Annotated in this window: 36 protein-coding genes and 1 riboswitch; of the genes, 26 read left to right on the plus strand and 10 right to left on the minus strand. The window is 71.8% G+C overall.

All coding sequences use genetic code 11. The features are described 5' to 3' along the window. The 10 genes from CCN51_RS45455 to CCN51_RS45500 form a co-directional block, all read left to right on the plus strand. Positions 1-1,223, plus strand: a 1,223-nt coding sequence (locus CCN51_RS45455) for an alginate lyase family protein (protein ID WP_107426242.1), incomplete at its 5' end; no start/stop codon positions are given. 81 nt (positions 1,224-1,304) lie between these two features. Further along, positions 1,305-1,435, plus strand: a riboswitch (FMN riboswitch). 146 nt (positions 1,436-1,581) lie between these two features. Continuing rightward, positions 1,582-2,718 (plus strand): bifunctional diaminohydroxyphosphoribosylaminopyrimidine deaminase/5-amino-6-(5-phosphoribosylamino)uracil reductase RibD, encoded by a 1,137-nt coding sequence (gene ribD / locus CCN51_RS45460; RefSeq protein WP_014174930.1) that lies wholly within the window; start codon positions 1,582-1,584, stop codon positions 2,716-2,718. Then, the gene (locus tag CCN51_RS45465; RefSeq protein ID WP_014174929.1) at positions 2,719-3,348 is read left to right on the plus strand and encodes a riboflavin synthase; all 630 of its coding nucleotides are present in this window, start codon (positions 2,719-2,721) and stop codon (positions 3,346-3,348) included. It abuts the gene before it with no gap. Beyond that, positions 3,345-4,754 (plus strand): bifunctional 3,4-dihydroxy-2-butanone-4-phosphate synthase/GTP cyclohydrolase II, encoded by a 1,410-nt coding sequence (locus CCN51_RS45470; RefSeq protein ID WP_014174928.1) that lies wholly within the window; start codon positions 3,345-3,347, stop codon positions 4,752-4,754. Before CCN51_RS45465 ends, CCN51_RS45470 begins: the two co-directional genes overlap by 4 nt. A gap of 66 nt (positions 4,755-4,820) precedes the next feature. After that, positions 4,821-5,294: a 6,7-dimethyl-8-ribityllumazine synthase gene (ribH, locus tag CCN51_RS45475; protein ID WP_014174927.1), complete on the plus strand. Its 474-nt coding sequence runs from the start codon at positions 4,821-4,823 to the stop codon at positions 5,292-5,294. 48 nt (positions 5,295-5,342) lie between these two features. After that, a complete protein-coding gene (locus CCN51_RS45480; protein WP_014174926.1) occupies positions 5,343-5,615 on the plus strand; it encodes a phosphoribosyl-ATP diphosphatase in 273 nt (90 codons plus the stop codon). 45 nt (positions 5,616-5,660) lie between these two features. Beyond that, positions 5,661-6,509 (plus strand): ATP phosphoribosyltransferase, encoded by an 849-nt coding sequence (hisG, locus tag CCN51_RS45485; RefSeq protein WP_014174925.1) that lies wholly within the window; start codon positions 5,661-5,663, stop codon positions 6,507-6,509. Between the two features lie 58 nt (positions 6,510-6,567). Beyond that, entirely contained in the window at positions 6,568-7,035 is a 468-nt protein-coding gene (locus tag CCN51_RS45490; protein ID WP_014174924.1) for a PH domain-containing protein, read from the plus strand. Positions 7,036-7,259: 224 nt separating this feature from the next. Next, positions 7,260-8,663, plus strand: a complete 1,404-nt coding sequence (locus CCN51_RS45495) for a hemolysin family protein (RefSeq protein ID WP_014174923.1) — start codon at positions 7,260-7,262, stop codon at positions 8,661-8,663. Continuing rightward, positions 8,660-9,820, plus strand: coding sequence for a hemolysin family protein (locus CCN51_RS45500; RefSeq protein ID WP_014174922.1), 1,161 nt, complete (start codon positions 8,660-8,662; stop codon positions 9,818-9,820). The genes CCN51_RS45495 and CCN51_RS45500 overlap by 4 nt, the downstream gene beginning before the upstream one ends. Positions 9,821-9,855: 35 nt before the next feature. On the opposite strand, the gene CCN51_RS45505 is transcribed toward CCN51_RS45500, so the two are convergent. After that, complete coding sequence (locus CCN51_RS45505; RefSeq protein WP_014174921.1) at positions 9,856-11,757, minus strand: AAA family ATPase; 1,902 nt, start codon at positions 11,755-11,757, stop codon at positions 9,856-9,858. A 413-nt stretch (positions 11,758-12,170) separates the two neighbouring features. Continuing rightward, a complete protein-coding gene (locus CCN51_RS45510; protein WP_014174920.1) occupies positions 12,171-12,863 on the minus strand; it encodes a uridine kinase family protein in 693 nt (230 codons plus the stop codon). A gap of 219 nt (positions 12,864-13,082) precedes the next feature. Between CCN51_RS45510 and CCN51_RS45515 the strand changes: the two genes are divergently transcribed. The 5 genes from CCN51_RS45515 (at position 13,083) to CCN51_RS45535 (ending at position 19,983) form a co-directional block, all read left to right on the plus strand. Further along, a complete protein-coding gene (locus CCN51_RS45515; protein WP_014174919.1) occupies positions 13,083-14,474 on the plus strand; it encodes a peptidase C39 family protein in 1,392 nt (463 codons plus the stop codon). Positions 14,475-14,652: 178 nt separating this feature from the next. Next, complete coding sequence (locus tag CCN51_RS45520; protein WP_014174918.1) at positions 14,653-16,419, plus strand: FAD-dependent oxidoreductase; 1,767 nt, start codon at positions 14,653-14,655, stop codon at positions 16,417-16,419. After that, a complete protein-coding gene (locus CCN51_RS45525) occupies positions 16,416-16,916 on the plus strand; it encodes an Hsp20/alpha crystallin family protein (protein WP_014174917.1) in 501 nt (166 codons plus the stop codon). The genes CCN51_RS45520 and CCN51_RS45525 overlap by 4 nt, the downstream gene beginning before the upstream one ends. A 122-nt stretch (positions 16,917-17,038) precedes the next feature. Beyond that, positions 17,039-17,467, plus strand: coding sequence for a DUF2267 domain-containing protein (locus tag CCN51_RS45530; protein ID WP_014174916.1), 429 nt, complete (start codon positions 17,039-17,041; stop codon positions 17,465-17,467). Between the two features lie 314 nt (positions 17,468-17,781). Beyond that, positions 17,782-19,983, plus strand: a complete 2,202-nt coding sequence (locus tag CCN51_RS45535; protein ID WP_043486401.1) for a putative bifunctional diguanylate cyclase/phosphodiesterase — start codon at positions 17,782-17,784, stop codon at positions 19,981-19,983. A gap of 60 nt (positions 19,984-20,043) precedes the next feature. On the opposite strand, the gene CCN51_RS45540 is transcribed toward CCN51_RS45535, so the two are convergent. Beyond that, the gene (locus CCN51_RS45540) at positions 20,044-20,406 is read right to left on the minus strand and encodes a DUF779 domain-containing protein (RefSeq protein ID WP_014174914.1); all 363 of its coding nucleotides are present in this window, start codon (positions 20,404-20,406) and stop codon (positions 20,044-20,046) included. A gap of 362 nt (positions 20,407-20,768) precedes the next feature. Between CCN51_RS45540 and CCN51_RS45545 the strand changes: the two genes are divergently transcribed. From CCN51_RS45545 to CCN51_RS45555, 3 genes are all read left to right on the plus strand, one after another. Beyond that, positions 20,769-21,728, plus strand: coding sequence for a ricin-type beta-trefoil lectin domain protein (locus CCN51_RS45545; RefSeq protein WP_264349572.1), 960 nt, complete (start codon positions 20,769-20,771; stop codon positions 21,726-21,728). A 99-nt stretch (positions 21,729-21,827) separates the two neighbouring features. After that, entirely contained in the window at positions 21,828-24,467 is a 2,640-nt protein-coding gene (locus CCN51_RS45550; RefSeq protein ID WP_014174912.1) for a glycoside hydrolase family 97 protein, read from the plus strand. A gap of 120 nt (positions 24,468-24,587) precedes the next feature. Beyond that, positions 24,588-25,799, plus strand: a complete 1,212-nt coding sequence (locus tag CCN51_RS45555) for a beta-1,3-glucanase family protein (protein ID WP_014174911.1) — start codon at positions 24,588-24,590, stop codon at positions 25,797-25,799. Between the two features lie 111 nt (positions 25,800-25,910). Here the strand turns inward: CCN51_RS45555 and adh are convergent, their stop codons facing one another. Both adh and CCN51_RS45565 read right to left on the minus strand, forming a co-directional pair. Next, entirely contained in the window at positions 25,911-27,434 is a 1,524-nt protein-coding gene (gene adh, locus CCN51_RS45560) for an aldehyde dehydrogenase (protein WP_014174910.1), read from the minus strand. A gap of 65 nt (positions 27,435-27,499) precedes the next feature. Next, a complete protein-coding gene (locus CCN51_RS45565; protein WP_014174909.1) occupies positions 27,500-28,840 on the minus strand; it encodes a GAF domain-containing protein in 1,341 nt (446 codons plus the stop codon). Positions 28,841-29,047: 207 nt separating this feature from the next. Here CCN51_RS45565 and CCN51_RS45570 point away from each other — a divergent pair, with 207 nt between their 5' ends. Next, positions 29,048-29,752, plus strand: a complete 705-nt coding sequence (locus tag CCN51_RS45570; RefSeq protein ID WP_014174908.1) for a hypothetical protein — start codon at positions 29,048-29,050, stop codon at positions 29,750-29,752. A gap of 129 nt (positions 29,753-29,881) precedes the next feature. Here the strand turns inward: CCN51_RS45570 and CCN51_RS45575 are convergent, their stop codons facing one another. Beyond that, positions 29,882-30,106, minus strand: a complete 225-nt coding sequence (locus tag CCN51_RS45575) for a zf-HC2 domain-containing protein (RefSeq protein WP_014174907.1) — start codon at positions 30,104-30,106, stop codon at positions 29,882-29,884. Here CCN51_RS45575 and CCN51_RS45580 point away from each other — a divergent pair. Further along, positions 30,093-30,737, plus strand: coding sequence for a sigma-70 family RNA polymerase sigma factor (locus CCN51_RS45580; RefSeq protein WP_014174906.1), 645 nt, complete (start codon positions 30,093-30,095; stop codon positions 30,735-30,737). The two genes, CCN51_RS45575 and CCN51_RS45580, sit on opposite strands and share 14 nt — an antisense overlap. Here CCN51_RS45580 and CCN51_RS45585 read toward each other — a convergent pair. Together CCN51_RS45585 and CCN51_RS45590 are read right to left on the minus strand one after the other, a co-directional pair. Further along, positions 30,734-31,846 (minus strand): PP2C family protein-serine/threonine phosphatase, encoded by a 1,113-nt coding sequence (locus tag CCN51_RS45585; protein WP_014174905.1) that lies wholly within the window; start codon positions 31,844-31,846, stop codon positions 30,734-30,736. The genes CCN51_RS45580 and CCN51_RS45585 overlap by 4 nt on opposite strands. Positions 31,847-32,002: 156 nt before the next feature. Next, positions 32,003-33,286 carry a glycoside hydrolase family 18 protein gene (locus tag CCN51_RS45590; RefSeq protein WP_014174904.1) on the minus strand — a complete coding sequence of 428 codons (1,284 nt, stop codon included), beginning with the start codon at positions 33,284-33,286 and terminating at the stop codon, positions 32,003-32,005. Positions 33,287-33,662: 376 nt separating this feature from the next. On the opposite strand from CCN51_RS45590, the gene CCN51_RS45595 reads away from it, so the two are divergent. Then, positions 33,663-34,835, plus strand: a complete 1,173-nt coding sequence (locus CCN51_RS45595) for an acyl-CoA dehydrogenase family protein (RefSeq protein ID WP_014174903.1) — start codon at positions 33,663-33,665, stop codon at positions 34,833-34,835. 110 nt (positions 34,836-34,945) lie between these two features. Here the strand turns inward: CCN51_RS45595 and CCN51_RS45600 are convergent, their stop codons facing one another. Further along, positions 34,946-35,323 carry a hypothetical protein gene (locus CCN51_RS45600; RefSeq protein WP_014174902.1) on the minus strand — a complete coding sequence of 126 codons (378 nt, stop codon included), beginning with the start codon at positions 35,321-35,323 and terminating at the stop codon, positions 34,946-34,948. A 255-nt stretch (positions 35,324-35,578) separates the two neighbouring features. Between CCN51_RS45600 and CCN51_RS45605 the strand changes: the two genes are divergently transcribed. The 5 genes from CCN51_RS45605 to fxsA all read left to right on the plus strand — a co-directional run bounded on the left by CCN51_RS45605 (position 35,579) and on the right by fxsA (position 41,668). After that, positions 35,579-36,019 carry an Lrp/AsnC family transcriptional regulator gene (locus CCN51_RS45605; protein ID WP_014174901.1) on the plus strand — a complete coding sequence of 147 codons (441 nt, stop codon included), beginning with the start codon at positions 35,579-35,581 and terminating at the stop codon, positions 36,017-36,019. Between the two features lie 123 nt (positions 36,020-36,142). After that, positions 36,143-37,783: an amidohydrolase gene (locus CCN51_RS45610; RefSeq protein ID WP_014174900.1), complete on the plus strand. Its 1,641-nt coding sequence runs from the start codon at positions 36,143-36,145 to the stop codon at positions 37,781-37,783. A 590-nt stretch (positions 37,784-38,373) separates the two neighbouring features. Beyond that, positions 38,374-40,104, plus strand: coding sequence for an apolipoprotein N-acyltransferase (lnt, locus tag CCN51_RS45615; RefSeq protein ID WP_014174899.1), 1,731 nt, complete (start codon positions 38,374-38,376; stop codon positions 40,102-40,104). Positions 40,105-40,254: 150 nt separating this feature from the next. Then, positions 40,255-41,028 carry a polyprenol monophosphomannose synthase gene (locus tag CCN51_RS45620; protein ID WP_043489538.1) on the plus strand — a complete coding sequence of 258 codons (774 nt, stop codon included), beginning with the start codon at positions 40,255-40,257 and terminating at the stop codon, positions 41,026-41,028. A gap of 79 nt (positions 41,029-41,107) precedes the next feature. Further along, a complete protein-coding gene (fxsA, locus tag CCN51_RS45625) occupies positions 41,108-41,668 on the plus strand; it encodes an FxsA family membrane protein (RefSeq protein WP_014174897.1) in 561 nt (186 codons plus the stop codon). 137 nt (positions 41,669-41,805) lie between these two features. On the opposite strand, the gene CCN51_RS45630 is transcribed toward fxsA, so the two are convergent. After that, the gene (locus CCN51_RS45630; RefSeq protein WP_043486392.1) at positions 41,806-42,180 is read right to left on the minus strand and encodes an RNA polymerase-binding protein RbpA; all 375 of its coding nucleotides are present in this window, start codon (positions 42,178-42,180) and stop codon (positions 41,806-41,808) included. Positions 42,181-42,537: the final 357 nt, after the last annotated feature.

Consider the following 42,537-nt stretch of genomic DNA (forward strand, 5'->3'; position numbering starts at 1 on the left):
CCGCCCCCTCCGCCCAGGGCGCCGAGCCCGCCCGCCATCCGGCCCCGGTGCCCAAAACCGTGGTGCTCGACGGCCCACGGCTGGCCGTGACCAAGGTGAAGCTGCAGCTGGGAGACGCGCGGCTGAAGCGGACCGTACGCGATCTGACCGCCCAGGCCGACCAGTGGATGAACCAGGGCCCCTGGACGGTCACCGACAAGGACCAGGTGCCGCCCAGCGGCGACAAGCACGACTACTTCAGCCAGGCCCCGTACTGGTGGCCCACCCAGCCGAAGACCGAAGACAATCCGTACGGCTGCCCCTACGTTCAGAAGGATGGCCAACGGAACCCCGATGTGGACAAGATGACGGACCGTCCCGAGGTGGGCAAGGTCTTCGAGTCCGCCTATGAGCTCTCCCTGGCCTGGTACTACACCGGTAAGCGCGGCTACGCCGAGCACGCCGCCGAGATACTGCGCACCTGGTTCGTCGACCCCGCGACCCGGATGAACCCCAGCCTCAACCACGCCCAGTTCATCCCCTGCAAGTACGACGGCCGCTCGATCGGCATCATCGACTTCTCCCAGGGCTTCACCAGCCTGCTGGACGCCGCCGCCATCCTCGACACCGGCGCCCCCGGCTGGTCCCGCGGCGACCACACCGGCTTCCGCACCTGGAACAAGCAGTTCCTGGACTGGCTGGTGAACAGCGACTTCGGCAAGGAGGAGGGCGCCGCCGAGAACAACCACGGCACGTTCTTCGATATGCAGGTCGCCGCCATCGCCGCCGCCGTGGGCGACCGGGACCTCGCCCGCCAGGTCGTCCGCGAGGCCCGCACCAAGCGCGTGGACGCCCAGATCGCGGCGGACGGCACCCAGCCCGGTGAGCTCTCCCGCACCCGCAGCTTCCACTACTCGACCTTCAACCTCGTCGCCTTCACCCGCCTCGCGGCCGTCGGCGAGCACGTGGGCGTGGACCTGTGGCACTACACGGGGCCGGACGGGGCGAACCTCTTCAAGGCGGTCGATGTGCTGCTCCCCGCGGCCACCGGGGCCAAGCCGTGGCCGTACCCGGAGCTGGACTTCCGCGCCTACGCGGCCAGCGACATCGTGCACGCGGCGGCCGACGCGGGCGACCGCAGGGCCAAGGCGGCGCTCCCCGCGCTCCAGGCGCCGCCCGGCGGCGACCTGTGGGCGCTGCGGCCGGCCGTCGAGCAGCTTGACAGCATCGCCACCACTGGTTGACGGACGGGTGAGGCAAGCCACACTCCCGCGGCTCCAGCTGTGCCGATGTCCCATGGCACACTGGGGCCGTACCAGTGACGTCAGCGCACTCCGGGGTCGGTGAAAATCCGAACCGGCGGTTACAGTCCGCGACCCGTCCGCTGCCAGCGGCCGGTTGACCAGGTGAAATTCCTGGACCGACGGTGAAAGTCCGGATGGGAGGCAGTGCGCGGCGGGAGTAGTGCACCGGTGCGCCGCGCCCGGCGGCCCGTCTTTTGTGGCGGACCGTATCCCGGCCCAGGCGTTCCCCGGTGCCGTCTTTCCGCTTCTGTCATCTCGACAGCCCCGGAGTCCGTGCCCGAAGAGGCAGGAGGACCCGGTGGCCACCACCGCCGAAGCCGAAGCGATGCGCCGTGCCATAGCGCTCGCCGCCCGGGGCCTCGGCCACACCAGCCCCAACCCCGTGGTCGGTTGCGTCATCCTCGACGCCGACGGCCGTACCGCAGGCGAGGGCTGGCACCAGCGGGCCGGCGGGCCGCACGCCGAGGTCCACGCCCTGCGCGCGGCCGGCGAGCGGGCGCGCGGCGGCACCGCCGTCGTCACCCTCGAACCCTGCAACCACACCGGCCGCACCGGCCCCTGCGCCCAGGCGCTGCTGGACGCCGGCATCGTCCGCGTCGTCTACGCGGTCGCCGACCCCAACGCCAAGGCCGCCGGCGGGGCCGCCACCCTGGCCGCCGCCGGGACCGCCGTAGAGAGCGGACTGCTCGCCGACCAGGCCGCCGCGGTCAACGAGGCCTGGCTGACCTCGATGCGGTTCGGCCGCCCCTTCGTGCTGTGGAAGTACGCCGCGACCCTGGACGGGCGCAGCGCCGCCGCCGACGGCACCAGCCGGTGGATCACCTCCGCCGAGTCCCGTGCCGATGTGCACCGGCTGCGCGCCGAGTCGGACGCCGTCGTGGTCGGCTCCGGCACCCTGCGCGCCGACGATCCGCACCTCGCGGTCCGCGGAGCAAGCGGATCGAACGGAGCAAGCGGATCGAACGGCGCCCGGCAGCCGCTGCGCGTCGTCCTCGACAGCAAGGCCACCATCGCCCCGGACGCCCGGGTCCTGGACGGCACCGCGCCCACCCTGATCGCCGTCGCCGAAGACGCCCCCGCCGTACGGCTGGCGGGCGCCGAGACCGTACGGCTGCCGCGCGCCATCTCCGGGCCGGGCCTGGACATCCCGGCGCTGCTCGGCGAGCTCCACGGGCGCGGGATCCGCTCGGTCCTGCTGGAGGGCGGCCCCACCCTCGCCGGGGCGTTCCTGGCCGCCCGCGCCGTCGACAAGGTCGTCGGCTATCTCGCCCCCGCACTGCTCGGCGCCGGCGCCCCCGCCCTCGCCGACGCCGGAATCACCACCATCACGCAGGCGTTGCGCCTCGAGCTGACCGACGTCACCAGGCTCGGTCCCGACCTGCGCATCACCGCCGTGCCGGCGCCCACCGCCCCTGTCGCACCCGAGGAGAGCTGAATGTTCACCGGAATCGTCGAAGAACTGGGCGAGATCGTCGCCGTCGAGAACCTGGGCGACGCGTCCCGCTTCCTGGTCAGCGGCCCCGTCGTCACCGAAGGCGCCAAGCACGGCGACTCCATCGCCGTCAACGGCGTCTGCCTCACCGTCGTCGACTTCGAGGACGGCCGGTTCTCCGCCGACGTCATGGCCGAGACCCTGAACCGCTCCAGCCTCGGCGCCCTCGCCGTCGGCTCCCGCGTCAACCTGGAGCGCCCGATGGCGCTCGGCGGGCGCCTGGGCGGCCACCTGGTGCAGGGGCACGTCGACGGCACCGGCACCATCGTCGAGCGCAAGCTCTCCGAGCACTGGGAGATCGTCAAGATCTCGCTCCCCGCCGATCTGAGCCGCTACGTCGTGGAGAAGGGCTCCATCACGGTCGACGGCATCAGCCTGACCGTCGTCGACGCGGGCCCCGACTACTTCACCGTCAGCCTCATCCCGACGACCCTCGCCCTGACCACCCTCGGCGTCAAGCAGGCCGGCGACCCCGTCAACCTGGAAGTGGACGTGCTCGCCAAGTACGTCGAGCGGCTGCTGGGCAAGGGCGCGGGCGCCCCGGCCATCACGGATGAGGAGGCCGTCGCATGACCGCCCCCGTCGGCGAGCCCCAGACACCCATGGACAGCGTGGACAGCATGGACAGCAGCAACACCAGGAAGCGACACATGACCCCCGTGCAGAGCGTGCAGGCCGTGCAGGCCGTGCCGAGCCCGCAGAGCGCCCCCGAATGGCCCGACGAGCTGTCCCTCGACTCCGTCGAGCGGGCCATCGCCGAGATCGCCGCCGGGCGCCCCGTCGTGGTCGTGGACGACGAGGACCGGGAGAACGAGGGCGACCTCATCGTCGCCGCCGAGAAGGCCACCCCCGAGATCGTCGCCTTCATGATGAGCGAGTGCCGCGGGCTGATCTGCGCCACCCTGGACGCCGCCGACCTCGACCGGCTACGGCTGCCGCAGATGGTCGAGGAGAACTCCGAGTCCATGCGCACCGCCTTCACCGTCTCGGTCGACGCCACCGCCGAACACGGCGTCGGCACCGGCATCTCCGCCGCCGACCGGTCCACCACCCTGCGCCTGCTGGCCGATCCGCACTCCACCCCCGAGGACTTCGCGCGCCCCGGCCATATCTTCCCGCTGCGCCCCCGCGACGGCGGTGTGCTCACCCGCGACGGCCACACCGAAGCCGGCGTCGACCTCGCCCGGCTGGCGGGGCTGCGCCCGGCCGCCGCGATCTGCGAGATCGCGGGCCCCGACGGCACCATGCTGCGCCTGCCCGAACTGGTCTCCTTCGCCCGCCGCAACGGGCTGGCGATCATCTCCATCGAGGCCCTGATCGCCTACCGCAGGGCCACCGAGCCCACCGTGCGGCGCGAGGCCGAGACCCGGCTGCCCACCGCCTTCGGCGACTTCCAGGCGTACGGCTACCGCTCCACCACCGACGGCGTCGAGCACATCGCCCTCGTCCAGGGCGACATCGGCGACGGCGAGGACGTCCTGGTCCGTATCCACTCCGAGTGCCTGACCGGCGATGTCTTCGGCTCGCAGCGCTGCGACTGCGGCCCCCAGCTGCACGCCTCCCTGGAGCGGATCACCGCCGAGGGCCGCGGCGTGGTGGTCTATCTGCGCGGCCACGAGGGCCGCGGCATCGGGCTGCTGTCCAAGCTGCGCGCATACGAGCTGCAGGAGCTGGGCCGCGACACCCTCGACGCCAACCTCGAACTCGGCCTGCCCGCCGACGCCCGCGACTACGCCGCCGGCGCCCGTATCCTCGCCGACCTCGGTGTGCGCTCGCTGCGCCTGATGACCAACAACCCGGAGAAGACCGCGGCGCTGGTCCGGCACGGGCTGCGGGTCACCGGCCGGGAGCCGATGCCCGTCCAGGCCGGTGAGCACAACCTGCGCTATCTGCGCACCAAGCGCGACCGTATGGGCCACGACCTGCCGTGGCTGGAGAGCGGCCGCCCCCAGCCGATGTCCGCCTGCGGCAACCAGTAGCCACAGCCCCGTACCCCCAGCACCACCAGCACCAGAGCAACACCCGCACCAAGGAGAGAAGTAGACGTGAGCGGTAAGGGAGCCCCCCAGCTGTCCGTGGAGAACGGCGGAGCCCTGCGCGTGGCCGTCGTGGCCGCCCAGTGGCACGCCCAGGTGATGGACGGGCTCGTCGACGGGGCGCGGCGCGCCCTGGCCGAGCTGGGCATCGACGAGCCGACCGTGCTGCGCGTACCGGGCAGCTGGGAGCTGCCGGTGGCCGCCAAGGCCCTCGCCGACCGCGGCTTCGACGCGGTCGTGGCCCTGGGCGTCGTCATCCGCGGCGGCACCCCCCACTTCGACTATGTGTGCCAGGGCGTCACCCAGGGCCTCACCCAGGTCAGCGTGGACACCGGGATGCCCATCGGCTTCGGCGTGCTGACCTGCGACACCGAGGAGCAGGCCCTGGACCGGGCCGGGCTCGAAGGGTCGAACGAGGACAAGGGCCACGAGGCCGTCACCGCGGCCGTCGCCACCGCCCTCACGCTCCGGTCGGTCGCCTGACCCTGGCGCCGAGTCGCATCGTGCGACCCCAGTAGGATGACGGGCATCATGCCCAAGAAGACGTTCGAGGAGCTCTTCGCCGAGCTTCAGCAGAAGGCCCTCACGGCCGATCCCGCCACCTCCCGCACCGCCGACCTGCTTCAGTCGGGTGTGCACGCCATCGGCAAGAAGGTCGTGGAGGAGGCCGCCGAGGTGTGGATGGCCGCGGAGTACGAGAGCGACGCCGCGGCCGCCGAGGAGATCTCGCAGCTCCTCTACCACCTCCAGGTGATGATGATCGCCCGGGGCCTGACCCTCGACGACGTCTACGCTCACCTCTGAGCACGCCCCAGCCCCAGCCCTCGCCCACGTAAGGAAAAAGGTCTCATGCTGCGCATCGCCGTCCCCAACAAGGGTTCACTGTCCGAGCCTGCGTCGGCGATGCTCCATGAGGCGGGCTACCGGCAGCGCAAGGACCGCAGGGAACTGGTGCTCGTCGACTCCGAGAACGACGTCGAGTTCTTCTTCCTGCGCCCCCGCGACATCGCCGTATACGTCGGCTCCGGCCGCCTGGACATCGGCATCACCGGCCGTGATCTGCTGCTCGACTCCGGCTCCCGGGCCGAGGAGATCATGCAGCTCGGCTTCGCCGGTTCCACCTTCCGCTACGCCACCCGGCCCGGTACGGCGAAGGACGTCAGCGAGTTCGGCGGTATGACGGTCGCCACCTCCTTCTCCGGTCTGGTCACCAAGCACCTCGCGGACAACGGCGTCGACGCCGCCGTCGTACACCTCGACGGCGCCGTCGAGACCGCCATCCAGCTCGGTGTGGCCGAAGTCATCGCGGATGTCGTCGAGACCGGCACCACCCTGCGCAACGCCGGTCTGGAGATCATCGGCGAGCCGATTCTGGAGTCCGAGGCGGTCGTCATCCGCCGCACCGGCGCCCCCGCCGACGACCCCAAGGTCCAGCAGTTCCTCCGCCGGATGCAGGGCGTCCTGGTGGCCCGGCGCTACGTGATGATGGACTACGACATCCGCGTCGAGCAGGTGGAGCGGGCCGTGGCGCTCACCCCCGGCCTGGAGTCGCCCACCGTCTCCCCGCTGCACCACGAGGGCTGGGTCGCGGTCCGCTCGATGGTCCCCACCAAGGACGCCCAGCGGATCATGGACGAGCTGTACGACCTGGGGGCGCGGGCCATCCTGACCACCGGCATCCACGCCTGCCGCCTCTGAGCCCCGGACATCCCCGCACCAGACCCACCGTTCCGCTCACGGAGAGACCCCACGCCACGTGTCCGCCTCTGAGTCGGTGCCCGCGCAGCCCCCTGCCGGGCTCCCCGCCCTCCCCGTCACCTTCCGGCCGACCCGCACCCGGGCCGTCCTGCTGACCGTGGGGGTCGCCCAGGCCGTCGCCCTCAGCGCGATCGCGCTGCTCCTGGAGCGGCTGAGCCCGGGGGAGAAGCTGAGCTTCGTCTTCACCGGTCTGCTGTTCCTCGGCGTGCTGGCGCTGCTCAGCCGGCCCAAGGTGGTCGCCGACGCCGACGGGGTGACCGTGGTCAACCTGACGACCAAGCGCCGGCTGGCGTGGGCGGAGGTCCTCCGGGTCAATCTGCGGCCCGGCGACCCGTGGGTCTACCTGGATCTCTCCGACGGCACCAGCCTGCCCGCGATGGGCATCCAGCCCGGTATCGCCAAGGCCCGCGCCATCGGCGACGCACGCGCTCTGCGGGCGCTCGCCGAGCAGCACGGCATGCACTGAGGCCGCCCGATCGGCCCTGTCCGGGTACCGGGGCCTGCCCGGAAAGCCGGATCCTTGATTACTCTGTTGCGGGGGCGCTGCCAGTGCCCCGGCCCGTACCACCTGTCCGCGCGCCGTTGTGCGCACCCCGGCAGGCCCCTGCGACCCGAGGAGTGACTCCCTCCAGAGATGGACGGATCGTCCTGTAGTACCTGCGCCGCCCCTCATCAACCGATGGCGGCGGCATGAGCACCACCCTGTCCCTCCTGCTGCTCGCCGCAGCACTCGTATTGATCCTCGCCAACGGCTTCTTCGTGGCGGCCGAATTCGGCCTGGTCACCGTCGAGCGGCCGGACGCCGAGCGGGCCGCCGCCGAGGGCGACCGCCGGGCCGGGACCGTCGTCGAGTCCCTGCGCGAGCTGTCCTTCCAGCTCTCCGGCACCCAGCTCGGCATCACCATCACCTCCCTGGTGGTCGGCATGCTCGCGGAGCCGGCGCTCGGTGAGCTGCTGACCCCGCCGCTGACCGCCACCGGGCTGCCGCACGGCGCCGTCTCCGGTGTCGCGGTCGTCGTGGGCATGCTGGTCGCGTCCGCCGTCCAGATGATCATCGGCGAGCTCGTGCCCAAGAACTGGGCCGTTTCCCGGCCACTTCAGGTCGCGCGGTTCGTCGCCGGGCCGCAGTACGCCTTCGCGCGCTTCTTCCGCCCGGTCATCGCCCTGCTCAACACGGTCGCCAACCGGCTGGTGCGGGCGCTCGGCGTCGAGCCCACCGAGGAGCTGGCCTCCGCCCGCACCCCCGGTGAGCTGGTCTCCCTGGCCCGCCACTCCGCGCAGGCCGGCGCGATCGAGCAGGACACCGCCGACCTGTTCGTACGCACCCTCTCCCTCGGCGACCTGACCGCGCAGCATGTGATGACCCCGCGCGTGCGGGTGAGCGCCCTGCAGTCCTCCGCGACCGCGGAGGATGTGCTCAACCTCACCCGCGCCACCGGGCTGTCCCGCTTCCCCGTCTACCGCGACCGCCTCGACGAGGTAATCGGCATGGTGCACCTCAAGGACGCCCTCGCGGTGCGCTCGGAGGAGCGGCTGCGCACCTCGGTCGCGCGGATCGCCCAGCCCCCGCTGCTCGTCCCCGAGACACTGCCCGTCCAGCCGCTCCTGGAGCGGCTGCGCAGCGAGCAGCCGATAGCCGTCGTCGTCGACGAGTACGGCGGTACGGCGGGCGTGGTCACCCTGGAGGACATCGTCGAGGAGCTGGTCGGCGAGGTGCGCGACGAGCACGACGACGAGGCCGCGGACACCCCGGACCTCATGCCGGCCCCTGCCGAGGACGGCCGCCCCGCCTGGGAGGCCGACGGCGGCTGCCGCGTCGACACCCTGCGCCGGATCGGCCTGGAGGCGCCGGACGGGCCGTACGAGACGGTGGCCGGGCTGGTCGCCGACCTCCTCGCGCGGATCCCGGCCGTCGGCGACACCGCCGAGCTGCCCGGCTGGAACCTCTCGGTCCGGCAGGTCGGACACCACCGGGCCGAGCGGGTGCGGATCATACGCACGGGCACCGGCACCGGAGCCGGGGCGGCCGCCGCCACCGGCACACTCACGGCAAGCGGTGCTGCCGGCGGCGCCGCGCGGGGGGCGGAACGATGAGCCTGGTCCAACTTCTCTTCGCCGCTCTCCTGGTCCTCGCCAACGGCTTCTTCGTCGGCGCCGAGTTCGCCCTCGTCTCCGTACGCCGCAGCCAGATCGAGCCGCGCGCGGCCGAGGGCTCGGCCCGCGCCCGTACGGTGCTCACCGGGCTGGAGAACCTGCCGCAGATGATGGCGGCCGCGCAGTTCGGCATCACCATCTGCTCGCTGACGCTCGGCGCGGTCGCCGAGCCGACCGTCGCGCATCTGCTGGAGCCGGTCTTCCACGCCGTCCATCTGCCCAGCGGTCTTGTCCACCCCCTCGGCTACGCCATCGCGCTCGCGGTGGTGGTCTGTCTGCACCTGGTCATCGGCGAGATGGTGCCGAAGAACCTGGCCATGGCGGCCCCCGAGAAGACCGCGCTGTGGCTCGGGCCCGGCCTCGTCACCTTCGCCCGGCTGTGCCGGCCGGTCACCGCGCTGCTCGGCGCCTGTGCCCGGCTGGTGCTGCGGCTGTTCCGGGTGGAGCCCAAGGACGAGGTCGAGGCGGTGTTCACCAGCGAGCAGCTGACCCACCTCGTCGAGGACTCCCGGCAGGCCGGACTGCTCGACCCCGGCGAGCACGAGCGGCTTGCCGACGCCCTGGAGCTGGGCAGCCGCCCGGTCACGGACGTCCTGCTCGACCCGGCGGGCCTGGTCACCGTCGACCCCTCGGTCACGCCCCAACAGATCGAGGAGCTGACCGTACGGACCGGCTACTCGCGCTTCCCGGTGCGCGGGACCGGCGGGGCCTTCATGGGCTATCTGCATGTGAAGGACGTCCTGGACCTGGAGGCCCGGGAGCGGGCCGTACCCCAGCATCTGTGGCGCCCGATCGGGACCCTGCGGGCGGAGCTGCCGCTGGACGACGCGCTCACCGTGATGCGGCGGGCCGCCGCGCATCTGGCGGCCGTCGCCGACGCTTCGGGCAAGGTGCTGGGGCTCGTCGCCCTGGAGGACGTCCTGGAGATGCTGGTCGGCGAGGTGCGCGACCCCGCCCACCGGGGCGGGACCCGCGACCGCGTGGCCGAGCCCCGCGGCGAGGCGGCGCCTTCGCCTTCCGAACCCGCGCCTTCCGAACCGGCGGCTTCCGAACCCGCGGCCTCGGCGGAGGAGGAGGAGCGGGCGATGGTCGGCTGAGCGGGGACCCCCGCTCAGCCGTAGGCCGCAAGGGTCTACTCCAACGGTGGGTCCTGCGGGTCGCGGTACATGGGGCCGCGGCCCGACAGGACCTCGCCGTATGCCTGCATCAGATCCGGCAGCCGCAGCGTGGCCAGGTCCTCGCGGGTCGGCGCGCCGGTCCAGCCGGACAGCCGCAGATCCCGGTAGGCGCAGCTCTTCTCGTACAGCGTCCGCAGAAACCGTCCGTTGCCCAGCTCGTCGATCCAGCCCTGGTCCACGACGTGTCCGCTGATGGAGCGCAGCTCCTCCACCGCCTCCTCGTCCCACATGTCGCCGTTCTCGGCGGCCAGCACCTCGCCGATCCGGGTGAGCTCCAGCGGGCGGTAGCTGGGGAAGTCGACGCGCGTCGTGAAGCGCGAGCCGAGGCCGGGGTTCGCGGCCAGCAGCCGGTCCATGCCCTCGGGGTAGCCGGCCAGGATCACCACGAGGCGGTCGCGGTTGTCCTCGGCGCGCTTGAGCAGCACCTGCAGCGCCTCGTCGCCGTACGCGTCGCCCTTGCTGTAGCCGGAGTTGGACAGGGAGTACGCCTCGTCCACGAACAGCACCCCGCCGAGCGCCGAGTCGATCAGCTCATTGGCCTTCACGGCGGTCTGGCCCAGATACTCGCCGACCAGATCGGCGCGCCCGGCCTCCACCAGATGGTCGCCGCCCAGCAGTCCGAGCGCGTAGAAGACGCGGCCGAGGATCCGGGCGACCGTGGTCTTGCCGGTGCCGGAGGGGCCGGAGAAGACGAAGTGCCGCTTGGGCGGCTGGACCGGGAGGCCCTGCCCGGCGCGCAGCCGGGCCATATGGAGCTGCGCCGACAGCGCCCGCACCTGCCGTTTGACGGGCTCAAGGCCGACCATGCGCTCCAGCTCCTGCAGCGCGTTCTCCAGCAGGACGGGGTCGGAGGGGCCGGGCTGCGGGGGTACGCCGACCCGCTCGCGCGGGCCGTCGGAGGCCACCACGGGGGAGCTCACCAGCGGGGAGCCCTCCGGATCCGGGCCGGTGGTGCGCAGCTCGCGGCCGTCCGGCGGGTCGGCGGCGACCAGCGGGTCGGGGTCGGTGGCGGCGGCGTCGCGGCCCTCGGCGGCGTCCTGGCTGCCGAGTCCGGCCAGCGATACGGCGGCCAGGTCCGCGGTCTCGTCCAGGCCGTCGCCCTCGGCTATGGCCGCGAGCCGGGCCGAGGTGTCCATGAACGTCGGGTCGATGCGGTGCACCGCGCGGTAGAGGGGCAGCGCCGCGGCGCTGCGGCCGGTGCCCTCATGGGCGCGGGCCAGCCAGTAGCGCAGCTCCTTGCGCTGCGGCTGCTCGCTGCGGCAGCGCATTAAGGCGGCGGCGAGCAGCGGTTCGGCCTGGCCGAACATCTCCAGGCGCACCCGGGCCATCCCGCCGAACAGCCCCGCCTCGATGCCCAGTAACGGATCGTCCAGCAGCGGTTCGGTGTGCCGCACCAGCTGCTCCCAGTCCTTGACCAGATACGCCCGGCAGGCGTGCAGAAAGCGCGCCTGCGGATCGGCCTCGACGGGCGGGCAGCCGGCCAGGGCCCGGTCGAGCTCGGGGACGTGGCGGCCGTCGAGCCAGTGCGAGGCGTGCGCGAGCAGCAGGTCCCGGCTGGTCTCCAGCACCGGCTGAACCCACCAGCCCAGCCAGTACCAGGAGTTCAGGGTGCGGTGGTGGCGGGCGCGCTGCTCGCCGAAGCGGTCGCGGTGCCGGTACATCCGTAGCAGCGCGGTCGTGGTGTCGGCCCGCAGCGCGTGCAGGCCGAGCCAGGCGTCGGCCATTCCGGGGTCGTGCCGCACCGCGACCCGGAACTCGTCCTCGGCCTGCGCGTACGCGCCCATGGTGTAGGCGTCGACGGCGCGCAGCCAGGCGAGATCGGCTGGGGCGTGCGAACTCTGCGTGCCGAAATCCATCACGTCCCCCACAAACCCTGCCCCCGTGGTTGCCGCAGGGGCGGCTGCCCCGTTTTCGCATCGTACCTGCGCAGGCCGCACGGGCCGAGGGTGCCGCACGGCTGTTCGTGTCCAACTTGCCTGGCCGGGCGGCGTGCGCGGGGGCGCAGACGGGGCGCGAAAGGCCGGAAGACGCTGGTCACCGAGGGTGAGGGGGGTGCGGAACAAAAGCGGCGGAAAGGGACCCCCAGGAACCCCCGGAGGGGTCCCCGGACAGGACGAAGCCCCCGATCACGGGGGAACAACCGGGGGCTTCGCGTTGTGGGGCGACTCGTACGAGTCACACATTGAGAACGTAAGACCTGTATGGGCCCCCGGTCAAGCCGAGTTGAGGCGCGCGTCGCGGGTCGGGAGCGCCGATCGGACGCTCGTGGTTACGCAGTGTGAGGCCGAGGGGGGGTTCGGGCCGCCACGGCGGGCCCCGCCTGCAACTCGTACCCCTCTTTTCGCTGCACTACCAGAGTTTCGGCATACGGGCGCGAGGGGTCCACGGCGAAATGCGCGCGCTCGGCGGGAAGCCAGCCGTCCCAGAATGTGGACAGCTCCGGTCCGTCCCGCAGCTGTCCCCGCCGCCAGGACTCCACATCGGGCACCTCCATCCACAGCAGCCGCGCGAGATACGGGCGCAGGGCGCGGCGGCCGGTCCCCACACCCTCGATCAGCACCACGGGGGCAGGGGCCAGCCGCCGCCGGTCGGCCGCGAAGCGGCGCTCCACCCAGTCGTACGGCGCGTACCGGGCGGCGGCGCCGCGGGCGAAGGGGACGAGGACCTGCTCGCGCAGCCGCCCGGTCCAGGCGAACAGCTCCTCGTGGGTGGCGAGGTCGTCGGTGTGCAGCACGGGGGCGCCGCCGAGCGCCGCCGCCAGCCGCCCGGCGAACGTGGTCTTACCGGACCCCGCATGCCCGTCCACCGCGACCAGCCGGACCGGTCCGCACGAGGGCGGCAGCGCGCACAGCAGGCGGGCCAACGCATCGAGCGCGGGCGCGTCGGGCGCGTCGGGCTCGCCGGGCGTGTCCGGGGCGGCGAGGGGGCCGGGCAGGTCGGTGGCTATGTCGGAGAGGTCCATCGCCGACCACCTTACGGCCGCCGTCCCGGCCCGGTCGCGCCGCTGTTTTCCGGCTCCGCGCGCACCCCGCCGTTCCCTCCGTTTCACTCCAATGGTCCACACCAATATTGATGAGGTGCCGCACCGGGAATCACTGGCCTGACACCATTCGCAGCGGCCATAGTTGTGCGACTGTCGCGCACCCGCGGCCCACCCGGACGACGACTGGGGGAACCCCGTATGACCAGATCCGGAGACGGATTCACACCTCGCCGCACCGTGCTCGCCGCCGCCTTCGCCGTCACCTCGGCGACCGTGCTGTCCACCGCGGACGCCGCGGCCGCCGAGGCGGTGCGCCCTGCGGCCCGGCCCGCCCGCAGAGCCGCCGCCCCCGCCATCGGCTACCACGGCTGGACCAGCCTCGCCGACTGGCGGGCCGGAGCGGGCGACGGAATCCGCGTCGAGGCCGGAGCCCGCCCCGGCGTGGTCATCTCCCGCCCCGCGGGCACCGCCGACTACACCGATCCGCACACCGGCACCACCGCCGCCTGGGAGTACGCCACCTGGACCTCCCCGATCCACACCCTGCCCCACCCGGCCACCGAGGCGATCGTCTCCTGGAACGCCCGCACCCCGGCCGGCACCTGGATCCAGGCCGAGCTCAAGGGCACTTACTCCGACGGCACCGACACCCCCTGGTATGTGATGGGCCGCTGGACGTCCGGGGACGGCACCGACTCCATCCGGCGGACCTCGGTCGACGACCAGAGCGACGGCAAGAGCGCGGTGTGGACCGACACCTTCTCCGTCGACGACCCGGCGAGCGGGCTGCGGCTCGCCTCGTACCGGCTGCGGCTCACCCTCTACCGCAAGCCCGGCAGCGGGCTGACGCCCAAGGTCTGGCGGGTGGGCGCGATGGGCTCGGACGTCCCCGACCGCTTCGAGGTGCCCGCCTCCACCCCGGGCCTGGCCGGCGGCCGGGAGCTGCCCGTGCCGCGCTACTCGCAGGAGATCCACAAGGGCCAGTACCCGGAGTACGACAACGGCGGCGAGGCGTGGTGCAGCCCCACCTCGTCCCAGATGATCGTCGAGTACTGGGGCCGTAAGCCCACGTCCGAGGACCTGGCCTGGGTCAACCCCGACTACGCCGATCCGCAGGTCTGCCACGCCGCCCGGTACACCTTCGACTACCAGTACGAGGGCTGCGGCAACTGGCCGTTCAACGCCGCGTACGCCGCCACGTACCGCGACATGCAGGGCGTGGTGACCCGGCTCGGCTCGCTGAACGACGCCGAGAAGCTGATCGCCGCCGGCATTCCGGTGATCACCTCCCAGTCCTTCCTCAAGGAGGAGCTGACCGGGGCCGGTTACGGCACCGCGGGCCATCTGATGACCGTGATCGGCTTCACCGCCGACGGCGACGTCATCGCCAACGACCCGGCGTCCGCCGACAACGCGGCGGTCCGCCACGTCTACAAGCGGCGCGAGTTCGAAACGATCTGGCTGCGGACCAAGCGCTACAACGCCCAGGGCAAGGTGGCCTCCGGCACCGGGGGCGTGTGCTACCTGTACTTCCCGGCCAAGCCGACCGCGAGCCAGCGCCGGGCCCTGCAGGAGCTGGGCATCCGCTGAGCCCACCGGCGGCGCCCGGCCCCGGGCGCCGCCCTCCGCCCCTCCTTCGCTGCGCCCCCGGCCATGATCCGAGGTGCGGGCGGGCCCCCGGCTGCCCATCCTGGACAGGGGGAGGTCACCGCCCGCAGCGCGAGGAAGGGTGAATGTTCATGGCCACCCAGCCCGAGCCGCCCGCCTGATGACCGGCGAGGCGGTCCCGTTCGAAACCCCGGACCTGTACGGCGCGTTCCCGCGGCTGACCGAAGAGCAGATCGGGTTCCTGGCCGACCACGGGCGCCGCTTCCCCGTCGAGCCCGGACAGGTGCTGATCCGCGAGGGCGAGCGGGTCACCGAGTTCATGGTGGTCCTGCGCGGCTCAGTGGCCGTCGTGGAGGACTTCGGCGGCCCCGGGGAGCGGATCCTGCGGGTGCACGGCCCAGGGCGGTTCCTCGGCGAGGTGGGGCTGCTCAGCGGCCAGGCCGCCTTCACCACCTCCCAGGCCCGCGAGGCCGGGGAGATCCTGTCCGCGCCGGTCGACCGGGTGCGCGTGCTGGTCGCCCGCGACCCCATCCTCGGCGATCTCATCCTCCGCGCCTACCTGGGCCGCCGCGCCCTGCTGGTCGGCGCGGGCGCGGGCTTCCGCATCATCGGCTCCCGCTATTCGCCGGACACCCGCAGGCTCCGCGAGTTCGCGGCCCGCAACCGGCTGCCGCACCGCTGGATCGACCTGGAGGCGGACCAGGAGGCCGAGGCGGGGCTGCGGCGGTTCTCCATCAGGCCCGAGGAGACGCCGATCGTCATCTGGCGGGAGCGGGAACTGCTGCGCAACCCCAGCAACGCCGAGCTGGCCCGGCTCATCGGACTGACCGCCCCGCCGACCGCCGAGGAGGGCCGCTGCGATGTGCTCATCATCGGCTCCGGCCCGGCCGGGCTCGCGGCCGCCGTCTACGGGGCCTCCGAGGGGCTGTCCACCGTCGTGATGGACGCGATCGCCACCGGCGGCCAGGCCGGCACCTCGTCCCGGATCGAGAACTACTTCGGCTTCCCGTCCGGGATCTCCGGCGCCGAACTCGCCGAGCTGGGCGTCTTCCAGGCGCACAAGTTCGGGGCGGCGGTCCGCGTCCCGGCCGAGGCGACCGCGCTCGCACCGGACGACGGCCGGTACCGCATCGCCCTGGCCGACGGCGGCGAGGTGATCAGCCGGAGCATCGTGCTGGCCACGGGCGCCCGGTACCGCCGCCTGGACGTGCCGGGGATCGAGCGCCTGGAGTCCACGAGCGTGCACTACGCGGCCACCGTGTACGAGGCCCAGCAGTGCCGCGCCGACCCGGTCGCGGTGGTCGGCGGCGGCAACTCCTCGGGCCAGGCGGCGCTCTTCCTCGCGGACCATGTGCCGCGCGCGTATCTGCTGGTCCGGGGCGCCGACCTCAGGGCCAAGATGTCCCGCTACCTCATCGACCGGATCGAGCGCCACCCCCGGGTGAAGGTGCTGTGCAACACCGAGGCGCGCGAGGTGATCGGCGAGGACGCGCTGCGGGCCGTCGTGGTGGAGAACAATCTCTCCGGCGAGCGGCGCAAGCTCGACGTCCGCGCGCTGTTCTGCTTCATCGGGGCGGTGCCCTGCACCGCCTGGCTGGCCGGCTCCCTCGCCCTGGACGACCGCGGTTTCGTGGTCACCGGCGCCCCGGCGCGGGCCCGGGCGGGACCCGCGGCCTGGGAGGGCCATGACCGCGGCTCCATGCCCCTGGAGACCAGTCTGCCGGGGGTCTTCGCGGCGGGTGACGTACGCAGCGGCTCGGTCAAACGGGTGGCCTCCGCCGTCGGCGAAGGGGCGATGGCGATCCACCACGCCCATGAACACCTCAGCCACCTCGCCACCTATGCTCCGCCCGGCCCGCCCCTCGAGCCGGACGGTGGACACAACACATCCGCGGATCACCGAGAGGACGGAGGTGATGGGCGATGAGCATGCCCGTCCGACGTACGCGAAACGAGGGCGCGCTGGAGCGCCAGCGCGGCTGGGCCCGCAGCCCGCTGGCCGAATTCGACGATCTGCTCAACCAGATGGGCGGTCTGCTCGAATCCACGGTCGGCGGCACGATGCCGGGCGCCGCCCTGGCGGCCTGGACGCCGTCCGCCGACGTGTCCGAGACCGACGAGTCCTACCACGTGCAGATCGAGCTCCCGGGCGTCAGCCGGCAGGACGTCGATGTCGAGGTGAGCGGGCCGGAACTGGCCGTTTCGGGGGAGATCAAGGAACGTGAGCGCAAGGGCGTCCTGCGCCGCACCACCCGCCGTACCGGCCGCTTCGAGTACCGGATGCGGCTGCCGAGCGAAGTGAACGCCGAAGGCGTCAAGGCGAGCATGTCCGACGGCGTGTTGTCGATCGACGTCCCCAAGGCGGAGACCACCAAGCTCCGCCACATCGAAATCACCGAGGCCGGCGAGAGCGGGGGCCGCTGACCCCGCCGAAGGAGGCTTCGTCCCGCGGTGGGGCGCGCCCCTTCGGGTGTGTTCCGCCGCGGCCGGCGGACGAACGCGGAACGCCGCGGACGAACGCAGAAGGACGGCAGAAGGACAACGAGATGGTTGCGACAGGCTTTTCCTCGTTCGACACCATGGTCGACAAGGCCAACCGGCTTCTGAAAGAGATCGAAGAGGCGTACGGCTGGCCCAAGGAGCGCCGCAAGCAGTCGTACGCGGCCCTGCGCTCGGTGCTGCACCATCTGCGGGACCGGCTCCCGGTCGATGAGGCCGTGCAGTTCGGCGCGCAGCTCCCGACCTTGTTGCGGGGTGTCTACTACGACGGGTGGCGGCCCGCGCACACACCGGTGAAGATGAACAGTGAAGAATTCTTCAGGCGGGTCCGCGCGGACTTCCCGTACGCGATCGAAGGTGACACCGAGCAATTGGTGCGCACCGTTCTGCAAGCCCTCGAGCGTCATGTCAGCGAAGGCGAGTGGAATGATCTGAAGGCGCGGTTGCCGTCGTCGCTGGCGTCCGTCATGCCATAGCGCCCCCGGATAATTGCCCGGCTCCTCCCGGCTTTTCCGTTCCTGAGGCCGAAAATGACCAAGAAGTGGACTAGTGATTTCCACTTCACCCTCCACAACGGACGGTTGATCAGTAATCTCGGCTCAGCAGCGGGTTGCCCTGCCGCTATTCGTCATGCTCCACTTCCCCGAGGACGCGGACGACCCTGAGGGCGGCCCCGGAAGCCGGAAGAGGGCGAGGAAGTGCAGGACGTGTACTGGCGGCCGAAGGGCGACGACGGAGCAGGCGAGGACGCGGCGGCTCATGGCGGCCGCACCGCGGCGGGGCCCGCGATATGACCTCCGGGCCGGGCGGCGGTCGGAGACCGAGAGACACGGGGGAGAGCACGGCGGCGGATGACGCCCGGATCAGGCGGTTCGCCGAAGTCTGGAGCCGCGCCGTCCACCCGGTGGCGGCGACGACGCTGACCCGTGCCGAATTCGAGGCGCGCCTGGCGCCGCTGGCCCGGCGGCTGAGCGACGCGCTCGGCTCCCAGCCCTTCGACACCGCCCCGGCGTACGAGGTCGGGGCCGCGCTGGTGGGCGCGCAGTGCACCGAACCCGAGGCACTGCCGGCGATCCTGGGCGCGATCGACAGCCATCTGGTGTCGCACTGCCTGCCCGGCGACCGGATGGCCGTGCCCCTGGCGGAGGACGAGGCGCGGGCCCGCTGCACCCGGCTGCAGCACGCCCTGGCCGCCGGGTTCGTCCGCGAGTTGAGAAAGCGCGAACGCGATCAGCACGAGGCCATCTCGCGCGCCGCCGAGGCCGCCCGCACCGCGGCCGAGAAGGCGCTGCACGCCAGCGAGGCCAAGTTCCAGGCGGTGTTCGAGGGCGCGGTCGTCGGCGTCGGGATCTGCGGCCTCGACGGCGAGATCCTGGTCGTCAACGACGCCATGGCCCGGATGTTCGGCGGTATGGACTTCTTCCGCCCCGGCCGCAACGTCAACGAGTTCGTCCACCCCGACGACGCGCCCGGAGTCCACGAGATCTACCGCGAGTTGGTGACCGGCCGGCGCGATCACTTCCGCATCGAGAAGCCCCACTACCGCGACGACGGCAGCGTGCTGTGGACCAATCTCACCGTCACCCTGCTCCGCGACTCGACCGGCGCCCCGCAGTACCAGCTCACCCTCGCCGAGGACATCACCGAGCAGCGGCTGCTGCGTGAGCGGCTGCGCTACGAGGCCACCCACGACGAGCTGACCGGGCTGCCCAACCGCACCCTGTTCCTGGAGCGCCTGGACAAGGTGCTGGCCGGCGAGGCCGACGCCGAGCGCTTCGGCGTCTGCTATCTGGACCTGGACGGCTTCAAATCGGTCAACGACAGCCTCGGGCACATCGCGGGCGACCGGCTGCTCAAGGCCGTCGCCGAGCGGCTGCGGGACTGCGCGGCCGCCCCCGGCGAGCTGCTGGCGCGCGTGGGCGGCGACGAGTTCCTTGCCCTGGTCACCGGCCCCAGCGCCCAGCAGGACGCCACCGAGCTCGCCCGCCGGATGCTCGACGCCCTGGCGGAGCCGGTCCGCGTCGACGGCCGTGAGCTGCTGGTACGCGCCAGCATCGGCGTCGTGGACGGGCCGGCCGGCGAGCTCAGCCGGGCCGAGGTGCTGCGCAGCGCGGACATCACGATGTACCGGGCCAAGGCGGCCGGCGGCAACCGCTTCGAGCTCGCCGACGCCGACTCCAACGCCCAGGTCATCGCGCGCCACAGCCTGACCAACGGTCTGCCCGCCGCCCTGGAGCGGGGCGAGTTCTTCATCGAGTACCAGCCGCTGGTGCGGCTGGCCGACGGCACCGTACGCGGCGCCGAGGCGCTGGTCCGCTGGCTGCACCCCAAACACGGCGTCCTCGGCCCCGACCAGTTCATCCCGCTGGCCGAGGACACCGGGCTGATCGTGCCGCTCGGCCGCTGGGTGCTGGAGCAGGCCGCCCGGCAGGCCCGCGACTGGCGGGACGCCGATGCCGGCGCCGGTGTCGGCGATCAGCTGCGGGTCAACGTCAACCTCTCGCCCTGCCAGCTGAGCCACCCCAGCCTGGTCTCCGACACCGTGGCCGTCCTGGAGGACGCGGGGCTGTGCCCGAGCGCGCTGTGCCTGGAGGTGACGGAGAACGACCTGATCGACGTGGACGAGGACGCGCTGCGCCCGCTGCGCCAACTCGCCGACCTGGGCGTGGACATCGCTCTGGACGACTTCGGCACCGGCTACTCCAACCTCTCGTATCTGCGCCGGCTGCCGGTCTCCACGCTCAAGCTCGACCGCTCCTTCACCCGGGGCATGCAGCGGGCCCCGATCGACCCGGTCGACGTCAAGATCGTGGAGGGCATCGTCTCGCTCGCCCACACCCTCGACCTGGCGGTGACGGTGGAGGGCGTGGAGACAGCGGTCCAGGCCGAGTGTCTACGGGGCCTGGGCTGCGACACCGCCCAGGGCTGGTACTACGCCCGCCCCGGCCCGCCCGAGCGCCTGCACACCCTCGCCCTCGCCGACGCGAGCTGACGCGGGGTCCACGCCCGCGGCGGGGGCTTGTTCCAGCCCCCGCCGCGGGCGGCGGCCGCGTCAGCCCGGCGGGTCGAGCAGCCGGGAGCGGATCAGAAACCGGACGCCCTCCGGGGCCTCCAGGGAGAAACCACTGCCCCGGCCCGGCACCACATCCACCGTCAGATGCGTATGCCGCCACCGCTCGAACTGGTCGGCCGACATCCAGAACCCGACCGGCTCGGCGACGCCCTCCACCGTCAGCGATCCGAGCAGCACATCCGCCGCCCCGGTACGGAACTCGCCCAGCGGATAGCACATCGGCGCGCTGCCGTCGCAGCAGCCGCCCGACTGATGGAACATCAGCGGGCCATGCGCCTCGCTCAGCCGCCGGATCAGCTCCGCCGCGGCCGGGGTCAGCGCGACCCGGGACACCTCGGTCATCAGAAGAACCCCGCTTCCTCTCTTCGCGCCCGACAGTGTGCGTCCTGCTTGGCTGATGGTCAATGGGCGGCGCATCAAGTATCGACATGAATGAACAGAAGTAAAAGCAGTCGTCGCGTGATGGGTCGCCAAAATCAGCGCCCCCGTGCAGGTCGGCAAGCGCTTTCCCTGGTCGTTGAAGCTTTTATCTTTGGTATAGACCTTGACGGGCAAATCAACAGGACCTCACACTGTCGCGCAAACCTGCACGGACGGTTCGGCTGTCGTTTTCCGGCGAGAGCTCTCCGAAGCCCTGTCTCATCCCCCAGGAGAGGGACGACGCTGTGCAACGGACCTCGGGACGTTTCCTGCCCTTGTGGCTCATAACTCTGGTGGCTGCCCTCCTCTTGGCCGGTGTACCCCCGGCCCGGGCGGCAGCGGCCACAGCGATCACCGTGGATGGAGGTCAAGGTGGCCGGACGTTCGACGGGATCGGTGCGATCAGCGGTGGCGGGGGCAACTCCCGGCTGCTGCGGGACTATCCGGCCGCCCAGCAGTCGCAGATCCTGGACTACCTGTTCAAGCCGGGCTACGGCGCCAACCTGCAGTTACTGAAACTGGAGATCGGCGGGGACGCCAACTCCACCGACGGCTCCGAGCCGTCCACCGAACACACGAGAGGGCAGATCAACTGCGACGCCGGCTACGAGTTCTGGCTCGCTGAGCAGGCCAAGGCCCGCTACCCGGACATCAAGTTCTACGGACTGGCCTGGGCGGCCCCGGGCTGGATCAACGGCGGGTTCTGGTCCACCGACACCATCAACTACCTGATCTCCTGGCTGGGTTGCGCCAGACAGCACGGCCTCACCGTCAGCTACCTCGGCGGCTGGAACGAGAAGGGCCACAACGTCGACTGGTATATCCAGCTGCGGTCGGCCCTGGACGACGCCGGATACGACGGCGTGCAGATCGTCGGCGACGACTCGGGCTGGAGCGTCGATGTCCCCGGCTTCAGCCAGGCCAACGGCGCCAAGCCCGCCCTGTGGAGTTGCAACGGCGGCACCAACCAGACCTGGACCTCCTCCACGACCAACCAGCTGACCGTCTACGACTCCAAGTGCCTGGAGGTCACGGGCGGTGCCACCGCCGACGGCAGCCCGGTGGAGATCTGGGACTGCAACGGCGGCACCCACCAGCAGTGGCGGGTGCGTTCCGACGGCAGCGTGGTCAACGTCGGATCCGGCAAATGTCTGGACGCGGTCGGACACGGCACGGCCAATGGCACGGCGCTGGAGATCTGGACCTGCACCGGCGGTGCCAACCAGATCTGGCGGCTGACCTAGCCGGCTCCGGTTCCCACCGGGGCGCAGGCCGCATCCCCGCCATCCGGCGACCGCGTCATGCCTTGTCCTCACCACCTCTCCCCTCGACGAAGGACGCCCATGCCCACACTCAGACCGACCAACCCGCCCAGACACCTGCTGCAACGCTGCCTGGTGGCACTGCTGCTGGCCCTGGCTCCTCTGGCGTTACCGGCATACAGTGCGGCCGCGGCCACCAACTGGACGGTCACCGGTCCGTCCGCGGGCTCCCCGACCGCGGCGCAGGTCACGCTGGACAACGGCACGCTCACCTTCGCGGCATCGAGCAACGGCCGGACCGTGCTGTCACCGTCGCCGATCGGGATCCGCACCAGTGCCGCGGACCTGACGAAAGACCTGACGTTCCTTCGGCGCAGTGACCGGACGGTCACCGAGTCGTACACGATGACCACGGGCAAGCAGCGCACCCAGCGGACCGCTTACACCGAGACGACCCTGTCCTTCTCGGGTACCGGCGGCGCCCGGCTCGACGTCGTGGTCCGCGCCTCGGACACCGGTGTGGCCTACCGCTATGTGCTGCCCGGCAGCGGATCGGTGACCGTGACCGGTGAGGCGTCGTCGTGGACGGTCCCGGCCTCGGCCGACGCATGGCTCGTGCCGCCCCACAGCGAGGACCAGGGCCAGTGGTTCGCCACCACCGCCGGCGGCGCTCCCGCCAACACCTACCGCCAGCCCGCGCTGTTCCGGGTCGGCGGCGCGTACGCGCTGGTGGCCGAGACCGACCTCGACGGCCGGTACGCCGCCTCCAACCTGTCCCACACATCCGGCTCCGGCACCTACACCACCCAGCTGGAGGGCGGGATCACCACCACGCTGCCGCTGTCGACACCGTGGCGCACCGCCGCACTCGGCGACCTGGCGAGCGTCACCCGGTCCACGATCGTCGACGACCTGGCCGCGCCCTCCAAGGTCGGCGACACCTCCTGGATCAAACCCGGCGCCGTTGCCTGGTCCTGGCTGACCGAACACGGCAGCCCGTCCAGCGCGGCCCGGCAGAAGCAGTACATCGACTTCGCCCAGCGCCACGGCTGGGAGTATGTCCTCATCGACGAGGGCTGGTCCTCCTCCTGGGTACCGGACGTCGTGTCCTACGCCAAGGCCAGAGGCGTCCAGGTCATCTTGTGGTTCAACTCCTCCAGCCTGCGCACCGCACAGCAACGCGACCAGTGGCTGACACAGGTCAGGGACTGGGGCGTGGCCGGGGTGAAGATCGATTTCATCTACGAGTACACACAGCCGACCCTCCAGTGGTACGACGCCGTCCTCTCCCAGACCGCAAACCTGAAGCTCATGGTCAACTTCCACGGCGCCGCCATGCCGCGCGGTATGCAGCGCACCTGGCCGCACGTGACCACGGCCGAGGCGGTGTACGGCTCGGAACAGTTCCGCAACCGCGCCGCCTTCAACACCATGCTGCCCTACACCCGTAACGCGATCTCCAGCATGGACTTCACGCCCGTCGTGTTCAGCATGACCGGCCGCGACACCACCGACGCCCACGAACTGGCCACCGGCGTCGTGTTCGAATCCGGCTGGCAGCACTTCGCCGACAGCCCCGAGAGCTACGAGGCACACCCCGAGGCGCTGCGCATCCTCGACCAGCTCCCCACCGCCTGGGACGAGACCCGTCTGCTCGGCGGCAGCCCCGGCAAGGAGGCCTACGTCGCACGTCGCGCCGGCGGGCGCTGGTATGTCGGCGGCATCTCGGCCCTGTCCGCCAAGACCTTCCAGACCCCGCTGTCCTTCCTCGGCGCCGGGCAGTGGCTGGCCGAGACCGTCCGCGACGGCTCCGGCGGCCTGACCCGCGAGACCCGCGTGGTCTCGGGCTCCGACACCCTGTCCGTGCCGGAGGCCGCCAACGGCGGCTTCGTGACGGCGCTGTGCCCGTACACGTCCGGCATGTCGACCTGCTCGTCCCAGGGCCAGGCCGGCGCGCTGAAGGGAAGCCAGTCCGGTCTGTGCGCGGACGTGCCGGGAACGGGTCAGGCCAACGGCACGCAGGTGGCGCTGTGGGACTGCCACGGCCAGGCCAACCAGAACTGGACCGCCTCCCCGACCGGGCAGTTGACGGTCTTCGGCGGGGCGAAGTGCCTGGACGTCAAGGGCGGCGCCGCGGCCGACGGTACGGCGGTGCAGATCTTCGACTGCAACAACTCGGCGGGCCAGCGGTGGACCGTCAACGGCGACGGTACGGTGGTCAATCCCAACTCGGGCAAGTGCCTGGACGCCACCGGGGGCGGCACCACCACCGGCACCCTGCTGCAGATCTGGACCTGCAACGGCGGCTCCAACCAGACCTGGTACCGCGCGAACACCACCGCCGCCTACAAAGGGAAGCAATCCGGCCGCTGCCTGGACCTGCCCGGCGGCAACCAGGCCAACGGCACCCGCCCGGTGCTGTGGGACTGCAACGGCGGCACCAACCAGACCTGGTTCTCCACGGTGAGCGGTGAACTGACCGTCTTCGCCAACCGCTGCCTGGAGGCCACCGGAGGAGCCACCGCCAACGGCACCCCGGTACAGATCTACGACTGCAACGGCACCTACGGCCAGAAGTGGCGGGTCCGCTCCGACGGCACGATCGTCAACCTCGGCTCCGGCACCTGCCTGGACGCGATCGACGCCGGCACGGCCAACGGCACCCGGCTGCAGCTGTGGACCTGCAACGGCGGCGCCAACCAGGTGTGGACGAGGAGCTGACCGGCCCTATCACCATCACTCAGTAGGCGTCACCGCCTGCCGAGGCTCGCTCTCCCCTCTGCCGACGCGCCGTTGCGCAGGACGCGGCGCGTTCCCCACCGGACAACCAAGGAGACCTGCATGAAAACCTCCGCGACAGCGCGCAGAATCACGGCCGCGGCGACAGCCGCACTGGCCCTGACCGCCTGGCCGGTCCTCACTCCGCAGGGCGCAACCGCGCACGCCGCCGTGCCCAGCACCCTCTCGCTCACCATCAAGAACACCTCCGGCCGTTCGGAGCCGCTGTACATCTACGACCTCGGGACCCTGCTCACCAACGCTTCCCGCCCGCAGGGCTGGGCCGACGCGAACGGCACGTTCCACCAGTGGCCGGCCGGCGCCAACCCGCCGGCCCCGGCGCCCGACGCATCCATCGCCGGCCCCGCCAACGGACAGAGCATGACGATCAAGATTCCCCGCTTCTCCGGCCGTATCTACTTCTCCTTCGGCCAGAAGCTGGTCTTCAAGCTGGCCACCGGCGGCCTGGTCCAGCCCGCGGTGCAAAACCCCAGCGACCCCAACCGCAACATCCTGTTCAACTGGTCGGAGTACACCCTCGACGACGGCGGCCTGTACATCAACAGCACGCAGGTCGACATGTTCTCCGCCCCCTACGCGGTCGGCGTGAAGAACACCGCCGGCACCGTCAAGAACACCGGCCACCTCAAGACCGGCGGCTACAACGGCTTCTTCAACGCCCTCAAGGGACAGCCCGGCGGCTGGGGCAACCTCATCCAGACCCGCTCCGACGGCACGATCCTGCGCGCACTCTCGCCCGCCCACGGTCTGGAAACCGGTGCGCTGCCCGCCTCGACCATGGACGACTACGTCAACCGGGTCTGGCAGAAGTACAGCACCTCGACCCTGACCGTGACGCCCTTCGAAAACGAACCCGGAAACAAGTTCTACGGCCGGGTGTCGGGCAACACCATGAATTTCACCAACAGCTCGGGCGCGTTCGCCACCAGCTTCCAGAAGCCGGACGCCGACAGCATCTTCGGCTGCCACAAGCTCCTCGACGCCCCCAACGACCGCGTGCGCGGGGCCATCTCCCGCACCCTGTGCGCCGGCTTCAACCGCTCCACCCTGCTCACCAACAGCAACCAGCCCGACACCAGCGCGGCCGACTTCTACAAGGACGTGGTCACCAACCACTACTCCCGCAAGATCCATGCTCAGATGGCCGACGGCAAGGCCTACGGTTTCGCCTTCGATGATGTCGGCCACTTCGAGTCCCTGGTCAGCGACGCCAACCCCGAGCAGGCGTACATGACTCTGGACCCCTTCAACTAGGGCGCGTCAGCCAAGGTTTGCCCCCACCAGCGTCTGGGCGGAGTGGGCAACGAGAAGGTCGAGAAGGGCGCCTGACGGGCATCTTGTCTGGTCAGGCGCCCTTTTCTGCGTCTAGAAGAAGCCGAGCTTCTTGGGGGAGTAGCTGACCAGCAGGTTCTTCGTCTGCTGATAGTGGTCCAGCATCATCTTGTGGGTCTCGCGGCCGATGCCGGACTGTTTGTAGCCGCCGAATGCCGCATGCGCCGGGTAGGCGTGGTAGCAGTTGGTCCATACCCGGCCCGCCTGGATGGCCCGCCCGGCGCGGTACGCGGTCGTGCCGTTACGGGTCCACACACCGGCGCCCAGCCCGTACAGCGTGTCGTTGGCGATCTTGATCGCGTCGTCGAAGTCGGCGAACGGGGCCACGGCCACCACCGGACCGAAGATCTCCTCCTGGAAGACCCGCATATGGTTGGCGCCCTCGAAGACCGTGGGCTCCACGTAGTAGCCGCCAGCCAGCTCGCCGCCCAGTTCCGCGCGGGCGCCCCCGGTCAGCACCCGGGCGCCCTCCTGCCGGCCGATGTCCAGGTAGGACAGGATCTTCTCCAGCTGGTCGTTGGAGGCCTGGGCGCCCAGCATGGTGTCGGTGTCCAGCGGATGGCCCTGGGTGATCTTCTCCGTACGGGCCACGGCCGCGGCCATGAAGTCCCGGTAGTGGCCCTGCTGCACCAGGGCGCGCGAGGGGCAGGTGCACACCTCGCCCTGGTTGAGGGCGAACATGGTGAACCCCTCAAGGGCCTTGTCCAGGAAGTCGTCGTTCTCGGCCGAGACGTCGTCGAAGAAGATGTTCGGGCTCTTGCCGCCGAGCTCCAGCGTCACCGGCTTCAGATGCTCGCTCGCGTACTGCATGATCAGCCGCCCGGTGGTGGTCTCGCCGGTGAAGGCGACCTTGGCCACGCGGGCGCTGGAGGCCAGCGGCTTTCCGGCCTCCACGCCGAAGCCGTTGACGATGTTGAGCACGCCCGGCGGCAGCAGATCGGCGACCAGGCTCAGCCACAGGTGGATGGAGGCCGGGGTCTGCTCGGCGGGCTTCAGGACCACCGCGTTGCCCGCGGCCAGCGCCGGGGCGAGCTTCCACGTGGCCATCAGGATCGGGAAGTTCCACGGGATGATCTGGGCCACCACGCCCAGCGGCTCATGGAAGTGGTACGCGACCGTGTCGTCGTCGAGCTGCGAGAGGCTGCCCTCCTGCGCCCGGATCGCCCCCGCGAAGTAGCGGAAGTGGTCGATGGCCAGCGGGATGTCGGCGGCCAGCGTCTCGCGTACCGGCTTGCCGTTCTCCCAGCTCTCGGCGACCGCGAGCGCTTCGAGATTCTCCTCCATTCGGTCGGCGATCTTCAGCAGCACCGAGGCGCGCTCGGCGGGCGAGGTGCGGCCCCAGGCGGGGGCCGCCGCGTGGGCGGCGTCCAGGGCCCGCTCGACGTCCTCGGCGGTGCCCCGGGCGATCTCGGTGAACGGCTGTCCGTTGACCGGGGTCGGGTTCTCGAAGTACCCGCCCCGCTTGGGCGGCACATACTCGCCGCCGATCCAGTGGTCGTAGCGCGGCTGGTAGCTGACGACCGAGCCCTCGGATCCCGGGCTTGCGTAACGAGGCATGGGCGGCCCTCCCAGTTCGTCGTGTGCGTGAGTCGTGTGCGTGAGGGGTTACGTCGGCGGCGAGGCTAGAGGCCGGTACGTTGCACGGACGTTGCGCGCCGCACCGGCCCCCGGGGGTCGTCGGCGTACGGACCGCCGTCGGCCGTCAGCCCGTACGCCGCGCGCAGCCGCCGCACCCGGGGCAGCAGCGACGCCCGGCCCGGGGCGTGCGCCGGAAGGGCGGCCAGCAGGGCCTCGCCGGCCTCCAGGTCCTCCTCGCCCCACGGCGTACGGGCCCACCACCGCAGCAACTCCAGATCGCCGCAGGCCAACACGGTGCGGCGCACGTCCTCCTCCAGGATCCGGCGCATCCGGCACACCCCCGGCGCCTCCGACAGCGGCAGCAGCGGCCCCGCGTACGCGCGCACCGCCGCATGCGCGTTCCCCGCCGCCAACTCCTCCGCCACGGCCGCCACATCGGTCCGCACGGGCGCGCACAGCCGGTAGGGGCGCGAGCCCAGCAGCGGCCCCACCAAGCGGCGCAGCCGCGACAGCTCCGCGCGCAGGGTGACCGGGGAGCGCCGGTCCGCCTGCTCCCCGTACAGCTCCAGGGCCAGCCGGTCGCCGCTCAGGCCCTCCGGATGGGCGGCCAGCAGCACCATGATCTCGCTGTGCCGCGGTCCGAGCCGCAGCCGCCGCCCGTCGGTCAGCAGCAGCGCCTCGTCCCGCCCCAGCGCCGTGAGCAGCACCCGCGGGCCCTCCGTGCGCGGCGCCTCGGCCGCCAGCCGGCCCTCGGCGGCCCGTGCGGTCGCCTGGACCAGGGCCAGGCTGTGCGGGGCCGCCAGATGGTCGCCGCCGGTGATGTCGACGGCGCCCAACAGCCGCCCGGTGTGCGGATCGTGCACCGGGGCGGCCGCGCAGGTCCAGGGCTGCACCGCGTGGCGGTAGTGCTCGGCGGCGAAGATCTGCACCGCGTGGTCCACGGTGAGCGCCGTGCCCGGCGCGTTGGTGCCCGCGTGCCGCTCGTCCCAGCGCGCCCCCGCCACGAAGTTCATCCGCTCGGCCTCGTGCCGTACGCCGGTGTGCCCCTCCACCCACAGCATGCGGCCCTGCTCGTCACAGACCGCGAGCAGATGCGCGCCGTCGTGGGCGATGGTGCCCAGCAGCTCGCGGAACAGCGGCATCACCCGGGCCAGCGGATGGTCCGCGCGGTACGCCTCCAACTCGGCGTCCGCCAGGTCGATCGGCGCCAGCCCTTCCTGGCCCACCCGCGCTCTGGCCGAACGCCGCCAGGAGTCCGCCACCACCGGGCGGACGGCCGACGAGACCGCCCCCTCGGTCATAAACGCCTCATGGGCGCGGCGCACCGCGCGGACGCGCTCCGCCGGATCCGCGCCCGACGCCATCGCCAGCCAGGGGTTGCCCACAGGTACCTCACTCGAGGTCACGGTCGGTCAGGTCAGCCTCGGGCGGCGCGGGAGAGCCGAGCGGCACCGGCCGCCCCGATTCCTCACACTCTCCTGCGCGCGGGCCCGCCCGCAAGAGCCCGGACGGCGCCGGTCCACGCCGAACATGCTCAACTTCCGCGCCCCTGGCGGCGTCAGGGACGGGCCGGGTGCGACGATGAGGGCGTCATGGAAGCGGGCCTCGTACTGCGGGCGCTGCGAACCGCGGTGTTCGCAGCGGTCTGCGTGCTGCTCGCGGCGCTCGGCCACGCCCTGATGTCGGGGGCCGCCGTCCCATGGTGGGTGATCGGCGCCGCCTTGCCGGTCACCTGCGGCGCGGCCTGGTGCCTGACGGGGCGCGAGCGCGGGCCGCTGGCCGTCATCGCCGCGACCGTGGGGGCGCAGACCGCGCTGCACGTCGCGTTCATGCTCGCGCAGGGCGCCATGGCCGGTGCCATGACCGGTGCCGGTGCTGGTGCCGGCACGACGCCGATGCGCATGCCCATGCCGATGTCGTCGTCGATGCCTTCGATGCCGTCCATGTCGGTGTCCGAGCATGCCCACCACATGGCCCATGCCCATGACGCCATGGCGGCGCCGCTGCCCGGGGGGCAGGGGTACGGCGCGCTCGGCATGTGGTCCGCGCACCTGCTGGCCGCCCTGCTGTGCGGAATGTGGCTCTCCGGCGGCGAACAGGCCGCGTTCCGGCTGGTGCGGACCCTGGCCGTCGGCCTCTTCGCGCCCCTGCTGACCCTGCTGTACGACGCCCCGCGCGCGCCCACGCGGCCCTGCGTACGCCCCGTGCGCCACGGCGGCCCTCAGCGGCTACGACGGCTGCTGCTCGCCCATGTCATCGCCACCCGTGGTCCACCGCCCGGAGCCGCCGTCCTGTGACGGACGGCGGCCGACCAGGCCCACCACATCACCGGACCGCTCACCGGGCCGTCCGGACTCCAGGAAGGACCGCAGGCGATGACCCCTGCCCGTACCCCGGCACCCTCGCCGGTACCCCCGCTCGCACGGTCACGGCCCGTCGAGACCGGCCGCGAGCTCCCGCAGCCGCCGCGCCCGCTCGCCCCAGCGGCGGCACTCCGGGCACTCCAGCAGATGGGCGTCGAGCACCGCGTCCGGGACCTCCGGCGGCGGCGCCTCGCCGTCGACACGGGCCGACACGGCGACCCGGAACTGAGCACAGCACACCCCCACATGGTCCCCGATGCCGCGGAGGGCCGCGATGCCTGACCGCACTGACCGCACTGACCGCACTGACCGCGACGACGAGACCCTGACCTCCTGGGCGCTCGCCGCGCGCGGCGGCGACCCCGAGGCCGTGGACCGCTTCGTACGTGCCACCCGGCGCGATGTGTGGCGCTACGTCCACCGGCTCAGCGACGACCCGCACGCGGCCGACGACCTCGTCCAGGAGACCTATCTGCGCGCGCTGCGCGGACTGCCCCGCTTCGAGGGCAGATCCTCGGCGCGCACCTGGCTGCTGTCGATCGCCCGCCGGGCGGTCGTGGACCGGCTGCGCCGCAACGCGGCCAGGCCGCGCGCCGCCGACACCGACGACTGGCAGGCGGCGGCCGAGCGGGCCCAGCGCCGGGCGGCGCCGGACACCGGCTTCGACGAGGGGGTGGCCCTGACCCAGTTGCTCGCCCTGCTGCCGTACGACCGGCGCGAGGTCTTCGTCCTCACCCAGCTGCTCGGGCTGCCGTACGCCGAGGCCGCGCTCGTCGTCGGCTGTCCGGTGGGCACGGTCCGCTCGCGGGTCGCCCGTGCGCGCGAGGCGCTGATCGAGCAGCTGGCGACGGCGGAGCGGGCCGGCCGTTCTGGCAGGCCCGCCCGCCTCGGGGTGCCCGAGCCGGTGGGCACCCGCTAGCCGGGTGGGCCGGGGACGTGCTCCAGGACGAGCACCGCCGCGTCGTCCTGGAGCCGCCCCTTCGTATGGGCGTCCAGATCCTTCCTCAGCTGCCGCAGCAGTTCGGGGGTCGGCAGCGACGCCCAGCCGCTCAGGCGGTCGGCCAGGGGGTAGAACTCCCCGGCGGGACAGCGCGCCTCGGTCACCCCGTCCGTGCAGGCCAGCACCCGGGTGTCCGGCTGGATCGGGATCTGCTGGACGGGGCGCGGGGCGCCCGTCAGATCGCCGAGGCCGAGCGGCAGACCGGGCTCCGCCGACTCCAGCTCGCTGACCGTGCCGTCGGCGTGGAGCAGATACGGCTGGACGTGCCCGCAGTCGATCATCACGATGCGGGCCGGATTGTCCCGCTCCACCCCGAACACCAGGGCCGTCACAAACCGCTCCTCCTCGCTCCCGTTCCGCTCCCGCGCATGCGAGGAGTTGTAGCGGCGCAGCCCCACCTCCATGGCGTCCACCCCGCCGCTCAGGCTCCGCAGGTGGTACGCGGCCTCCCGGAACGCGGTCAGCACCGCCGCCCCCGCCCCGAGGGTGCGCAGCCCCTTGCCCTGCACATCGCCGATCACCACCCGGGCCCCGTACGGAGTGTCGACGACCTCGTAGATGTCGCCGCCCACCAGCGCGCCCTGCTGTGAGGAGACATAGAAGCCGTCCACGACCACGTCGCCGCTGCGCAGCGGGAGCTCGCGCAGCAGGGCGCGCTGTGCCGCCTCCCCGGTGGCGCGGACCTGGGCCAGCAGCTCTTCGCGGTCCCGCAGCAGACGCGCGACGGCGATGCTGGCACCGACCATGAGGGTGTTGCCCAGGACCGAGGCGACGCGGTTGAGCGGGACCAGGCTGTCGGGGATCACGCCGTGGGTGATGGCCATGACGACGAGGTCGAGCAGGCCGAGCACCAGCGTCTGGCGGTAGGTGCAGAAGGCGGCGGCGAGGAGCGGGGCCAGCGCGGCGAAGACGTCCAGGCGGAACGAGCGGGGGGTGATGGAGTCGACGAGGACGATCAGCGCCAGATAGACGAGCAGCACGGCGAAGACGCGGTTGGCGTATGCGCGAATGCGCTCCCTCCAGGGCACCGGTACCTCCGCCTCCAGATCGGGACGGTCTCAAGACTCGCACGCTGCCCCGTGCCCCAGCCAGCGGGACAGGGACCCGGAAAAAGGGAGGGTGGGGAGCCGGCAATCCGGCTCCCCACCCCGCGCCCCCGATCGGGAGCGGTCAGCTGATGAGGGTCAGCTGATGGACTTGATCAGCTCGCCGTTCGACGTGTCGCCGCTGAGCTCCCAGAAGAAGGTGCCGCCCAGGCCCTGCTGCTGCTTGTAGCTCATCTTCCCGGCGATCGTGGAGGGCGTGTCGTAGCTCCACCACTGGCTGCCGCAGTGTGCGTACGCGGTCCCCGCGACCGTGCCGGTCGCCGGGCAGGAGTTCTTGAGCACCTTGTAGTCCTCGATGCCCGCCTCGTACGTGCCGGGGGCCGCGCCGCTGGCCGTCCCGCCGGGGGCGTCCTGGCTGACGCCGGTCCAGCCGCGCCCGTAGAAGCCGATGCCCAGCAGCAGCTTCGAGGCCGGGATGCCGAGGCCCTTGAGCTTGGTGATGGTGGCGTCGGTGTTGAAGCCCTGCTGCGGGATGCCGTTGTAGGAGGTCAGGGGGGAGTGCGGGGCGGTCGGGCCCTGGGCCGCCCAGGCCCCGAAGAAGTCGTAGGTCATGGGGTTGTACCAGTCCACGTACTGCGCGGCGCCGGCGTAGTCGGCGGCGTCTATCTTGCCGCCGGAGGAGGCGTCCGCGGTGATGGCGGCCGTCACCAGGTTGGAGCTGCCGAACTTGGCGCGCAGCGCGGACATCACGTTCTTGAAGGCGTCCCTGCCGCTGGTGTCACAGGTGTTGCCGCAGGCGTTGGGGTACTCCCAGTCGATGTCGATCCCGTCGAAGACATCGGCCCAGCGCGGGTCCTCGACCAGGTCGTAGCAGGACTGGGCGAACGCGGCGGGGTTCTTGGCGGCCTCGCCGAACCCGGAGGACCAGGTCCAGCCGCCGAAGGACCAGATCACCTTCAGGTTCGGGTGCAGCTTCTTGAGCTTGCGCAGCTGGTTGAAGTTGCCGCGCAGCGCGCCGTTGTCCCAGGTGTCGGCGACGCCGTCGACGCTGCTCGCCGCGTCGTACGCCTTGTCGTAGTCGGCGTACGCGTCGCCGATGGCGCACTTGCCGCCGGTGACATTGCCGAAGGCGTAGTTGATGTGGGTGAGCTTGGCGGCTGACCCGGAGGTCTCGATGTTCTTGACGTGGTAGTTGCGCTGGTAGATGCCCCATTCGGTGAAGTAGCCGACCACCTTGCTGCCCGCGGCGGCCTTGGAGGCGGCCTTGGAAGCGACCTTGGAGGTGGCGTTGGCGGCCTGCGCGGCCTTGGTGTGGGGTTCGCCGGCGGCGGCCGGGCCGGCGAGCGTCGTGGCGGCCAGGACCGCCGTACACAGCGCCGCGAGGGCGGCGAGCAGTCCGCGAAGTCCGCGAGGTCTGCGCATGGATTCTCCTCCGTGGGGGTGAGGGGAAGTGGTGCTCTGACGACTTGCCCATGACTTGACATGCACGCGTAGGGCACGGTGGGAGCACCGTAGAAGGACTAGACCAGTGAGGTCAATGGTTTGGACCAATGTGCTCGCCGTTCGCGGAACTTGGTTGAAGATCCACCGACCGGTGACGCAGGGCCCCGGATCGGGCATACTCCAACCGCCACGGCGCAGGTCACGCCCCCTTCGCAACCCGAGGGAAGCGTCTCCGACCGCCCGGCAGCACCCCAGACGGCCCGCCGCCGCCACCCCCGGCGTCGCGCCGCCGCCGCACCTCCCCCGACAGGGGAAGAGGGAACCAGGGACGGAAGAGGGAGAGGAGAGCGCCGCCATGACCGACCAGCGACCGCAGCCGGTGGAGCGTGAGCTGCCCACCGAAGAGGCCCACGATCTGATCTCACTCGTCCGCGAGCTGATCGAGCGGGAGATCAGGCCGAACGCAGCCGAAGAGGAGGCCGCCGGACGCTTCCCGCGCGAGCTGTTCGCCCTGTTGTCCCGGTCCGGGCTGCTGGGTCTTGTGTACCCGGAGGAGTTCGGCGGCGGCGACCAGCCGTACGAGGTCTATCTCCAGGTCCTGGAGGAGCTGGCCGCGGCCCGGCTGACCGTCGGCCTCGGCGTCAGCGTGCACACCCTCGCCTGCCACGCCCTCGCCCACTACGGCAGCAAGGACCAGATCGCCGAGCACCTGCCCGCGATGCTGGGCGGCGGGCTGCTGGGCGCGTACTGCCTGTCCGAACCCTCCTCCGGCTCCGACGCGGCCGGGCTCACCACCCGCGCCGCCCGCGAGGGCGACGGCTGGACCCTGACCGGCTCCAAGGCCTGGATCACCCACGGCGGCATCGCCGACTTCTACACCGTCATGACCCGCACCGGGCCCGACCGCACCCGGGGCATCACCGCGTTCCTGGTCCCCGGTGACGCCTCCGGCCTCTCCGCCGCCGCGCCCGAGCGCAAGATGGGCATGAAGGGCTCGCCCACCGCGCAGATCCACCTCGAAGACGTCCATGTGCCCGACGCCCGCCGCATCGGCGAGGAGGGCCAGGGCTTCGCCATAGCGCTCTCGGCCCTCGACGCGGGCCGCCTCGGCATCGCCGCGTGCTCGATCGGCCTCGCCCAGGCGGCACTGGACGAGGCGGTCGCCTACACCGCCCAGCGGCGGCAGTTCGGCCACCCCGTGGCCGACTTCCAGGGGCTGCGTTTCATGCTCGCCGACATGGCCACCCAGATCGAGGCCGGCCGCGCCCTCTACCTCGCGGCCGCGCGGCTGCGCGACGCGGGCAGGCCGTTCTCCAAGCAGGCGGCGATGGCCAAGCTGTTCTGCACCGACACCGCCATGAAGGTCACCACGGACGCCGTCCAGCTGCTGGGCGGCTACGGCTACACCGCGGACTTCCCGGTCGAGCGCTATATGCGGGAGGCCAAGGTGCTGCAGATCGTGGAGGGCACCAACCAGATCCAGCGAGTCGTGATCGCCCGCCATCTCGCGGGTCCGGAGAGTCGCTGAGGAGGCGCCGATGACGGCGGAGGCGTCGTTGACGTGCTGACGTGCTGACGTATTGAAGCTCACGCTGATGGGGGCGCGGCGCGCCGGGCCCCCTCACTGAGCGGCCGGTGTCAGACCCGGGACGTCCGCGGGCGGCGGCGCAGACCCGGCATCCGGATCGGCTGCGACCCGGGGCCGCCGATGTGCGAGAACGGCTGCATCCGCCAGTCCAGCGTCTCCGGCAGCGTCAGCAGTATCGCCACGTCCTGCTCCGACGCGTCCAGCGACGCGTCGGCGGCGGAGGCGTCCTTCACCCCCCGCCCCGTGCCGGGGCACACCGTGAGCCCGAACGGGTTCCACGGGGACGGGCACAGCGCGTGCTCGGGCAGCACGTCCTCGTCCGCGAGCAGGGCGATCGGACGAGCGCAGTCCGGGCAGACGACCCGGAAGATCTCGTAAGTCTCGTCCGTATCGATGTCGCCTTCTTCGAGGCGCTCCAAATAGGGCATGAGTTTCCCCCTCGGGTGGGCGGGCCGGGCGCGTCGGCCTCGGCCTGGTCAGGCGCGTCGCGCCTCGACCACAGCAAGCATTTCCCGCCGCACTACGCGGGTAATCGTGGCACTCCCCGGGACTGGGGCGAATGTATGTGGTGTTCGTCACATGCCCGCTGCAGATGCTGCGAACATGGGCGTATGTCCCACGGGTGTCCACAGGGGAAACGCCGACTGGGCCGGACCGCCTCCGACCGCATAGGGTGACGGGCTGTGGAGGAGTTGGACAGACAGATCGTGGAACTGCTCGTCAAGGACGGGCGGATGAGCTACACCGACCTGGGCAAGGCCACCGGCCTGTCCACGTCGGCGGTGCATCAGCGCGTGCGCCGGCTCGAACAGCGGGGGGTCATCCGCGGCTACGCGGCCGTCGTGGACCCGGAGGCCGTCGGCCTGCCACTGACCGCGTTCATCTCCGTCAAACCCTTCGACCCCAGCGCGCCCGACGACATCGCCGAGCGGCTGGCCGAGGTGCCCGAGATCGAGGCGTGCCACAGCGTGGCGGGCGATGAGAACTACATCCTCAAAGTGCGCGTCGCCGCGCCGCTGGAGCTGGAGAACCTGCTCAGCCGGATCCGCTCGCTGGCCGGGGTCTCCACCCGGACCACCGTCGTGCTGTCCACGCCCTACGAGGCGCGCCCGCCCCGCGTGTGAACGCCCCTCGCGGTCGGCCGACCCCTGGTGCCTCTCGGCTCCGCCGAGGGGCGAGACTGAGGGGCGTACCGCACGCACGCGTACCGCACGCACGCCCGATCCGACCCCGCGAGGCAGCCCGCCGTGAACGACCCCACATCCGCCCAGGCCGAAGGCCGCACCGTTCTGCTGCGCGGCGGCGAGGTCCACAGCCCCGCCGACCCGTTCGCCACCGCCATGGTGGTCGAGCGGGGCACCGTCGCCTGGGTCGGCTCGGAGGGCGCCGCGGACAGCTTCGCCGACGGTGTGGACGAGGTCGTCCACCTTGACGGAGCGCTGGTCACCCCCGCGTTCACCGACGCGCATGTGCACACCACCGCCACCGGACTCGCCCTCACCGGCCTCGACCTCGCGGGCGCCCGCACGCTCGCGGACGCGCTCGGCCGCGTGCGCGCGTACGCGGGGGCCCACCCCGACGACCGGATCCTGCTCGGCCATGGCTGGGACGCCAGCGGCTGGCCCGAGGGGCGGCCCCCCACCCGCGCCGAGCTCGACGAGGCCGCCGGCGGCCGCCCGCTGTACCTCACCCGTATCGATGTGCACTCCGCCGTCGTCACCACCGCCCTGCTCGGCCTGGTCCCGGGCGTCGCCGAGCTGCCCGGATTCCATCGCGACGCACCGCTGACCGGCGCCGCCCACCACGCCGTACGCGCCGCCGCCCGCGCCGCCGTGACCGCCCGGCAGCGCGCCGACGCCCAGCGCGCCGCCCTCGCCCGCGCCGCCTCCCTCGGCATCGGCTCGGTCCATGAGTGCGCGGGCCCCGATATCTCCGCCGAGGACGACCTCACCGGGCTGCTGCGGCTGGCCGCCGAGGAGCCGGGCCCGCGCGTCTTCGGCTACTGGGCGGAGGCCGCCGCGAGCGCCGCCGACCTGGACAAGGTGCGCGAGCTGGGCGCCCTCGGCGCGGCGGGCGACCTCTTCGTCGACGGCTCGCTCGGCTCCCACACCGCGCATCTGCACGAGCCGTACGCCGACGCCCCGCACACCGGCACCGCCCACCTGGACGCTGCCGCCGTCGCCGCCCATGTCATCGCCTGTACCGAGGCCGGGCTGCAGGCCGGCTTCCACGCCATCGGCGACGCCGCCGTGACCACCGTCGTGGAGGGCGTACGGGCTGCCGCCGACAAGGTCGGCCTCGCCCGCGTCCGCGCCGCCCGCCACCGCGTCGAGCACGCCGAAATGCTCACCCCCGAGACCATCGCGGCCTTCGCCGAACTCGGCCTCACCGCCTCCGTCCAGCCCGCCTTCGACGCCGCCTGGGGCGGCGAGACGGGCATGTACGCGCAGCGGCTCGGCCCGGAGCGGGCCCGTACCCTCAACCCCTTCGCCGCGCTGCTGCGCGCCGGCGTGCCCCTGGCGCTCGGCTCCGACAGCCCGGTCACCCCGCTCGACCCCTGGGGCACCGTCCGCGCCGCCGCCTTCCACCGCACCCCCGAGCACCGCGTCTCCGCCCGCGCCGCCTTCACCGCGCACACCCGCGGCGGCTGGCGGGCGATCGGGCGTGACGACGCGGGCGTCCTGGTGCCCGGCGCGCCCGCCGACTACGCGGTCTGGCGCACCGGTGAGCTCGTCGTACAAGTGCCCGACACGCGGGTCGCCGACTGGTCGACCGATCCGCGCTCGGGGACTCCGGGGCTGCCCGACCTCACACCCGGCGGCCAACTCCCCGTCTGCGTGCGCACGGTGGTCGCCGGGCGGACCGTCCACCTCCGGCCGGACGAGTGACGCACGGCCGTGTCGTACCGCCGAACGATGCTCCCCCGGCTTGTCGTGGTAGCTGAACACAGTCCGTACTGACCTGCTCATTTGGGGAAACTACGCAGGTCGTGCCGGTGTTGACAGGGTGCGGTCGGCGGCCGGTAGGTTCGGCCGAGTCCACCACAGGACGTCCGACCGGGGAATCTCCACGCAGTCGTCGAACGCCGCTGGGCCATGGGGTGGCGTGCCGACCGGTGCGCCACCGCTGGGAGCCAGGTCCAGCGCACGGGGGCGAGGGAGGGATCGCCGGGTCGGCAGGTGCGACCCGGGAGGGGCCCGGACGCTCAGTAGACAACGGCTCTCGGTCGATCCGCAGCCAGCGGGTCCCAGGCCGGCCCGAAGGGCGCCGGGCCCCGATCCGCACCCCTGATGTGCCCACAGCGCACTCACCACGCCCTCGTGGCGCGTTCATACCGCCCTCATATCGCTCTCATGGCGCCCTCGTGACAGCCTGGGAACCAGCCTGTCCGCCTGAGCGTTCCGCACCTCGGGACACATATTCGAGCCCCGCGTTATACGGTCACCTCACCACAGCACGACTTGCAGGAAGGCAGCACGTGCAATCGGGTACCGAAACCAACGCCGAGGCCGGCCCCCGGGGCGCGGCCGACGACCGACCGGGGGAGCAGCGGCCGGAGTCCGCCGCCGCGCCTGCCACGGCCGACACCGAGGCTCCGGCGCGCGACGCCGGGGCCCCGGCCGAGGCACGCCCCGGCCGGATGCGCCGGCTGGGCCGGCTCGCCCGCCGCGAGGCGCGACGCAGCGCCATTGCGGCCGTATTCGGTCTCGCGCTCGGCCTCGCCTTCCCGCCGTACGGGCTCTGGCCGCTGTCCCTGGTCTCCGTGGCGGCCCTGAGCCTGCTCACCCACGGTCGTACGGCCCGGCAGGGCGCCTGGACCGGCTTCGCGATGGCGGTGCCGTTCTTCATAATCCTGCTGAAGTGGCTGCATGTCGTGGGCTGGGACGCGACGGTGGGCCTCGCGATCCTCCAGGCGCTCTACTTCCTCCCGCTGGGCGCGGCCCTCGCCCTGACCTCCCGGCTTCCGGTGCCCTGGCTGCGGCCCCTGTGGGCGGCCTGCCTGTGGATCGCCGAGGAGTGGGCCCGCGGCCGGGTGCCGTTCGGCGGCTTCACCTGGGGCCGGCTGGCCTTCGCCAACACCGGGTCGCCCTTCACGCCGCTCGCCGCGCTCGGCGGCGCGCCGCTGGTCAGCTTTGCCGTCGCCCTGACGGGCACGCTGCTGGCCGCCGCGGCCCTGGCCCTGTACGGCATGCGCGGCGGCATCCCGCGGCCGCGCGCCGCGCTGGCAGCCGGCGGGTCGGTCGCCGTGGCCGCGGCCGTGACCGTGGCCGGGTTCGCCGTGCCGATCCCCACGGCCGCCGACGACGCGGTGGACATCGCGATCGTCCAGGGCAACGTCCAGAAGCCCGGTATGGACTTCCTGGGCCGCCCGATGAAGATCCTCAACAACCACGTCAACGCCACGATCGAGCTGGCCAAGGACGTGAAGGCCGGCCGGATCAAAAAGCCCGACCTGGTGATTTGGCCGGAAAACGCCTCCGACCTCGACCCGTTCCAGTATCGGGAGGCGTACGCGCGGATCGACGAGGCCGTGAAGGCGATCGATGTGCCGGTCCTCGTCGGCGCCCTGGTCGACCACCCCACCAAGCAGGGCTATGTGCTGAACCAGGGCATCGTCTGGGACCCCAAGACCGGCCCCGGCGCCTCCTACACCAAGCAGCACCCGGTGCCTTTCGGCGAGTACGTCCCCTTCCGCGAGCAGCTTTCCAAGATCATCACCCGGTTCAAGCGGGTCCCGCGCGACTTCTACCCCGGTGACCACACCGGGGTGCTGAAGGTCGGCCCGGCCCGGCTCGGCGATGTGATCTGCTTCGAGGTCGCGTACGACGGGATCGTCCGGGACACGGTCAACGCGGGCGCCCGCATGATCGTCGTCCAGACGAACAACGCCACGTACGGCCGCACCGGCCAGCCCGAACAGCAGCTGGCCATGGGCCGGCTGCGGGCCATCGAGCACGGCCGCACGGTGGTCACCGCAGCCACCAGCGGCATCAGCGCGGTCGTCGCGCCCGATGGCACGATCGAGCAGCGGACGAAAGAATTCACGCAAGATGTGCTCACCGCGCGCGTCCCGCTGCGCGATGGCAAGACTGTCGCCGACCGCGTCGGTGCGACCCCCGAGTGGGTGCTCGCTATGGTGGGCGTTCTCTCCTGTGCGGCTGCGATCATGATTGGCCGTCGGGGACGTATGGACGAGAAAGGGCAGTAAACCGTGAGCGACGCACGCGAGGCCGACGAGCCGCGCCACACCTCGGACGCCGCAGATTCGCCTCGCGACGGGGCCGTGGCCGACGGGGCCGTGGCGGATGGAGCCGTGGCCGACGGGGCCGTGGCGGATGGAGCCGTGTCCGACGGGGCCGTGGCGGACGGCGACGGCGGGCGGCGGAAGTACGGTCCGCTCGGCAAGGTCCTGGTGATCATCCCGACCTACAACGAGGCGGAGAACGTCAAGCCGATCGTCGCCCGGGTGCGGGAATCCGTGCCCGAGGCGCATGTGCTCGTCGCCGACGACAACAGCCCGGACGGCACCGGCAAGGTCGCGGACGAGATCGCGGCCGAGGACGACCACGTGCGGGTGCTGCACCGCAAGGGCAAGGAGGGCCTGGGCGCCGCCTACCTCGCCGGGTTCCGCTGGGGCATCGAGCACGGCTACGGCGTACTGGTCGAGATGGACGCCGACGGCTCGCATCAGCCCGAGGAGCTGCCCCGGCTGCTGACCGCGCTCAAGGGCGCCGACCTGGTGATCGGCTCGCGCTGGGTGCCCGGCGGCCGCATCGTCAACTGGCCCAAGCGGCGGGAGTACCTTTCGCGCGGCGCCAGCACCTACTCCCGGATCCTGCTGGATGTCCCGATCCGCGATGTGACGGCCGGCTTCCGCGCCTTCCGCAAGGAGACCCTGGAAGGGCTTGGCATGGACGCGGTCGCCTCCCAGGGCTACTGCTTCCAGATCGACATGGCCTGGCGCGCGGTCAAGGCGGGCTTCCATGTCATCGAGGTCCCCGTGACGTTCGTCGAGCGTGAGCGGGGCGACAGCAAGATGAGCCGGGACATCGTCACCGAGGCGTTCTGGCGGGTCGCCACCTGGGGTGTGAGTTCCCGGGCGAACAAGCTGCTGGGGCGCGACCCCTCCTGAGCGGCCCCGGATCTCTCCGCGGAGATCTTTGGCCCCCGGGGCCCGGCTACGCCGCCGGGCCGGGCACACTTGGAGCATGATGACCGGCCCGTCGCAGCAGACCGACCCGACCCGCCCCAGGCGCTCCCGCCTCCGCACCTTCCTGCCGCTGGGGATCGCGGCCTGGCTGGTGCTGGAGATCTGGCTGCTGACCGTGGTGGCGGAGGCCGCCGGCGGGTTCACTGTCTTGTCGCTGTTGCTCGCCGGAGTGGTGGTCGGCGCGGCCGTGATCAAGCGTGCCGGCCGCCGGGCCTGGCAGAACCTCTCCCGGTCCATGCAGCCGGGCGCCGCGCCGCAGGATCCGGCGGCGGGGACGGGCAGCAGCTTCACGATGCTCGGCGGGCTGCTGCTGATGATTCCCGGCCTGATCTCGGATGTGGCCGCGCTGGTGTGTCTGTTCCCGCCGACGCGCGCGCTGCTGCGCGGCCGGGCGGAGGCGCTGCTCACGCGCCGGGTCGGATATGTGCCCGGGCCGATGGGCGGCGGCTTCGGGCCGGGGCCGGGCTCCGGCCAGGACCGGATGCGCCACCCCGACGGCAAGGTCATCCAGGGCGAGGTCATACGGGACGACGAGGACCCGCATTCGGCGCGCAGGGACTGATGCGCCGCCGCTCCGGACCCGTCCCGGTAAGCCCCGTCCCGTTACGTGGGGTCGACAAGGGCCGGGGCCACTGCTCGGCAGTGGCCCCGGCCCTTGATATGTCGTCGCTGTTGTCGCTGTCGGTTGCCGTCGTGTGATCAGGCAGACTTACGGGTGTCGCGCGGATGCACAGCGATGTTCATAGCGCCGGAGCGCAGTACGGCCAGCCGCTCGGCCAGCACCTCCTCGAGCTCTTCACGGGTGCGCCGCTCCATGAGCATGTCCCAGTGCGTGCGCGCCGGCTTGGCCTTCTTCTCCTCAGGACCGTCGCCGTCCACCAGGAGTGCTACGGCACCACATGCCTTGCACTCCCACTCCGGCGGGATCTCCGCCTCTACCGAGAACGGCATCTCGAATCGATGTCCGTTCTGGCATGCGTACTCCACCGCCTGGCGCGGGGCCAGATCGATGCCGCGGTCGGTCTCGTAGCTGGTCACCACGAGTCGCGTGCCGCGGAGAGCTCGCTCACTCATGAATCGTGCCTCCCGGGCTTGTCGCCCACAGGACAGGTGTCGCTGTCGTCGTCATCCGGTCAACGTCCGGTCGGCGGTGAAGATTCCCGTACTGGGACATGCGTCGCCCGTCGTGCCGCCAGATTGTTCTACCCACAGGCGCCCGGTTTGTCACATCTGGCAGCAGATGTCACCCAGCGTTTCTGGTACTTTAGCGCGCAGTAACGGTCCGCCTTGTGAGCCGAGGGCGTACACTACCGCTCCACACCCGCGAGGGCTAAATCCGGTCATGTGTCGGCGTCTGTGTTGTTTGCGTTTGTTGCGTTTTCTGTGTTTGTCGCGGTTCGCCCTGTGCGACGACCGGCGAGCGCTCGCCGG

This window comes from Streptomyces milbemycinicus (genome assembly GCF_002154605.1).
GTDB classification, from domain to species: domain Bacteria; phylum Actinomycetota; class Actinomycetes; order Streptomycetales; family Streptomycetaceae; genus Streptomyces; species Streptomyces milbemycinicus.

Coding starts and splice junctions, on each gene's coding strand:
- CCN51_RS45630 (WP_043486392.1), bottom strand. CDS start 42,180: ATGAGTGAGCGAGCTCTCCGCGGCACGCGACTCGTGGTGACCAGCTAC.
- adh (WP_014174910.1), bottom strand. CDS start 27,434: ATGCCTCGTTACGCAAGCCCGGGATCCGAGGGCTCGGTCGTCAGCTAC.
- CCN51_RS45530 (WP_014174916.1), top strand. CDS start 17,039: ATGGTTGCGACAGGCTTTTCCTCGTTCGACACCATGGTCGACAAGGCC.
- CCN51_RS45500 (WP_014174922.1), top strand. CDS start 8,660: ATGAGCCTGGTCCAACTTCTCTTCGCCGCTCTCCTGGTCCTCGCCAAC.
- CCN51_RS45540 (WP_014174914.1), bottom strand. CDS start 20,406: ATGACCGAGGTGTCCCGGGTCGCGCTGACCCCGGCCGCGGCGGAGCTG.
- CCN51_RS45495 (WP_014174923.1), top strand. CDS start 7,260: ATGAGCACCACCCTGTCCCTCCTGCTGCTCGCCGCAGCACTCGTATTG.
- CCN51_RS45470 (WP_014174928.1), top strand. CDS start 3,345: ATGACCGCCCCCGTCGGCGAGCCCCAGACACCCATGGACAGCGTGGAC.
- CCN51_RS45550 (WP_014174912.1), top strand. CDS start 21,828: ATGCCCACACTCAGACCGACCAACCCGCCCAGACACCTGCTGCAACGC.
- CCN51_RS45590 (WP_014174904.1), bottom strand. CDS start 33,286: ATGCGCAGACCTCGCGGACTTCGCGGACTGCTCGCCGCCCTCGCGGCG.
- CCN51_RS45505 (WP_014174921.1), bottom strand. CDS start 11,757: ATGGATTTCGGCACGCAGAGTTCGCACGCCCCAGCCGATCTCGCCTGG.
- CCN51_RS45515 (WP_014174919.1), top strand. CDS start 13,083: ATGACCAGATCCGGAGACGGATTCACACCTCGCCGCACCGTGCTCGCC.
- CCN51_RS45525 (WP_014174917.1), top strand. CDS start 16,416: ATGAGCATGCCCGTCCGACGTACGCGAAACGAGGGCGCGCTGGAGCGC.
- CCN51_RS45510 (WP_014174920.1), bottom strand. CDS start 12,863: ATGGACCTCTCCGACATAGCCACCGACCTGCCCGGCCCCCTCGCCGCC.
- CCN51_RS45465 (WP_014174929.1), top strand. CDS start 2,719: ATGTTCACCGGAATCGTCGAAGAACTGGGCGAGATCGTCGCCGTCGAG.
- CCN51_RS45555 (WP_014174911.1), top strand. CDS start 24,588: ATGAAAACCTCCGCGACAGCGCGCAGAATCACGGCCGCGGCGACAGCC.
- CCN51_RS45480 (WP_014174926.1), top strand. CDS start 5,343: ATGCCCAAGAAGACGTTCGAGGAGCTCTTCGCCGAGCTTCAGCAGAAG.
- hisG (WP_014174925.1), top strand. CDS start 5,661: ATGCTGCGCATCGCCGTCCCCAACAAGGGTTCACTGTCCGAGCCTGCG.
- CCN51_RS45580 (WP_014174906.1), top strand. CDS start 30,093: ATGCCTGACCGCACTGACCGCACTGACCGCACTGACCGCGACGACGAG.
- CCN51_RS45535 (WP_043486401.1), top strand. CDS start 17,782: ATGACCTCCGGGCCGGGCGGCGGTCGGAGACCGAGAGACACGGGGGAG.
- CCN51_RS45595 (WP_014174903.1), top strand. CDS start 33,663: ATGACCGACCAGCGACCGCAGCCGGTGGAGCGTGAGCTGCCCACCGAA.
- CCN51_RS45600 (WP_014174902.1), bottom strand. CDS start 35,323: ATGCCCTATTTGGAGCGCCTCGAAGAAGGCGACATCGATACGGACGAG.
- fxsA (WP_014174897.1), top strand. CDS start 41,108: ATGACCGGCCCGTCGCAGCAGACCGACCCGACCCGCCCCAGGCGCTCC.
- CCN51_RS45570 (WP_014174908.1), top strand. CDS start 29,048: ATGGAAGCGGGCCTCGTACTGCGGGCGCTGCGAACCGCGGTGTTCGCA.
- CCN51_RS45520 (WP_014174918.1), top strand. CDS start 14,653: ATGACCGGCGAGGCGGTCCCGTTCGAAACCCCGGACCTGTACGGCGCG.